General features: G+C 63.2%; 28 protein-coding genes, 3 pseudogenes and 1 riboswitch. Of the genes and pseudogenes, 24 read left to right on the forward strand and 7 right to left on the reverse strand.

Annotated features, from left to right (window positions below; genetic code table 11):
- The first annotated feature begins 236 nt into the window (after positions 1-236).
- Positions 237-1475 (forward strand): cytochrome P450, encoded by a 1239-nt coding sequence (locus F0Q45_RS07000; RefSeq protein WP_306439427.1) that lies wholly within the window; start codon positions 237-239, stop codon positions 1473-1475.
- A gap of 332 nt (positions 1476-1807) precedes the next feature.
- Here the strand turns inward: F0Q45_RS07000 and F0Q45_RS07005 are convergent, their stop codons facing one another.
- A complete protein-coding gene (locus F0Q45_RS07005) occupies positions 1808-2254 on the reverse strand; it encodes a DUF6941 family protein (protein ID WP_149653256.1) in 447 nt (148 codons plus the stop codon).
- 224 nt (positions 2255-2478) lie between these two features.
- Positions 2479-4332, reverse strand: a complete 1854-nt coding sequence (locus F0Q45_RS07010) for a DUF4407 domain-containing protein (protein WP_149653257.1) — start codon at positions 4330-4332, stop codon at positions 2479-2481.
- A gap of 237 nt (positions 4333-4569) precedes the next feature.
- Here F0Q45_RS07010 and F0Q45_RS07015 point away from each other — a divergent pair, with 237 nt between their 5' ends.
- The gene (locus F0Q45_RS07015; RefSeq protein WP_149653258.1) at positions 4570-5133 is read left to right on the forward strand and encodes a hypothetical protein; all 564 of its coding nucleotides are present in this window, start codon (positions 4570-4572) and stop codon (positions 5131-5133) included.
- 130 nt (positions 5134-5263) lie between these two features.
- Here the strand turns inward: F0Q45_RS07015 and F0Q45_RS29085 are convergent.
- From F0Q45_RS29085 to malQ, 3 genes and pseudogenes are all read right to left on the reverse strand, one after another.
- Positions 5264-5353 (reverse strand): annotated as a pseudogene (locus tag F0Q45_RS29085) (nuclear transport factor 2 family protein); the annotation flags it as partial.
- A gap of 29 nt (positions 5354-5382) precedes the next feature.
- Positions 5383-6258: an LLM class F420-dependent oxidoreductase gene (locus F0Q45_RS07025; protein ID WP_149653281.1), complete on the reverse strand. Its 876-nt coding sequence runs from the start codon at positions 6256-6258 to the stop codon at positions 5383-5385.
- A gap of 37 nt (positions 6259-6295) precedes the next feature.
- Positions 6296-8440, reverse strand: a complete 2145-nt coding sequence (gene malQ, locus F0Q45_RS07030; RefSeq protein ID WP_149653259.1) for a 4-alpha-glucanotransferase — start codon at positions 8438-8440, stop codon at positions 6296-6298.
- Positions 8441-8753: 313 nt separating this feature from the next.
- Here malQ and eccB point away from each other — a divergent pair, with 313 nt between their 5' ends.
- Both eccB and eccCa read left to right on the forward strand, forming a co-directional pair.
- The gene (eccB, locus tag F0Q45_RS07035; RefSeq protein ID WP_149653260.1) at positions 8754-10274 is read left to right on the forward strand and encodes a type VII secretion protein EccB; all 1521 of its coding nucleotides are present in this window, start codon (positions 8754-8756) and stop codon (positions 10272-10274) included.
- On the forward strand, positions 10271-14437 hold the full coding sequence (gene eccCa / locus F0Q45_RS07040; protein ID WP_149653261.1) for a type VII secretion protein EccCa: 4167 nt from the start codon (positions 10271-10273) through the stop codon (positions 14435-14437). The genes eccB and eccCa overlap by 4 nt, the downstream gene beginning before the upstream one ends.
- A 30-nt stretch (positions 14438-14467) precedes the next feature.
- Here eccCa and F0Q45_RS07045 read toward each other — a convergent pair whose 3' ends face one another.
- On the reverse strand, positions 14468-15649 hold the full coding sequence (locus F0Q45_RS07045) for a cytochrome P450 (protein ID WP_149653262.1): 1182 nt from the start codon (positions 15647-15649) through the stop codon (positions 14468-14470).
- Positions 15650-15869: 220 nt separating this feature from the next.
- Between F0Q45_RS07045 and F0Q45_RS07050 the strand changes: the two genes are divergently transcribed.
- The 16 genes and pseudogenes from F0Q45_RS07050 to F0Q45_RS07130 all read left to right on the forward strand — a co-directional run bounded on the left by F0Q45_RS07050 (position 15870) and on the right by F0Q45_RS07130 (position 35962).
- Positions 15870-16076, forward strand: a complete 207-nt coding sequence (locus tag F0Q45_RS07050) for a ferredoxin (protein WP_149653263.1) — start codon at positions 15870-15872, stop codon at positions 16074-16076.
- Positions 16077-16429: 353 nt separating this feature from the next.
- Positions 16430-16729 (forward strand): type VII secretion system ESX-5 target PE19, encoded by a 300-nt coding sequence (locus tag F0Q45_RS07055; protein WP_149653264.1) that lies wholly within the window; start codon positions 16430-16432, stop codon positions 16727-16729.
- Positions 16730-17048: 319 nt separating this feature from the next.
- The gene (locus F0Q45_RS07060) at positions 17049-17345 is read left to right on the forward strand and encodes a WXG100 family type VII secretion target (RefSeq protein ID WP_149653265.1); all 297 of its coding nucleotides are present in this window, start codon (positions 17049-17051) and stop codon (positions 17343-17345) included.
- Between the two features lie 50 nt (positions 17346-17395).
- Positions 17396-17631 (forward strand): annotated as a pseudogene (locus F0Q45_RS07065) (type VII secretion protein EsxI).
- 111 nt (positions 17632-17742) lie between these two features.
- Positions 17743-18645, forward strand: coding sequence for an ESX secretion-associated protein EspG (locus F0Q45_RS07070; protein ID WP_149653266.1), 903 nt, complete (start codon positions 17743-17745; stop codon positions 18643-18645).
- A 272-nt stretch (positions 18646-18917) separates the two neighbouring features.
- Positions 18918-20429: a type VII secretion integral membrane protein EccD gene (gene eccD / locus F0Q45_RS07075; RefSeq protein ID WP_149653267.1), complete on the forward strand. Its 1512-nt coding sequence runs from the start codon at positions 18918-18920 to the stop codon at positions 20427-20429.
- Positions 20407-22176 (forward strand): type VII secretion-associated serine protease mycosin, encoded by a 1770-nt coding sequence (mycP, locus tag F0Q45_RS07080; RefSeq protein ID WP_149653268.1) that lies wholly within the window; start codon positions 20407-20409, stop codon positions 22174-22176. The genes eccD and mycP overlap by 23 nt, the downstream gene beginning before the upstream one ends.
- Entirely contained in the window at positions 22173-23384 is a 1212-nt protein-coding gene (gene eccE / locus F0Q45_RS07085) for a type VII secretion protein EccE (RefSeq protein ID WP_149653269.1), read from the forward strand. Before mycP ends, eccE begins: the two co-directional genes overlap by 4 nt.
- Complete coding sequence (eccA, locus tag F0Q45_RS07090) at positions 23381-25213, forward strand: type VII secretion AAA-ATPase EccA (RefSeq protein ID WP_149653270.1); 1833 nt, start codon at positions 23381-23383, stop codon at positions 25211-25213. The genes eccE and eccA overlap by 4 nt, the downstream gene beginning before the upstream one ends.
- An 815-nt stretch (positions 25214-26028) precedes the next feature.
- The gene (locus tag F0Q45_RS07095) at positions 26029-27312 is read left to right on the forward strand and encodes a PPE family protein (protein WP_149653271.1); all 1284 of its coding nucleotides are present in this window, start codon (positions 26029-26031) and stop codon (positions 27310-27312) included.
- Positions 27313-27460: 148 nt separating this feature from the next.
- Entirely contained in the window at positions 27461-28642 is a 1182-nt protein-coding gene (locus F0Q45_RS07100; RefSeq protein ID WP_149653282.1) for a PPE family protein, read from the forward strand.
- A gap of 126 nt (positions 28643-28768) precedes the next feature.
- Positions 28769-28939, forward strand: a riboswitch (M-box (ykoK) riboswitch).
- A gap of 555 nt (positions 28940-29494) precedes the next feature.
- On the forward strand, positions 29495-30700 hold the full coding sequence (locus F0Q45_RS07110; protein ID WP_306439426.1) for a PPE family protein: 1206 nt from the start codon (positions 29495-29497) through the stop codon (positions 30698-30700).
- A 1041-nt stretch (positions 30701-31741) separates the two neighbouring features.
- The gene (locus F0Q45_RS07115) at positions 31742-33049 is read left to right on the forward strand and encodes a PPE family protein (RefSeq protein ID WP_149653273.1); all 1308 of its coding nucleotides are present in this window, start codon (positions 31742-31744) and stop codon (positions 33047-33049) included.
- A gap of 36 nt (positions 33050-33085) precedes the next feature.
- Positions 33086-34501 carry a PPE family protein gene (locus tag F0Q45_RS07120; RefSeq protein ID WP_149653274.1) on the forward strand — a complete coding sequence of 472 codons (1416 nt, stop codon included), beginning with the start codon at positions 33086-33088 and terminating at the stop codon, positions 34499-34501.
- Positions 34502-34730: 229 nt separating this feature from the next.
- Positions 34731-35054, forward strand: a complete 324-nt coding sequence (locus F0Q45_RS07125; RefSeq protein WP_149653275.1) for a DUF732 domain-containing protein — start codon at positions 34731-34733, stop codon at positions 35052-35054.
- A gap of 176 nt (positions 35055-35230) precedes the next feature.
- Entirely contained in the window at positions 35231-35962 is a 732-nt protein-coding gene (locus tag F0Q45_RS07130; RefSeq protein ID WP_149653276.1) for an MgtC/SapB family protein, read from the forward strand.
- Positions 35963-35964: 2 nt separating this feature from the next.
- Here F0Q45_RS07130 and F0Q45_RS07135 read toward each other — a convergent pair whose 3' ends face one another.
- Positions 35965-37164, reverse strand: a complete 1200-nt coding sequence (locus F0Q45_RS07135) for an NAD(P)/FAD-dependent oxidoreductase (RefSeq protein WP_149653277.1) — start codon at positions 37162-37164, stop codon at positions 35965-35967.
- Between the two features lie 419 nt (positions 37165-37583).
- On the opposite strand from F0Q45_RS07135, the pseudogene F0Q45_RS07140 reads away from it, so the two are divergent.
- From F0Q45_RS07140 to F0Q45_RS29090, 4 genes and pseudogenes are all read left to right on the forward strand, one after another.
- Positions 37584-38150 (forward strand): annotated as a pseudogene (locus F0Q45_RS07140) (hemerythrin domain-containing protein).
- Between the two features lie 70 nt (positions 38151-38220).
- The gene (locus F0Q45_RS07145; RefSeq protein ID WP_188112825.1) at positions 38221-39165 is read left to right on the forward strand and encodes a sterol desaturase family protein; all 945 of its coding nucleotides are present in this window, start codon (positions 38221-38223) and stop codon (positions 39163-39165) included.
- A 103-nt stretch (positions 39166-39268) separates the two neighbouring features.
- A complete protein-coding gene (locus F0Q45_RS07150) occupies positions 39269-39937 on the forward strand; it encodes an Rv1815 family serine proteinase (protein ID WP_149653278.1) in 669 nt (222 codons plus the stop codon).
- A gap of 173 nt (positions 39938-40110) precedes the next feature.
- On the forward strand, positions 40111-41135 hold a 1025-nt coding region (locus tag F0Q45_RS29090; RefSeq protein ID WP_262490900.1), incomplete at its 3' end, for an FAD-dependent oxidoreductase.

The following is a 41135-nucleotide window of genomic DNA, read 5'->3' on the forward strand; positions in this document are numbered from 1 at the left end:
CCGTCGAAGTCGCAATCGCTGCACGAGGACGGGATGTTTGCGAGGTCGACTGGCGGTTTCCGGCACCACCTGGAGCGCGGGAGACTCGTGTGTAGTTCTGTCCGAACGGATCTCAAGCTGAGACGTAGATGGCGGTAATGCGCGCCGCCCACGCAGGTCACAACTGCGCGGTGAGACGGTCCGAGGTAGCGTCGCCCCCCCGCAGTTTCAACTTGCGTCACCTCGTTGACGTGCAGATGACTCCCGGTCACGCTGGACGGGTGACTGCCGTAGCCGATGCCATCACCCTCTTCGATACCGAGTCCCTGCAAGATCCGTACCCGCTCTATGAGCGGATGCACGTTGTGGGCCCGGTCCACCGGATCGTTGACTCGGCGTTCTATGCCGTGTGCGGTTGGGACGCCGTCCATGACGTCCTGAGCCGTCCCGAGACGTTCTCCTCGAACCTGACCGCCACGATGACATATACAGCCGAAGGAACCGTCGAGCCGTTTTATATGGACTCGCTCGGTGGTCCCACCCACGTACTCGCCACCGCCGATGATCCTGCCCACGCGCGGCACCGCAAGCTGTTGGTACGCCACTTGGCGGCCAAGCGGATTCGTGTCTTCGAGCAGTTAGTCGCCGATACGGCAGAGCGTCTATTACTCGACGGCCTGCAGGACGGGCGCATCGAATGGATGGGCGCTATGGCCAACCGCCTGCCGATGATGGTTGTGGCTGAGCTCATCGGCATCCCGGACGCTGACGTCGCCCAGCTCGTTAAGTGGGGGTACGCGGCCACCCAGCTACTCGAAGGGTTGGTCAGCCAAGAACAACTCGCCGCTGCGGGCATCGCCGTGATGGAACTCAGCGGCTACATCTTCGAGCAACTTGGCCGGGCGGCCGTCGACCCGCAGGACAACTTAATCGGTGAGCTTGCTGTCGCTTGCGAAGCGGGGGAAATCGACACGCTCACTGCCCAGATCATGATGGTCACCTTATTCGCAGCCGGGGGAGAGTCCACCGCCTCGTTGCTCGGCAGCGCGGCGTGGTTGCTCGCCAACCGTCCGGATATCCAACTACGCGTGCGAGAAAACCCCGAGCTGCTCGGTGCGTTTATCGAGGAGACGTTGCGCTACGAGGCCCCCTTCCGGGGCCACTATCGGCATGTGCGAAGCGCCACCAGCCTGGCCGGCGTCGACCTCCCGGCTGATTCGCACCTGTTGTTGTTGTGGGGAGCGGCCAACCGCGATCCGGCCCAATTTGAGACACCAGGCGCGTTTCGCCTCGACCGTGCAAGAGGCAACGGTCACATCAGTTTTGGCAAGGGCGCCCACTTCTGCGTCGGGGCCGCGCTGGCGCGCTTAGAGGCTCGTATCGTCTTACGACTCCTGGTCGACCGGACTTCGATAATCGAGGCAACCGATGTCGGACGATGGTTGCCAAGCATTTTGGTGCGCCGTCTCGAACATCTGGAATTGACCGTGAGATAGCGGCGTTAGTGGCACGCAGTCGGTTTCCAGTAGCCGGGTCTATCGGACGACGAATACATACGGGGCATATGACCTCCTGAGGATCGCTCAGGCCAAGGGCGCCACCGTGGCGAAACGCGTTGCGCGAGGAATACCCGGCGCGATAGCCGCATTCGATGAACCTGGCCGAGCTTCCAGTCGATGGTGATCACCGCGGTGCGCCTACCTCGATGTTGCCGCGGAACGGACAACGCAGGTGACCACATCCACCCTGACGTTCATGCCAAGCCCCCCGGTTCCCATTACGCTGATCGACAAGAGCCGCTGCAACGCAAGGCATTACAGCGGAAATCCTACGATGACGCGGATGGAAGGTTCCCGAGGGACACGATAAATGGCTCCACAGCGGTAGCCATCTCGTAGCCTTCGACCTCCACGCGCCACTCGTAAATTCCTGGTTCCAAAGGGATTCCGGGCGGGATGTTGAGGGCAAGCGGCATCCGAACCGCAGTGCCGGGAATGGCCCCAGGCATACGGCCCGCCTCAGCTGTGGCCTCAAACAGCAACCGCTGCGGCCCTTGCGCGCCCGCCACTATCACCGCATCACCGTCGGTGGTCAGCAATTGGCACGTCAGCCTGTGCGGCCGGTTGGTCTCGTCCCAGTCGATGTCCAAAAACAGCACCAAAGCAAAGGGAGGCGTGGGTGTTTGGCATTGTCGCCAACCCAGCCCCAGAGCGTGGACTTTGCCCGACTGGGGATCGGCCTGCGCTGCGTCAGCGAGCAACAGGCTGACCTTCATGAGGCCCCTAACACCGTGGTCGACGATGCGTAGGTCAACACGGGATGCCGCCCTTGGATTGCTGCGCCATGAAATTCACGAGATCCTATCTTGGTCCCAATCCGTCGCAAAGCTGACAACAAGAACGGTCGGCACCGCAGCTGCCTCCACCGATCCACTCGTCGGCAGGATAATACGCCCCACCCGAACGGTACTGGTGCGAAAGCTTGGCAGTAGCCGCGCGGTTACTTACCGGGCGGCAGCTCGCGCGGGCCTTCCGCAGAGCGCAGCTCAGCCGGCCGGTCCTGCTCGACCAGCTCGCGCCGGCCCTGCCGCCCGCTGGATCCAACCGACAGCGCCACCTCTGTGGGAGCTACCTGATGCAATGTGCGCTGCTGCTCGCTGCCGCCTAGCTGATCGTAGTTTCTGCTATACGCTTCGTCATCGGCCCGACCGCGTGACGATGTGACCCGGTTGATGTCGGCGGGGGCGTCGTCAACCCGGGGCTGGAGCGCTGGTAGGTCGTTTCTGCTGCTGGAGCTGTCCGCGCTGTTAGAGCTTTCGGAATTAACAGTCACCTTTCGCGTGCGTTTGAACGAAAACGCGATTTCTTCGACCTCTTCGAACACCTGACGCGCCGTACGTAACGGCTGAGTGGTGTTGTCGATCACCCGCGCAACGAACGGGGGTACCAGCGGTCGAATCCACCGCGCTGCAGCTTTGGTGGCATCTGGAATGGACGGGATCAGCGACGTCGCGCGGTCGTTTGCGTGGGCTTCCCCGGTGCCGTCAGGCACAACCTGCGCCGGAAGATGGTTTGGGGCCACCGAGGAAGCGTCTTGCGCCCCCGCAGGCAATTGGGCGACAGCGCGGCTGGCCGCTTCCGCTTCGGCGGCGATAGGCAGATACATATCTTCCTCCACTTCCTCGACTGGCTCGAAGGCACGCTCCGACGAAGCGCGCACGGGAGCCTCTAGCGCTTCAACGACGCGACGGCGCTGCTGCTCGCGGTCGATCTCGGCTTGGGCCTCGATCGCCAGGCGGGTCTGAGTGAGTTGATGCTCGGCCCACATGATTTCGGCTGCGCTGCGAATCTCTGCACGTTTGATCGCGATGGCGGTGTCAGCTTCCAGCTCGGCACGTTCGCGCTGGGCGCGTGCTGCCGCATGACGATCCTGCGTCGTCTCACCGCGCCATAGCCGCAGAATCAACGGGAGTAGATACACCAGCGCGAAGAAAGCAATGGTTAGCATCCGCAGCACAAACCCACCCGTGCTGGCCAGCGTCAGGTCATTCATGGTGACCCAGCGGGCGGCAAGCCCATGGCCGGCACCGGAGACGACTGCTCGGCGCGCCGCGGTAAGTGCCTGCTCGTCCTGCTGGACCCTGGTGGCAATGTCGGGCGCCTGCCGGTCGCGAGCCGCCAATGCGCTGTCTAGTTCACGCTGTGCATCGGCGAGAAGCTGGTTCGCCGTTCGTGTTTCGGGTCCCTGCCCGGGAACCCCGGTAATCCTGGTCTGCGGGCAACCCGGCGTGGGATTGTATTCGCAACGCGCCACCACCAGCGCCTTGTCCAGGTGCCCGCGGGCCTGTTCGACCGCGTTGTCTAGGGCAGCGCGCGTATCGCGCGACTGCTGAAGCGATGCCGATGCCTGTGCCACGGACGGCGCAGAATCGGCACTACGCAGCGCCCGTTCGTCCAGACGCTGGTCGATCGAACTGGAAAACGCAACGAGCGCGGCGAGCTCGCCCACGACGACGCCCACAGCCAGAGCCACCCCAGCACGTCCGGCCGTACCGGGCCACGTCCGGGTAGGTCCGCTGACGGTCTCGCGGCTCACGGCGCCGACCAGCAAGCCGAAGACCAGGGCTACTGCAACGACGGCCCAGCGGGGCCAGCCTGCCGACTCGCTTGCGACCAAGTCCGCAACGAGCCCAGCCAACACGGTTCCGAATGCCACGACCGTGCCGGCCACGGCGTGGGTGGCCCGCTCGTGGCGCTCACCGAGTTCACCCCAGTGTCCGCCGCCGAGCCAGCTGAGCAGCCCCTCGATGCGTGCTACTTTCGGGCGCTCAGCAGGGTTTTCGTGGGCACACATGAGACTCCAAACACCTCCAAGTACTCCAGCGTGGCAGGCCGCCACCCAACACACGAATCAAAACGGCTCCTTGTGGCGTTGTTCACAACTCGGCGCGAACGTTGCGGATCACACCGCGCACCATCCGTCGCGTCGGCTGGCTACCCTGGCCGTCTTAGCCGTCTTTGCCGTCAATTTCCTGCGACGCGAAGCGGATCAGCAACCGTTACCGCAGCTGACATGAGACGGTATAAACCTATGCACAATCACGACCACCTGACCTACGAAGAGTTTGGCCGCAGATTCTTCGAGATTGCCGTCACCCCGGAACGCGTCGCGGCTGCGTTCGCCGAAATCGCTGGCAGCGAATTCGCCATGGAACCGATCGCCCAAGGCCCCGGAGGGATCGCTAAGGTCAGCGCGAACGTCAAGATCAACGAGCCGCGGGTGACTCGGAAGCTGGGCGACCTCATTACGTTCGTCATCCACATCCCCTTGTCGATCGATCTTCTGCTCGATCTGCGGCTCGACAAGCAACGCTTCAAGGTTGCCGGGGACATCGCGCTGCGCGCTACCGCACGGGCTGCCGATCCGCTGCTGCTGATTGTCGATGTCTCCAAACCACGCCCGTCGGACATCACCGTCAATGTGTCGTCCAAGTCGATCCGGGGCGAGGTCTTGCGCATTCTGGCCGGTGTTGACGGTGAAATTCGGCGGTTCATTGCGCTCTACGTCGCTGAAGAAATCGACTCTCCGCAGTCACAAGCTGCGCAGGTCATCGACGTGGCCACTCAGTTGGACGCCGCCTGGAAAGGGATATAGCCGGTTTTGGCAATCCGGCTATACGGCAGCTGGATTCGGCACAGCAGCGCTGGCGATGTTGGACTATCACCGAGCACGACCAGCCGAAATTCATCAAATTGCAGGGCCGCGGTAGAGGCGGGATCCGCCTGAAAAGTGCTGCCGCGGAGTTGAATTGACGATCATCGACATGGGCCGCGTACCGATGCACCAAATCGCTTAATGCCGCCCGGTCGGTCAGCGGAACAGGTGGGGGTAACTCGGAGAACGTCAAGCGGCCAACGCCAACCGCTGTGCGCACGCGGAGAGGACATCTTTGGCCTGCTCGATATCGGGGATCGACGGCATGGCCAACACGATCCGGTCGGCGCCTTGATCGATCAGGCGGGCTGCGCGTTCGCTGTCGATCTTGGTCACCGCGTGGCCCCGCGAAACCTCCAGCAGTGCCGGATCACGCCCGGTTGAGAATGCCTCCTCACGCATCAGCGCGATCAGCGTTGCGAGCTGCGGCCCGGCCACGCCGAGCGACTGGAAGCCAACGCCGAAGCGGCCGGCCCGGCGCGCAGCTGCCCGGCTATGCCCACCGATGTGAAGGGGAAGTTGTCCAACGGGTTTGGGGTAACACATAACGTTGGCAAAGCTGAAGAACTCGCCCCGGTGGGAGGCTCCGTACGGCTGGTCGGCCCACAATGCCCGCAGCACAGCCAACTGTTCGTCGGCCCTACGTCCCCGGCTGTCGAACGCGGCCCCGCACGCCTCGAGTTCTTCTTTCAGCCATCCCACGCCCACGCACAGCCGAAGTCTGCCGCCGGAGAGGAAGTCAACGGTAGCGGCCCGCTTGGCCAACACCACCGGATGATGGTTGGGCAGCACCAACACCCCGGTAGCCAGCCCGAGCCGCGCCGTGCGGCCGGCGAGGAACGCCAGCAGGTCGAGTGGGTCGGGGATCGGACAGTCCGCGGGCAATCCAACCCGTCCAGAACCGTCGTACGGGTACACGCTGTCGTATTCGGTGACGAGAACAGTGTGTTCGACGACGATGATCGATTCGAAGCCGCATGCTTCCAGGTGCAGCGCGAAGGCGGTCATCCAGTCCGGGTCCGCCGTGAGCCCCCCGGCCACCGGCGCGACAACTCCCACTTTCAGAGGGACCTCCATGGCAACCGAAGCTAACAGGCGAGCCCTAACTAGCGGCGGAGGCCAGTTGGTCACGAACCGCACGCACCAAGTTGGCCGCCCTTGGGTTGGTGAAGATTTCCTCAAGCAACACCGGCTTGCCGTCGGGGCCGGTCAGCGGAACCCGCCAGTTCGGGTACTCGTCGGTGGTCCCCGGTTGATTCTGCGTCCGACGGTCACCGACCGCGTCGGTCAGTGCTACTCCCAACAGGCGCGACGGTGTCCGGCATAAGAACCGGTAGAGGGCGACAACGATTTGTTCGGCATCGGCCTCGGCCCGCTCGTCTAGCAGGCCTACTCGACGTAACTCCGCAATCCACGCCGCCTGCCCGGCCCGGTCCGCCTCGATCTCGCAATCCACCGGCCGCGTCAACAAACCCAGTGCCTCCCGCAGCCGCACATGATCGCCGGCCAGATAGCCAACGGTCGGCGGCAGGTCGTGAGTGGTTACCGCCGACAAGCAGTACTCGCGCCAGCGCTCGGCCGGCAACGGATCGCCATTTCCCTCCCGATCCAGCTCAAACCACAGGATCGAGGTGCCCAGCAGGCCACGCAGCAATAAGTAGTCGCGCACCCACGGTTCGACGGTGCCGAGATCCTCGCCGACGACGACCGCTCCAGCGCGGTGCGCTTCCAATGCGACAATGCCGATCATCGCCTCATGGTCGTAGCGCACATAGGTGCCCTGCGTGGGCACTGCTCCCTCGGGGATCCACCACAGCCGGAACAGCCCGATGATGTGGTCGATCCGTACCCCGCCGGCGTGCCGCAAGACCGCTCGGATGAGCGCTCGAAACGGCCGATACTCTTGCTCGTCAAGGCGGTCGGGCCGCCAAGGCGGCTGCGACCAGTCCTGACCGAGTTGATTGAACTCATCCGGCGGTGCGCCTGCGGTGACACCCTGTGCAAGCACATCTTGTAAAGCCCATGCGTCGGCCCCGTTCCGGTGAACGCCGACTGCGAGGTCGTGCATGATGCCCAGCGACATCCCGGCTCGAGTCGCCTGCGACTGCGCGGCCGCCAGCTGCTCGTCGAGTTGCCACTGCAACCAGCGGTGGAAGTCGACGGCGTCGGCATGTTTCTCGGCGAAGTCGGCAACCCCTGGCGCGTCCGGACGCCGCAGCGATGTGGGCCACCGGCGCCAGTCGCCGCCATATGTCTCAGCCAACGCCGACCAGGTGGCGAAGTCATCCAAAGCGCGTCCTTCCCGGGACCGGAAAGCGGCGTAGGCCAATTCGCGCCCCGCTGTCCGCGGCAACCGGTAAACCAATTCCAACGCCGCACGCTTGGCCGTCCACGCGCTGTCCCGGTCAATGGTGTCGCGCTGGTCAGCCCGGCGCTGCACCTCCGCGCGCAGCTGTCGAACCCGCCCGCGCTTGGGTAGGCCGACAAACTCCGCAACGGCCTCCACCCGAAGATAGAGCGGGTTGAAAAAGCGACGTGATGTCGGCAAGTAGGGCGACGGCTCCATCGGTGCTGTCGGTGTCGCGGCGTGCAGCGGATTGACCAGCACGTAGTCGGCGCCGTGGCGGTAGGCCGACCACACCGCCAGGTCAGCCAAGTCGCCGAGGTCGCCGACCCCCCATGACTGACGTGACCGCACACTATAAAGCTGGGTGACCAGGCCCCAGGCTCGACGGGCGCCGAGTGTTTCAGGCAGACCAAGCCAATCCGGGGTGACGATGAGGGCCGTGCTGGTCTCGGCGTCGCCGGACCGTAGATGTACGCGGTGGTAGCCGAGCGGCAGGTCCGTGGGCAGCATGAAGCTGGCTTCGCCGATCCAGCGTCCATCCAGATCGAACGGCGGGGCGAAATTGTCGATCTGATGTACTCCGCCGCGCACCGTACCGTCCTCCAGCTGCAACCACACGTCAGCGGGAGCTCCATGAGTGACATGCACCCAAAAACGCGCCGGCACGCCAGCTCGCGCGACGATGGCGGGCGGCATCCCACGCGCCCAATATGACCGGAGTTGGGTAGCCAGGGCCGTATTGCGCTCCTGCTCCGTGCCCGCGGCAACGCCGAAAGCAGCCAGAACCGCCACCAGCGTGGCTTCCGAGACGAGCACGTGCTGGTCTTTCCAGTCCCGGTATTGAGTGGCAATGCCAAATCGGCGGGCAAGTTCGACCAGCGAGGGCGCGAGCTCAGTCATGGCGCCCATCTTGCGTGCTAAACCCGTGTGTGCGGAACGCGGGGCGAGTTGGCTTATCCCAGAACATGCCGGACGGCGTCGTTGCCTAGCAGGTCAGCGCCCTCGAGCCGAGGGTGAACGATTCGACGCGCCGACTCGGCGATTGGTCGCTACCATGCCAAGAAGACACGACGAGTCCTTGGGGGATCCAGTGCGGTCGACGCCGCATGGCGAGGTCTGTTTTAATGCCCTACGGTTATCGGTGTGTTCTGCGATTCGCCAAATATCCAGGGCAATTCCCAGGCGTTCTGAACAGACCGGAAGGTGATCTAACGTGGCTGAAGAGAGCCGCGGACAACGGGGGTCGGGGTACGGCCTTGGATTGTCAACGCGGACCCAGGTAACGGGCTATCAGTTCCTGGCCCGCCGAACCGCGATGGCTTTGACGCGCTGGCGGGTTCGCATGGAGATCGAACCGGGCCGGCGTCAGACGCTGGCGGTGGTTGCCTCGGTGTCAGCCGCCCTGGTGATCTGTCTTGGTGCCCTGCTGTGGTCGTTCATCAGTCCCTCCGGCCAGCTGAACGATTCGCCGATCATCGCGGATCGAGACTCCGGCGCACTTTTCGTACGGGTAGGGGACCGGCTATATCCGGCACTGAACTTGGCCTCGGCTCGGTTGATCACCGGGCGGCCAGACAACCCGCATCTGGTTCGAGGAAGCCAGATAGCCAGCCTTCCGCACGGTCCCCTGGTGGGTATCCCGGGTGCGCCGTCCCAGTTCTCCCCGAAGAATCCGCCGGCGTCCTCGTGGCTGGTATGTGACACCGCCGCGACCTCATCGGGTCTCGGATCACCGCAAGGCGTCACGGTAACTGTCATCGACGGCACCCCCGACCTCTCGGGCCACCGTCGAGTCTTGAAGGGCTCCGACGCAGTGGTGCTCAGCTACGGCGGAGACGCCTGGGTGATCCGCGAGGGGCGCCGGTCCCGCATCGACGCCACCAACCGCTCGGTGCTGCTGCCACTGGGGCTGACGCCAGAACAGGTTAGTCAAGCGCGACCGATGAGCCATGCGCTCTACGATGCCCTGCCGGTGGGGCCCGAACTGCTCGTGCCCGACGTCCCTAACGTAGGCGCTCCGGCGACGTTCCCCGCTGCTCCGGGCCCGGTCGGGACGGTCATCGTCACACCGCAAATTAGTGGGCCGCAACAATATTCGCTGGTCTTGGTGGACGGCGTGCAAACACTTCCCCCCTTGGTGGCCCAGATCTTGCAAAACGCCGGTCGGCCGGGAAACACCAAACCGGTGACGGTGGAGCCCTCGGCATTGGCCAAGATGCCAGTGGTCAACCGGCTGGATTTGTCCGCGTATCCGGACGACCCGCTTAATGTGCTCGATATCCGGGATAATCCCTCTACCTGCTGGTGGTGGGAACGAACCAAGGGTGAGAACCGGGCCCGCGTGCAGGTCATCTCCGGGCCCACCATTCCGGTTGCGCCGCACGATATGCGCAGGGTGGTGGACCTGGTGAAGGCCGATATGACCGGCCGTGAAGCCGACCAGGTCTACTTCGGCCCCGACTACGCCAACTTTGTGGCCGTCACCGGCAACAATCCTGCCGCCCAGACCGCCGAGTCGCTGTGGTGGATCACCGATGCGGGCGCTAGGTTCGGCGTGGACGATTCGAAGGAAGCGCGCGAGGCGCTGGGGCTGACCTTGACCCCAAGCATGGCGCCGTGGGTGGCGCTGCGCTTGTTGCCGCAGGGACCCACGCTGTCACGAGCCGATGCTCTCGTCGAGCACGACACCCTGCCCATGGACATGACCCCTGCAGAGTTGGTGGTACCCAAGTGAAACGTGGTTTTGCCAGGCCTACCCCGGAGAAGCCTCCGGTCATCAAGCCGGAGAACATCGTCCTACCAACGCCGCTGAGCATTCCACCCCCAGAAGGCAAGCCTTGGTGGCTGATCGTGGTCGGCGTCGTGGTAATCGGCCTGCTGGGCGGAATGGTAGCCATGACCTTCGCCAGCGGATCCCATGTGTTCGGGGGGGTCGGCTCGATTTTCCCGATCTTCATGGTCGGCGGGATGATGATGATGATGTTCGGCGGCCGCTTCGGCGGCCAGCAGCAGATGAGTCGTCCCAAACTGGACGCGATGCGCGCTCAGTTCATGTTGATGCTGGACATGCTGCGTGAGACGGCTCAGGAGTCGGCCGACAGCATGGACTTCAACTACCGATGGTTCCACCCGGCGCCTACCACCTTGGCGGCGGCCGTGGGATCACCCCGGATGTGGGAGCGCAAACCCGACGGCAAGGACCTCAACTTCGGGGTGGTGCGCGTCGGCGTCGGCATGACGCGCCCCGAGGTAACCTGGGGCGAGCCACAGAACATGCCGACCGACATCGAGCTCGAGCCGGTGACGGGGAAGGCGCTGCAGGAGTTTGGGCGCTATCAGAGCGTCGTCTACAACCTGCCGAAGATGATCTCCCTCCTGGTTGAGCCGTGGTACGCCCTCGTCGGGACCCGGGAACAGGCGCTGGGCTTAATGCGCGCAATCATCTGCCAGCTGACGTTTTCCCATGGGCCTGATCACGTGCAGTTCATCGTCGTCAGTTCCGATCTAGACGAATGGGAGTGGGTGAAGTGGTTTCCGCATTTCGGCGACTCACGACGTCACGACGCAGCCGGCAACGCCCGCATGGTGTACAGCTCGGTTCGCGAGTTCGCCGCCGAGCAAGCCGAATTGTTTGCCGGCCGTGGATCATTCACACCCCGACACGCCAGCTCCTCAGCACAGACGCCAACGCCGCACACGGTGATCATCGCCGACGTTGACGATCCGCAGTGGGAGTACGTGATCAGCGCCGAGGGCGTTGACGGGGTGACCTTCTTCGACCTGACCGGCTCGTCGATGTGGACCGAAGTCCCCGAGCGGAAATTGGAGTTCGACGCCAAGGGCGTGATCGAGGCACTCCCTCGCGACCGCGACACCTGGATGGTGATCGACGACAAGGCCTGGTTCTTTGCTCTCAGCGACCACATCAGCCTCTCTGAAGCGGAAGAATTCGCCCAGAAGTTGGCGCAGTGGCGGCTCGCCGAGGCATACGAAGAGATAGGTCAGCGGGTGGCCCACATCGGTGCCCGAGACATCTTGTCGTACTACGGAGTCGACGACCCCGGCAACATCGACTTCGACTCGCTGTGGGGCAACCGCACCGACACAATGGGCCGGTCGCGGCTGCGGGCACCGTTCGGTATCCGTTCCGACAACGGTGAGCTGCTTTTCTTGGACATGAAGTCGCTCGACGAAGGCGGCGACGGCCCGCACGGTGTCATGTCCGGGACGACCGGTTCGGGTAAGTCAACGCTGGTGCGGACCGTGATCGAGTCGTTGATGCTCGGCCATCCGCCGGAGGAATTGCAGTTCGTTTTGGCCGACCTCAAGGGCGGTTCGGCGGTGAAGCCCTTCGCTGGGGTGCCCCACGTCTCGCGAATCATCACCGACCTAGAAGAAGACCAGGCTTTGATGGAACGGTTCCTGGACGCGTTGTGGGGCGAGATCGCGCGCCGCAAGGCAGTGTGTGACGGCGCCGGTGTCGATGACGCCAAGGAGTACAACTCGGTGCGCACTCGGATGCGGGCCCGCGGCCAGGACATGCCGCCGTTGCCGATGCTCGTGGTGGTCATCGACGAGTTCTACGAGTGGTTCCGGATCATGCCAACCGCGGTCGACGTCCTGGACTCGATCGGCCGGCAGGGCCGTGCGTACTGGATCCACCTGATGATGGCGTCGCAGACCATTGAAAGCCGGGCCGAAAAGCTCATGGAGAACATGGGCTATCGGTTGGTGCTGAAGGCGCGCACTGCCGGGGCGGCGCAGGCAGCCGGTGTCCCGAACGCGGTGAACCTGCCGGCGCAGGCCGGCCTGGGCTACTTCCGGCGCAGTCTTGAGGACATCACTAGGTTCCAGGCCGAGTTCCTATGGCGGGACTACTACGCTGTCGGCGGCACCATCGACGGCGAGGAAGCGCCGGCGCTGGTGCACAGCATCGATTACATTCGCCCGCAACTATTTACCAACTCTTTCACGCCACTCGAGGTAAGCGTGGGTGGGCCGCAGATCGACGCGGTGGTCGCGCACGCAAACGGCGAGGTGATCGAAGCTGGGGGAGAGACCGACGAGGAAGACGAAGCCGTCCGAACCCCCAAAGTGGGTACGGTGATCATCGATCAGCTGCGCAAGATCAAGTTCGAGCCCTACCGGCTGTGGCAGCCGCCGCTGACCGTACCGGTAGCAATCGACGACCTGGTCAACCGATTGCTCGGCCACCCGTGGCAGAAGGACTACGGTACAGCGCGGAATCTGGTGTTCCCGATCGGGATCATAGACCGGCCGTTCAAGCACGACCAACCGCCGTGGACGGTCGATACCTCAGGGCCCGGCTCCAACGTCTTGATCTTGGGCGCTGGCGGTTCAGGCAAGACCACTGCGCTGCAGACGCTGATCTGCTCGGCGGCGCTGACCCATACACCGGAGCAAGTTCAGTTCTACTGCCTGGCCTACAGCAGCACCGCATTGACCACGGTGGCCCGGTTGCCCCACGTGGGCGAAGTCGCAGGTCCCACAGATCCGTACGGGGTGCGCCGGACGGTGGCCGAGCTGCTGGCGCTGGTGCGCGAACGCAAACGGAGCTTCCTGGAATGCGGAATCGCCTCGATGGAGATGTTCCGGCGCCGCAAATTCGCCGGAGAGACCGGCCCGGTCCCCAACGACGGCTTCGGTGATGTCTACCTGGTGATCGACAACTACCGGGCGTTGGCTGAGGAAAACGAGGTGTTGATCGAGCAGGTCAACGTAATCATCAACCAGGGACCCTCGTTCGGGGTGCACGTGGTGGTCACGGCCGATCGCGAATCGGAGCTGCGGCCGCCGGTGCGTAGTGGTTTCGGTTCCCGAGTCGAGCTGCGATTGGCCGCAGTGGAGGACGCCAAGTTGGTGCGTTCCCGGTTTGCCAAAGACGTTCCGGTTAAGCCCGGCCGCGGCATGGTGGCAGTCAACTACGTCCGGCTCGACAGCGACCCGCAGGCGGGCCTGCACACACTGGTGGCCCGGCCGGCGTTGGGCAGCACGCCCAACAGCGTTTTCGAGTCCGACAGCGTGGTCGCGGCGGTGAGCCGAATGACAACCGCCCAAGCCCCGCCAGTGCGCCGGCTGCCGGCAACATTCGGCGTGGACCAGGTGCGGGAGCTGGCCGCGCGAGACGCTCGCAAGGGCGTGGGCGCCGGCGGTATCGCCTGGGCGATATCCGAATTGGATCTGCAGCCTGTCTATCTCAACTTCGCCGAGAACTCGCACTTGATGGTGACTGGTCGACGCGAATGTGGACGAACCACGACGCTGGCAACGATCATGTCCGAAATCGGACGGCTCTACGCACCGGGGGCCACCAGTGCCCCGCCGCCTCCGCCCGGACGGCACTCCGCTCAGGTCTGGCTGGTCGACCCACGTCGCCAGCTGCTGACCGCCCTCGGTTCGGACTATGTGGAGAAGTTCGCCTACAACCTCGACGGCGTAGTTGCGATGATGGGCGAGTTGACCGCCACCCTGGCAGGCCGGGAGCCTCCGCCCGGCTTGTCCGCCGAAGAGTTGTTGTCGCGCTCGTGGTGGAGCGGTCCGGAGATCTTCCTGATCATCGACGACATCCAGCAACTGCCGCCGGGCTTCGATTCGCCGCTGCACAAGGTGGTTTCGTTCGTGAACCGGGCCGGCGACGTCGGTTTGCACGTAATCGTCACTCGGTCCTTCGGTGGCTGGTCTTCGGCTGGCAGTGACCCGATGTTGCGGGCACTGCACCAAGCCAATGCGCCGCTGCTGGTGATGGACGCCGATCCGGACGAGGGCTTCATCCGCGGCAAGATGAAGGGTGGCCCATTGCCTCGGGGCCGAGGCCTGCTGATGGCCGAGGACACAGGCGTGTTTGTCCAGGTGGCTGCCACCGATTGGCGACGGTAAGCCGTTGGCGCTGAGCTGGGGTTGGCTGGGTCAGCTCCAGCGCAGCGGCAGTGCCTTGAGAGCAAACGACTTTGACGGGAAATGAATCTCGGGCGTATAGCCCGGAACCAGGTCGAAGTCGGGGATTCTGGTGAGCCATTCCCCGACCAGCATGGTCAGTTCCAGACGTGCCAGATGAGATCCCAGGCAACGGTGTGGTCCGCCGCCGAATCCCCAGTGTCGATGCACTTTGCCGTCCATTACCAACTCATCGGTAGATATGGCGTCGGTGCCGTCGCGGTTCACCGCGGCCATGCACAGTCGCACCCGTGAGCCGGCGGGTAGGGTCATGCCGCCAACGTGGACGATCTGGGTGGTAACTCGCGGCGCCACCGGCGCAGATGGCTCAAGCCGGACGATTTCCTCAATAAAGACCCTAATCTGCTTGGGGTCGTCGCGAAGCATGGTGCGCAGCTGCGGCCGGCGAGCAAGTTCGAAAAGGCAATAGCCCACCGCGGCTGACACCGTGTCCAGCCCGGCGAGGATCAACAGGTGACTGAGCCCCAATACCTCGATCTCACTGAGTGGATCATCACCGATGAGCACTTGCGACAAGACGTCAGGGCCCGGGTTCTGCTTGCGTTCGATGACCACTTGGGTGAGGTATTCGAACAGCCCGCGGGCCGCAGCGAGATCAGCCTCAGTCGGATAAGGCCGATCCGACATCGCGATTACGGCGTCTTTCCAGGCAATCAGTCGGTCGCGATCGTCCAGCGATAGGCCATAGAGCACCAGGAAGAGTTGAAACGGGAACAGGTTCGCGAGGTCTGCCATCACTTCGCACTCACCCCGGGGCGCGATGGCCTCGATCATCGCGACCGTGTGGCTCAGCAGGGCCGGCCGCACCTTCGCCAGGGCAGCCGGACTGAAGAATGGCTGCAGGATCTGGCGATACCGCGTGTGCTCCGGCGGGTCGAACGCAAGCGGTACGACCGGCAACGGGTTATCCGGAGGTTGGAGCGCCTCCCGCGACGAGAACGCCTTGGGATTGCGCAGTGCTGCGAGCACGTCCTCGCGCCGCGTCAGGTAGTACCAGCCGTTCATGAACACCACAGGACCGGCGTCTCGCAGGGTTTTCCATCCAAGTCCTCTGTCGGTGGCCATCGGCAGCGTCGAATATTCCAGGCGCGGTAAGTGAAACGTGCCGGTCTGGCTGCCGCCGATACTGCTCATGCGCTTGACTCTTCTGCTGTTGCACGTTGTCCCGATTACTGGTCGCCGAGGCAGCCAGGCCCTGGTGACACTGCCCAATATCGCATGCGGGGCAACCATGGACCAATCCGGGCACGGCACGCGCGCTTCTTCGCCAGTGGTTACCGGGTTCGGCTAGCCTTTTCGCAGTTGTGTCGATAGATCGCGCACGCACTCCTGGTGTGATCGAGGAGGAAATCCCATGAAGGTTCGTCTCGAGCAGTCGAGGTGCGTGGGACACGCGCAGTGTTTCGCCGTCGATCCGCAACTGTTCCCCATCGACGACTCTGGCTACTCGATCCTCGAAGAACACGTCGTGCAGCCCGAGGACGAACAGTTGACGCGCGACGGCGTCGCCGCCTGCCCCGAGATGGCACTCCGGCTCGACGAGACCGACGCAATCGACTAGAACGTCCCGACTCAGGACTGCCTTGGCCGCTTACAACGTTAGTACTTCTCGACCGGTGGGTTACGCTGTCGGGCGCGGCGGGCTCTACCCTGAATCGACTACACCAGGAAAACGCTTGCTAGCACAGTTCGAGCACTCGCGACAGCTGGTCTCGCCCGCTTTTCTCTGTGAGTTTGCTGAGCCGGCGCCAAAATCGCCTGACCACTGTTACTGTGTCGTTACTGCAGGTGAATTCGCCGTGCCAACACGTGAACAGTTGCGAAATGGCGGCGTCGGAAGCAACGTGGCGCCGCGCGGTCATCTACTCTCTTGCACTAGGGCGGTGCCAGGGATAATCGAGGGAGGACAACAGCATGTCGTTCGTGACCACACAGCCGGAAGCTCTGGCGGCTGCAGCAGCCAACCTACAGGGTATCGGCAGCACGATGAGTGCTCAGAATGCCGCCGCAGCCGCCCCGACGACAGGGGTAGTACCCGCGGCCGCCGATGAGGTATCGGCGTTGACCGCGGCACAGTTCGCCGCGCATGCGCAGATGTACCAAGCTGTCAGCGCGCAAGCGGCGGCGATCCACGAGATGTTCGTTAACACTTTGGCAACCAGTTCCGGTTCATATGCGGCCACCGAGGCCGCGAATGCCGCGGCTGCCGGCTGACGCGCCCGCAGTGGTGGACCGGGGCGGATCGGTTGCGGACGTGAGTTCGATGGTGAGCCGTAACCGGTGGGCGCTTTCGGGGATTGCCTACAGTACCGAGACAGCTATCTGTATCGCTAGGGCTACTTTGGCTACTTTCGTCGATCTCGACTCTGAGGTCCGAGGTTCAGCGTCGATGATGCCGTACGCAACATCCGATGGCCGTCGGCTGGCGGAAGGGGGATCATCCGTAGGTTTCCCGGTTGGAGCTTACGCGCGCGTAGCCGATCGACCATCACGACCATGACACAGATGGTCCGGCCTGTAAGGAGAAATTCAGGTGGCTTCACGATCTATGACCGATCCGCACGAGATGCGGGCTATGGCTGGGTGGTTCGAGACGCATGCCCAGATCGTGGAGGACGAGGCGCGCCAGATGTGGGGGTTCTCGCAGCACATTTCCGGTGCGGGCCGAAGTGGTTTGGCCGAGGCGACCTCGCTGGACACCATGGGCCAGCTGCACCAGGCGTTTCGCAACATTGTCAACATGCTGCACGAGGTGCGTGACGGGTCGATTCGTGACGGCACCAACTACGAGCAGCAAGAGCTGACCTCCCAGCAGATCCTTAGCAGCTAGCGCGCAAGCCAACAGCTGCGTACGCTTTCTGAGGTTAGGAGAACACGAGTATGACCATTAATCATCAGTTCGGTGCTGTGGACGCCCACGGCGCCACCATCCGCGCTCAGGCTGCCTCGCTGGAGGCCAAGCACCAGGCCATCGTGCCCGATGTGCTGGCTGCCGGTGACTTTTGGGCCGGGGCCAGGTGATCTACGAACAAGCCAACGCCCATGGCCAAAAGGTCCAAGCTGCGGGCAGCAACATGGCGCAGACCGACAGCGCCGTCGGCTCCAGCTGGGCCTAAAACCGAACTTCAGGCGCGGCAGCACACCAACAAACCCGGTGTGCTGCCCTGTCCTGCAGTCAGTTAGCGCTAGACACCACTAGAGACCACTGAGGGACGTCTGAGGTAGGGATGGATCAACAGAGTACGCGCACCGATATCACCGTCAATGTGGACGGCTTCTGGATGCTGCAGGCGCTGCTGGATATCCGGCACGTTGCGCCCGAGCTGCGGTGCCGGCCATACGTATCCACCGACTCGAACGACTGGCTGAATGAGCATCCGGGTATGGCGGTCATGCGCGAGCAGGGCATCGTCGTGGGTGACGCGGTCAACGAACAAGTCGCTGCCAGAATGAGAGTGCTGGCCGCGCCCGACCTGGAAGTGGTCGCCTTACTCTCGCGGGGCAAGCTGCTGTACGGGGTAGTCGACGACGAGAACCAACCGCCGGGTTCCCGCGACATCCCCGACAACGAATTTCGGGTGGTTTTGGCCCGCCGCGGCCAGCACTGGGTGTCCGCGGTCAGGGTGGGCAACGACATCACTGTCGATGACGTCTCGGTGACCGATAGTGCGTCGATTGCGGCATTGGTGATAGATGGTCTGGAGTCGATTCACCACGCCGACCCGGCCGCTATCAATGCGGTCAATGTGCCACTAGAGGAAATGTTGGAAGCAACGAAGTCGTGGCAGGAGTCGGGCTTCAACGTCTTCTCGGGTGGAGATCTGCGGCGAATGGGCATTAGCGCTTCCACGGTGGCGGCGCTCGGGCAAGCACTATCAGATCCCGCAGCCGAGGTCGCCGTCTACGCGCGCCAGTACCGCGACGACGCCAAGGGCCCAAGCGCCTCGGTGCTGTCGTTGAAGGACGGATCGGGTGGGCGCATCGCGCTCTACCAGCAGGCGCGAACGGCCGGCTCCGGCGAGGCGTGGCTCGCTATCTGCCCGGCAACACCGCAGCTGGTGCAGGTAGGGGTGAAGACGGTACTGGACACGCTGCCGTACGGCGAGTGGAAAACACATAGCCGAGTTTAACAACGCCGTTACCAAAAAAGCTGTGCGACAACATTTTCAAACATAAAATGCGAGCCGGATGCCAACCCGGCATACTGCTTTAGTATTGGGTGCAAAACTGAAAACAGACGTCAACCACAACAATTTAGTCGTGAGGCGAGGCAAATGAATTCGGAGTTGGTCGAGCCGCAACTCACCCGAGGCGACGAGGCCTTGATGAGTACACCGACAAAGCCCCGGGCTCGGCTGAAGCCACGGGCTACGACGTTCGCCACGGCAGGGGGTGCAGGACGATGACCGCAGTAGCTGATGCGCCACAGACTGAACTTGAGGGCGTCTCGTCGCCCCGGTCGGTTGTGGTCGGCATTATGGCTGGCACCGGTGTCCAGATCGGCGTGCTACTGGACGCCAACGCGCCGGTTTCCGTGATGACCGAGCCCCTGCTGAAGGTGGTGAACAGTCGCCTCAGGGAACTCGGCGAGACCCCGCTGGAGGCGACCGGGCGCGGGCGCTGGGCGCTATGCCTCGTCGACGGCTCCCCGCTGCGTGCCACCCAGTCGCTGACCGAACAAGACATCTACGACGGCGATCGACTGTGGATCCGGTTCCTTTCCGACACGGAGAAGCGGTCGCAGGTCATCGAGCACATTTCCACTGCGGTCGCGTCCAATCTCAGCAAGCGGTTCGCCGCGATTGACCCCGTCGTGGCTGTCCAGGTCGGGGCGTCGATGGTGGCGACCGGCGTGGTTCTGGCGTCGGGGGTGTTCGGCTGGTGGCGATGGCATCACAACACGTGGTTGACCACCATTTTCGGCTCAGTGATCGCCGTGCTGGTGCTGGCGGTAGCCATGCTGCTGTTGATGCGCGCCAAGACCGACACCGACCGCCGCATTGCCGACATCATGCTGTTGAGCGGTCTTGCTCCGCTGACCGTGGCGACGGCGGCGTCCCCCCCTGGTCCGGTCGGGTCACCGCAAGCGGTGCTGGGCTTTGGCGTACTGGCTGTTTCCGCCACGTTGGCGCTTCGGTTCACCGGTCGCCGCCTCGGTATTTACACCGCCATCATCACCATCAGTGCGCTGGCGACGATCGCAAGCCTGGCCCGAATGGTCGCGGCGGCTAGTGCGGTGACGTTGTTTAGCTGCATGGTGCTGGCATCCGTCATTCTCTACCACGCCGCACCTGCGTTGTCGCGGCGGCTAGCCGGGATCCGGCTACCGGTGTTCCCGTCCGCCACCAGCCGATGGGTGTTCGAGGCTCGCCCGGACCTGCCCACCACAGTGGTGCGGTCCGGCGGGGGCCCCGCAACCCTGGAAGGGCCGGCGTCGGTGCGCGATGTGGTGCTGCAAGCCGAACGCGCTCGGTCATTCTTGAGCGGTCTGCTGGTGGGTCTTGGCGTCTTGATGGTGGTGTGTTTGACCGCGCTATCCAACCCACACGCCGCGGAGCGTTGGCTGCCGCTGCTGCTTGCTGGATTTACCGCCGGCTTCCTCCTGCTGCGCGGCCGCTCGTACGTTGACCGGTGGCAGGCAACTACCCTGGCAGCGACTGCGGTGATTATCGTCGCTGCGGTTGTCATCCGGTATGCGCTGGTATTGGCCTCGCCGTTATCGGTGTCGATCGCGGCGACGATGTTGGTCCTGCTGCCAGCGGCAGGTCTGACGGCCGCAGCGGTAGTGCCCAACACCATCTACAGCCCGCTGTTCCGCAAGCTCGTGGAATGGATCGAATACCTCTGCCTGATGCCGATCTTCCCGCTGGCATTGTGGTTGATGAATGTCTATGCAGCGATTCGTTATCGGTAGCAGCAAGTTGCGGCGTGGTCGCGGCCCCGCCGCGGCCTTCGCCGCAATTCTGCTTGCTTCGGGTGCGTTAGCCGGCCTACCACCCGCATACGCGATTTCACCTCCGACAATCGATCCCGGGGCGTTGCCGCCGGACGGTCCGCCGGGACCGATGGCGCCGATGAAGCAGAATTCCTACTGCACCGAGGTCGGCACATTACCCGGTACAGACTTTCGGTTGCCGCCCAAGTACATGGACATGCTCAACCTCAGCGAGGCATGGCAATTCGGCCGCGGCGAGGGGGTGAAGGTCGCCGTCATCGACACCGGTGTAACACCACATCCGCGGCTGCCACGCCTGATTCCCGGGGGCGACTATGTCATGGCAGGCGGTGACGGGTTGTCGGACTGCGATGCCCACGGCACCATCGTGGCGTCGATGATCGCCGCAGCTCCGGCCAGTGGCGCGATACCACCGCCAGCAGTCCCACGACGGCCCGTCACCATTCCCACGACGGAGAAGCCGCCGCCGCCACAGACTGTGACGTTGTCGCCGGTGCCACCTCAAACTCAGACCGTGACCATGGTTCCGGCTCCTCCGCCGGAGGAAGGAGCAGCGCCAGGTGCGGCACCCGCCCCGCCTGGGCAGCAGGCTCCGGCAGCCAACCACGGTGCTGGCACGGTGACCATACCCAGCTACTCAGGTGGCGGGCAGGCGATCTCCGTCGACAACCTACACCCGCTGGCGCCAACACCAACGCCGTCTCCACCAGCACCGGCACCCAGTCCATCGGCAGCACCCCCGCCCGATGCATTTAGCGGGATCGCCCCGGATGTCGAGGTCATCTCGATCCGCCAATCAAGCCAGGCATTCGGTCTCAAAGACCCGTACACGGGGGACGAAGACCCGCAGACGGCACAAAAGATCGACAACGTCCAGACGATGGCGCGAGCGATCGTCCACGCTGCCAACATGGGCGCTTCGGTGATCAACATCTCCGATGTGACCTGCATGAGCGCCCGCAATGTGATCGATCAGCGGGTGCTGGGTGCAGCAGTCCACTACGCGGCCATCGATAAGAACGCGGTGATTGTGGCCGCGGCCGGCGACGGCAGCAAGAAGGACTGTAAGCAGAACCCGATCTTCGATCCGCTGGCGCCCAATGATCCCCGCGACTGGAACGGAGTCACCACCGTGGTGACACCATCGTGGTTCAGCGATTATGTGCTGACGGTCGGTGCCGTCGATACCAACGGTCAGCCGATGAGCCAAATGAGTATCGCTGGACCGTGGGTGTCGATCGCCGCGCCGGGAACCGACGTGGTCGGGCTCTCGCCTCGAGACGACGGCTTGATCAATGCGATCGACGGGCCGGACAACACCTTGCTGGTTCCGGCCGGAACCAGCTTTTCAGCCGCGATCGTGTCCGGAGTGGTTGCCCTGGTCCGCGCAAAGTACCCCGAATTATCGGCCTACCAGGTTATGAATCGAATGATCCATACGGCCCGGCCGCCGGCCCGCGGCGTGGACAACCAGGTCGGATACGGTGTGGTCGACCCAGTGGCAGCCCTGACCTGGGATGTGCCCGAGGGGCCGGCTAAGCCACCGAAGCAACTATCGGCACCGCTGATGCTGCCGAAGCCGTCCGCCGAGCGCAATATGGTGCCAATATGGGTGGCTGCGGGGGGTTTAACCGGTGCACTACTGATAGGCGGTGCGGTGTTCGGTACGGCGACATTGATGCGGCGATCACGGAAGCAGCGATGAAAGCTCAGCGTAGATTCGGATTGGCTTTGTCGTGGCCGCGATTGACGACAGTGTTCTTGCTTGACGTGCTCATTTTGGTGGTGGCCAGCCACTGCCCAGAATCGTGGCAAGGCGAGAATCGTGTGGCATGGTGGGTCGGCGTCGGTCTTGCGGTATTGGTGACCTTGTTGTCGGTTGTCACCTATCACGGGATCACGATGACCTCAGGTATCGCTGCGTGGGTGTGGGATTGGTCTGCGGATCAGGGCGAGGTATTGAGCGCCGGATGTACGCCGGCGATCGACTATCAGCGGCGTTTCGGGCGTGACACCGTCGGAGTGCGTGAGTACCACGGCCAGCTGGTCACGGTGATTGAGGTGGACGGCGGTGAAGCCGATCAGTCGGGTCGACACCGTCATCGAACCCCGCAGTCGGCGGTCCTGCCGGTGGTCGCGGTTGCTGACGGCTTGCGCCAGTTCGATATTCAGCTCGATGGCATCGACATCGTGTCGGTGGAGATGCGCGGCGGCGTCGAGGCCGCCAGAGCTTCGGCTTCATTGGACGAATGGGGCCCTGAGGAGTGGGGAGTGGTGGGTGATCAGCCCGCCGCCAACCGTCGCCGTACGTGGTTGGTGCTACGGATGAATCCGCAGCGCAACGTGGCCGCAATCGCCTCTCGTGATTCGTTGGCCTCGACATTGGTGGCAGCGACCGAGCGGCTGGTACAGGATCTGGATGGTCAAAGTTGTGCGGCGCGGCCCTTGACTGCTGACGAGCTGACCGAGGTCGATAGCGCGGTGCTGGCCGACTTAGAGCCGGCACGGACTCGTCCAGGTTGGCGCCATCTCAAGCATTTCAACGGTTATGCCACCAGTTTTTGGGTTACGCCGTCGGACATCAGTTCGGAGACGCTAGATCAGTTGTGGTTATCCGATGCCCCCGAAGTAGGGGCCACGATCTGCACGGTACGACTCGCGATGCGGCGCGATCGGACTCAGATATCGGCGTGGGTTCGGTACCACAGCGACGCGCGGCTGCCCAAAGACCTATCGACGGGACTAAACCGGCTCACCGGCCGTCAGTTGGCGGCAGTGCGGGCGAGTTTGCCGGTACCGGCAATCCGTGCTCGACTGGTCGTGCCTGCTCGAGACGTGCGTGACCATGACGAGTTGGAACTGCCTGTGGATCAGTTGCGGGAGCACGCAACCAGCTCGTCACCGGGGCAATGACCCGCCCACAGTCAAGTGCTGACGATGCCCGCAACGCTCTAGTCGCCGGTCTGCTCGCCTCCGGTATTTCGGTCAATGGGTTACAGCCCAGCCACAACCCGCAGGTGGCGGCACAAATGTTCACCACCGCTACCAAGCTGGATCCAGGGATGTGCGATGCCTGGCTGGCGCGGATCCTCGCCGGCGACCAGAGCCTCGCGGTACTTGCCGGCGCCTGGGCGGCGGTCAGAACATTCGGTTGGGAAACCCGCCGCCTCGGCGTTACAGACTTGCAATTCCGTCCCGAGGTCTCCGACGGATTGTTTCTGAAACTGGCGGTCACCAGTGTAGATTCGCTGGCCTGCGGGTATGCTGCGGTGCTCGCCGAGAACAAGCGCTACCAGGAGGCCGCGGACCTGCTCGACGGTGCCGATCCCCGTCATCCATTCGACGCTGAGCTGGTTAGTTATGTCCGGGGCGTCCTGTACTTTCGCACCAAACGCTGGCCCGACGTGCTCAACCAGTTTCCGGAGGCAACGCCGTGGCGTCATCCCGAGCTGAAGGCTGCGGGCGCGGCGATGGCCACCACGGCACTGGCCTCGTTGGGGGTGTTCGAGGAAGCATTCCGGCGCGCTCAAGAAGCCATCGAAGGAGACCGGGTACCCGGCGCAGCCAACATCGCGCTGTACACCCAGGGGATGTGCTTGCGCCACGTCGGCCGCGAGGAAGAAGGCGTCGAACTGCTGCGTCGCGTGTATTCGCGCGATCCTAAGTTCACCCCTGCGCGCGAAGCACTGGACAATCCCAACTATCGGCTCGTCTTGACCGACCCCGAGACGATTGAGGCACGCAAAGATCCCTGGGATCCGGCCACTGCACCGACCCGTGCTCAAACCGAGGCTGCGCGCCATGCCGAGATGGCCGCGAAGTACCTGGCGGAGGGGGATGCCGAGCTCAACGCCATGCTGGGCATGGAGCAGGCCAAGAAAGAAATCAAGCTGATTAAGGCGACGACCAAGGTAAACTTGGCCCGCGCAAAGATGGGGCTTCCAGTCCCAGTGACATCGCGCCACACTTTGTTGCTGGGGCCGCCCGGTACCGGAAAGACTTCGGTGGCAAGGGCATTCACTAAGCAGCTGTGCGGATTGACCGTATTGCGCAAGCCGATGGTGGTAGAGACCAGCCGTACCAAGCTGTTGGGCCGCTACATGGCAGACGCCGAGAAAAACACGGAAGAGATGCTCGAGGGAGCACTGGGCGGGGCGGTCTTCTTCGACGAAATGCACACCCTGCACGAGAAGGGGTACTCCCAGGGCGATCCCTACGGCAACGCGATCATCAACACACTGCTGCTGTACATGGAAAATCATCGCGACGAGCTCGTGGTCTTCGGCGCGGGCTATGCCAAAGCCATGGAAAAGATGCTTGAGGTCAATCAGGGTCTGCGGCGGCGCTTTTCGACGGTTATCGAGTTCTTCAGCTACACGCCGCCAGAGCTGATCGCACTGACCCGCTTGATGGGCCGAGAGAATCAAGACGTTATTACCGGCGACGTAGCTCAGGTGTTACTGCCGTCGTACACCAAGTTCTACAACGACCAGAGCTACTCCGAAGACGGCGATCTGATCCGCGGTATCGATATGCTCGGTAATGCCGGCTTCGTGCGCAACGTCGTCGAGAAGGCCCGCGACCACCGTAGCTTCCGCCTTGACGATGAAGACCTCGATGCCGTGCTCAACAGCGAGCTGACCGAATTCAGCGAAACTCAACTGCTCCGGTTCAAAGAGCTGACGCGCGAAGACCTGGCCGAAGGCCTCAGTGCTGCGGTCGCCGAGAAGAAGACGAGCTAGCCGTCTTCTCACCCGCGCAGCTAACCTGATCCGCGAGTGTGATCTGAACCCACGACGAAAACGGCGGCGCCGCATTCGACCGTCTCGACCTCCGCGAGTCGCGTTGACCGGGCATCGGTCGCAATGTCACGATGACGCTTGATGCGCTTCGCCAGCCACACTTCGCAGACGCAAATAGGGCCTTGAAATCGGAATTGACGTCGAACCTGCAAACACGCTCGCGGTGCGCTGGTTCGACCTCTGTATGGATTGAACCCAACAAGCCTCGGGCAACGCTTTTCCCGGATACGCTGTATCCTGCCAAAGCTTTCACGAGCGGGCCGTCGCGTCTGGCAAACTTCGCTAGGTGGCTTCATCGCAATTTGCGAACCGCGGCGGCACCGCAAGGCCGCCGAATCCTGACGGGAGGTGGACGGGAAGCAATTAACCGTGGCTATGCGAAGTCGATGACCGTTTATCCGATCCGGTCATGGCAGTCGTTCCGCCGTCTGAATCGACTGGCGCCGAGTACCCGAGAACATGAGCGCAGTGATTATGCCCGTGCAATCGGCAATTCCCCGACACCACCACCGCAGCGGCAGGCGCCAGAACCCGGGTCGGACTATCTCGAAGAGGAGAAAGTCCGATGTCTTTTATTGGGACACAACGGGGTTTGCTCGTGGCAGCGACCGATGAACCGCAGCAGGCCGGCGGTGCGGTCGGCGCCCGTAACGCGGCGTCATCAGACTTGCCGCCCATACAATTCCCTATGAAGGCCGCCACCGGCTCGTATCGGGCTGCCCACGCAGGCTGGGTCGTTTAAGGGGGTGTCGGCAATGGATTTTGGAGCATTACCACCGGAAGTCAACTCCCTGCGCATGTATTCCGGGCCTGGTTCGGCGCCGATGCTGGCTGCGGTGACGGCCTGGGATGCGCTTGCCGCAGAGCTACGCTCAACGGCAGCCGCGTACGAGACAGTGATCTCAGTGCTGACCAGCGACGGCTGGTTGGGGCCAGCGTCGGAGTCAATGGAAGCCGCAGTCACCCCCTATCTGGCCTGGATGAGCATCACCGGAATGCAGGCCGAGCAAACTGCGCGTCAGGCGGCAGCAGCTGCGGGTGCGTTCGAGGCTGCATTCGCCATGACGGTGCACCCAGCCGAGGTAGCGGCTAATCGCGCTCAGCTAGCGGCCCTGGTTGCCACCAACATGTTTGGTCAAAACACACCCGCGATCGCGGCTACTGAGGCGGCATACGGCGAAATGTGGGCTCAGGATGCGGCCGCGATGTACGGCTACGCTGCCGGCTCCGCCACGGCTTCGACGTTGACAGCGTTCACCGAACCGGCACAGACAACCGATCCGAGTGGGCAAGCCAGCCAAGCCGCGGCGGTCACTCAAGCCGCCGGCGGTGCAGCGAACAGCCTCACCCAGACTGAGCTGCCGCAACTTATGTCCTCGGTGCCCGGGAGCCTCCAAGGGCTCGCTTCACCGGCGGCCGCGTCGCCGCTGGACGCCATTCCCGGGTCAGGCCTGCTCGCCGACATCCTGAACTTCCTGGATGGGAACGATGGGAACCCCTACGGGATCTTCTTGAACTCCTCGTTGGTCAATGGCTTCGTCTCCGCTGGGTATGTCAGCCCTGCCATTGTGATCCCCGCGGTCTGGGCGGGCATGGCCGATATCAATGCGGTCGCACTCGGCGCCCAAGGAAGCGCACTACCGCCCATGGGCTCCGGCGAAGGCAACCCATCGTGGATACCCGCGGCCTCGCCGGACAGCCCAATAAATCTGCCTATCCTCAACGAGCTCGCCGCGGAGGGGACGATGAGGTCGCCGGGGGTGGCCGGCGGCGTGTCAGCCGGCATGAACGAGGCGGCGCTCATCGGGCGAATGTCGGTTCCGCAGAGCTGGACGGCGGCGACCGCAGTGGCCAACCACGCCGGTGCTGCTGCACCAGGCGGTGGATGGACCAGTTCCGCCATTGCGCCCGAAGCTGCAGCGGGCATGCCCGGCGTACCCGGCATGCCCGCTCCTGGCGCCTACGGACATAACTTCGGCAATGCACCACGATACGGATTCCGGCCAACCATAATGGGCCGCCCACCAGCCGCTGGATGACGGTAGCGAAGACACCGCGACACCGGCGCTCGGTGCCTGCAAGTGTGCCATCGAAACCAACCACACGACATGGTCATTCAACACACGGCTCGAGGAGGTGTTGACAACGGATTTCGCAGTACTCCCGCCTGAAGTCAACTCCTCGCGCATGTATTCGGGCCCGGGCTCGGCGCCACTGCTGGCTGCTGCGACGGCCTGGGATGGCCTTGCCGCGGAGATGCATTTGACCGCAGCCGCATACGAGTCGGTGATCTCGGCGTTGGTCGGTGAAGGCTGGCTGGGGCCCGCATCGGCGGCGATGGCGGCTGCGGTCGCCCCGTACGTGACATGGATGAGTGTCACGGGCCTGCAGGCCGCGCAGACTGCCAGTCGGGCCGCGGCGGCTGTGTCGGCTTTTGAAGCCGCATTCGCCATGACGGTGCCACCTGCTGTTGTTGCGGCGAATCGCGCACGCTTGATGGCGCTGGTGGCCACCAATTTTCTGGGCATAAACACGCCTGCGATCGCGGCTACCGAGGCCGAATACTTCGAAATGTGGGCTCAGGATGCGACGGCGATGTATGGGTACGCCAGCAGTTCCGCGGACGCCGCAGCGCTGAGCCTGTTTTCCGAACCCGCACAGACCACCAATCCGTCCGGGCCGGCCGGCCAGGCTGCAGCCGTTACCCACGCGGCCGGTGCCGCGGTGGGCAGCCTCACGCAGACGGAGTTACCGCACCTCATGTCCATGGTGCCGGCAAGTTTACAAGGACTCGCGTCGCCAGCGGCGGCGTCGCCACTCGACGCTATTCCGGGCTCGGGTCTGCTCGCCGACATCCTCAACTTTCTCGATGGAAGCGACGGGAGCCCCTACGGGGTCTTCTTGAACTCCTTGTTGTCGAATGGCGTTGTGTCGGCGGGATACACGGCTCCCGGGGCGATCATGCCCGCCGTCACGGCCGCACTGGCCGACATCAATGCGCTGGCAGAAGGCGGGGCGCCGGAGGTCGCGCTGCCCCTCATGGGCCCGGAGCCCGGCGATGCCGCGTGGACGAGGGCGACGGTCGCCCGGTCGGGAGTCGGGGCCATCGGAGCTGGTACCAACCAGGCGGCGTTGATCGGGCGATTGTCTGTTCCACCGAGCTGGGCAGCGGCCGTCGAGGTCGCAGATCACGCCGGTACGCTTGCCGGCGCGAACACGCCCAGCACCGCGGCTAGCGTGCAAGCCGGTACGGGCATGCCCGGTATGCCCGGCGTGCCGGCTGGCGGCATCTACGCGCGCAACTTCGGCAACGGTCCTCGGTACGGATTCCGGCTGACCATCATGCCCCGCCCGCCGGCCGCCGGATAGCTCCGGCAAGACTTCACATCTCCGGTTAAGTCACGCCAGCGTGTGCGCAGATCTCCTCGACTCACATTGCCCATGTTCGGGATGTTGGGTTGACTCCTGCCGCGGGTAGTGCCACGATGACCTTCGCATGCACCTCGCTAGGTGAGGCGTCTGCACGGATATAGGCCACTGACCTCGAACGTCGAAAGACGCCCAGGGTCAGGACAGCTCTTCCCGGCTTAAGGGTTGAGCCCAAGTGGCTTCCGGTTTAGCCGGATACGCCGTGTGGTGCCAAAGCTCTGACGAGAGGGGTGCCGCGCTCAGTGGTTCTACTGGGCTCTCATCCTTGCGTGCCGTATGCCTGGCATCCCCGTGTGCCCCGGCCCCGAGGAGGTGAGCGGAATGAGTCCCGACGATAGTCCGTATCCGAGATCGACGAGCACTTCGTTCCGATCCGGCCCCGGTGCCGTTTTCGCTACCTAAGCGCGTTCGCCTGATTCTCTGACCTGCACGGCTCCGTCGTGGAAGCCGTGACAGTAGAGCTTGCGAATAGCGACATCGATAAGGGTTGGGTCTCTGTCAAGAGGTCCTGATGTCGTCTGCAATGAGCCATCCGAAGGCACCCGCGTCGGCCGTCGGTGGCTTGCACCGGGCCGCAACGGCTCGGCGTACAGCAGCACCAGCACCCGCAACGACCAGACCGCCGTCCGCTACAGATCACCGGGAATCAGCCTCGCACATAGCAGATTTCGACGTTCAAGCGGCGAAGCGCCCACCGGCGCAGCCGCCGACGATAACTGTTCACGAGGCCGGTTCCCAAGCGACCACGCAAAGCACTACCCCCCTCACAGCCGATAAGAAAAGAGGCCAAGGATGACTGCCGCAATGGACTATGCAACGCTGCCACCGGAAGTCAATTCGGGGCGTATGTATGCGGGGCCAGGTTCGGGCCCAATGCTCGCCGCAGCTTCGGCGTGGCAAGGCCTAGCCGCAGAATTACGTGTCACCGCAGGGTCCTATGGAGCGGTACTCGCCGCGCTCACCGGCGAAGAGTGGTACGGCCCCGCATCTGCATCGATGGCAGCCGCCGCCACACCGTACGTGGCATGGATGAGTGCTACCGCCGTACAGGCAGAACAGACCGCGATACAGGCACAAGCCGCCGCCGGAGCCTACGAAGCCGCGTTTGCCGCTACGGTGCCCCCATCCTTGATCGCGGCCAACCGCACCCAGCTGGCGGCACTGATAGCGACCAACATTTTCGGTCAGAACACTCCGGCGATCGCGGCAACCGAGGCGCAATACGCCGAGATGTGGGCGCAAGACGCCATGGCCATGTATGGCTACGCCGGTTCCGCGGCTGCCGCGACACAGCTGAGCCCCTTTTTCGAGCCGCAGCAGACGACCAGCGCCACCGGGCTGGCCGCCCAAGCAGCTGCGCTTAGTCAAGCCGCCGGCACGTCTGCCGCTAACCAGCAAAGCACGCTGTCGCAGTTGATCACCATGATTCCTAGTGCATTGCAGGGACTATCAGGATCAACCAGCGGCACATCATGGCTGCAAGTGATTTGGGACCTGCTGACTGGTTCTGGACCTGCTTGGTGGCAGGCCTTCTGGAACGCCTGGGGGCCCAATGCGAATGTTTGGAACACCATCACTTCAACTGGCCTCTTCGTGCCAGGTAGCACGTTTGCGCCATTCATGGCCAGCGTGCTGGCTGGTGCGGCAGCGGCGGATGCGACTCAGGATGTAGGAGCTGCCGCGGCTGAAGTTGGCAATGCGTTGGCGGGCCCGGGCGCGGCCGCCGGCGGGTTCGGAGGAGCCGTTTCGGCCGGATTGGGCAACTCGGGAATCATCGGGACGCTGTCGGTGCCGCCAACATGGACCGCGACCGCACCGCTGCCTAGCCCGCTGGGCACGGCGTTGGGTGGCACGCCGATGATCGCCCCGCCGCCTGCAGTGGCCGCTGGCATGCCTGGCATGCCCGTCGGCAACATAGGGGGCCAACCCTTCGGACGTGCCGTGCCACAATACGGCTTCCGCCCTACTTTCGTCGCGCGGCCCCCGGCGGCGGGATAACGGCCGGAAACTTCGAGTAAGCTCGCTCAAAGTCCGAGGCGCGGTGATCTAGCACGACAATAGAACCGGCTGGACGTGTCCGACGGTAACGGCCTCTCAGCGATCTTTTAGCAATCAGTCAGCTGACTGGTAGGAGTTTGTTGATATGAGTCGCCACATCGTGTGTACCCTCCCCACAGGTGGGCAGAACGCATCACGACCGAGCCGAACTGTGGTTGCGGGCGCGGTAGGGGCGGCAGCCGTGGGCGCGCTCAACGCAGGGCATATTCCTGAGGGCCGGATGCGTGTCGAGGGGAGGAGTTGATGGCCGATGCAGCGCGATTTTCCAGACGGTTCACCAGCAGGCCACCCCGCGCGGCAAAAAGGTTGCGATTTGCCGCAAAATCAAACCTAATTCGGGGAGGCGATGCAGCTGCGATATCGGACGACAATGCGGCAAAAGAATTAACTGCTCAAGCCGACGCTACGGCTACTATCTTAGGTTTCGTATAATCGCAAGCTGAGGCAAATGGATAATGTGTATATTCTTGCACAACAATAAAATCAGACCGCAAGAGCAAATTGGCTAATCGCATATGATCCGTCGTGTCGGTTCACTGTCCGATGGTCCCTGGTTTGCAGTTAATCTCAGGTAAATTGCTTGACCTGATTGGCTAGTTAATTTGCTCCATCGGTTTCTGCAGGCTGCTGACTACTCTATTTACTGAATGCGGTGATAGCTGGATGCCGAGCTCACGGTCACGAACAAGCAGTGACACCTACATTTAACATCGCGATTACCTGGCGGGAATGCAAACGCAAATACCTTTGGGCAAGGTATACAAATTATGTGCGCAAGGATGGTTCAACTCGAGGCCGTCGCTTAGCCTTCGCAGAAGTCTTCTTGCCAGCAAGAGCGTAGCTCGGTCCGTCAAACATGGGGAGCCTTATCACGAAACAGCAGCGTGATGTTTGATGAGTTGGATAAGAGCTGACGCAACTGCCTGCAGAACTACACGACCGTGATTACTATGGTAGTCAGCTAAGAGCCGGAGGCAGCAAATGTTAGATTTTGGGGCGCTCCCGCCGGAGATTAACTCGGGGCGGATGTACGCGGGAGCCGGTCCAGGCCCGATGTTGGCTGCGGCTGAGGCATGGGTCGAGTTGGCAGCCGAGTTGCAGTCGATGGCGGCGTCGTATGGGTCGATCATCGAGGGTCTGATCGTGGGACTGTGGACCGGCCCGTCCTCCATCGCGATGGCTACCGCGGCTGCGCCGTACGTTGCCTGGATCAATACCACCGGCGCTTTGGCTGAGGAGGCCTCCGCGCAGGCGAACCTGGCGGTCGCCGCCTACGAGACCGCATTTGCGGCGACAGTGCCACCGCCGGTCATCGTGGCCAACCGCGCGTTGCTGATGACCCTGATCGCCACCAACATCTTCGGGCAGAACACACCGGCGATCGCAGCCACCGAAGCCGAGTACATGGAAATGTGGGCACAGGACGCCGCCGCGATGTACACCTATGCCGCCTCCTCGGCGACGGCCTCTCAATTGACCCCCTTTACCGAACCGCCGCCGGCCACCGACCCGGCGGCGGCGGCCGGCCAATCCGCCGCCGTGGCTCAGGCAGCCGGCACCGCGGCCGGCTCGGATATCACCGCGCAACTGTCGCAGCTGATGGCCTCAGTGCCCAACGTTCTGCACAACCTGGCTACATCCGTCGTGTCGTCGCCGACGAGTCCGTCGGCGGCTTTGCCCGCATCCTTCTTCCCTTTGCCTCCTCTGCCGCCCTGGCTGGCAACCGACATCGCAAACTGGAACACGATCATGACTACCCTGACCGGGCCATTTTCGGTGCAAGGAATCACCGCCATTCCGGGTGGCGTGTTCCTGTCGTTTGGGCAGGTTTACGCCTACGTGCAAAACGCGCAGGGTCTGCAAGCCTTTTTTGCTCCGGCAAAACCCATTGCCGGAGCCCTGGCGCCTATCGCCGATTCGCTTTCGTTGGGGGCGAATCTGACTTCTGCCGGCACAGCAAGCGATGGCACCGTCACGGGGGCGATGGGTCGTGCTGCCCTGGTGGGAAGCATGTCGGTGCCGCAAGGTTGGACCCAGGCCGCCCCCGCAATCAGGCTAATCTCCTCGCTACTACCCGCCGACCTGGCCGCCGCTCCAGCCGCCGCGGTGCCCGGTGAGGCAGGCGTCTTCAGCCAGATGGCGCTGTCCAGCTTGGCCGGACGAGCCCTTGGTGCCACTGCGTTCGGCTCCGGAGGCAGCGGATCAGCGGCAAGCTCACTAAGCGGTGCGGCCGCCGAAGCTGATCCCGCGACAGCCACCATCATCGTGATCCCGGCACTCGACGACTGACCATCCAGACGCACCCAACCAGGTAGGGACTCAGACATGTTTTATGCAGCGTTTCCACCGGAGATCAACTCGGGCCGGATGTACGCCGGTCCCGGCTCGGGCCCGATGCTGTCCGCCGCGACCGCCTGGGACGGACTGGCAGCCGAATTGCAGTCCATCGCCGCCTCCTGTGCGTCGGTCATCAACAGCGTGACCAGCGGCCCCTGGGTAGGTCCGTCGTCACTGGCCATGGCAACCGCGGCGGCACCTTACCTGACCTGGTTGCAAAGCACCGCCGCTACGGCTGCCCAAGCAGGGACTCAAGCTGCGGCGGCGGTCAGCGCCTATGAAACGGCGTTTGCCGCGCACGTGCCACCGCCGGAGATCGCGGCCAACCGCAGTCAGCTCGCGTTGTTGGTGGCAACCAACCTCTTTGGGCAGAACACAGCGGCAATCGCGGCTACCGAGGCGCAATACGGCGAAATGTGGGCCCAGGACGCTGTCGCGATGGACAGCTACGCAAGCTCATCGGCAGCCGCCAGCCAGGTAACGCCGTTCACCGAGCCGCCTCAGGTAGTCAGCGCCGCTGGACTCGCCAGCCAAGCGGTGGCCGCGGGGCAAGCCGCCGGGACCTCGAGCGGGACTACCGCGCAGGCGATCACGGCGTCTGGCGGACCGATCTCGTGGCTACTGCAATTGGGCGCCGACCTCAGCACTGGCTACAACCAGGCTGTCAGCAGTCTCCTGAACACCCTGTTCGGCCCTACCGGAGCATCCACGTACATCTCCCTGTTCACGGCCGTCAGAGCGCCGCTCGGCTTCACCACGGGATTCAACGACATCGGGCTGCTGGTCAACTTTCCCGCATCGCAGTTCCTCAAGTTCGCTCCGCATTCGGCTGCGGGTGGGCTTGCCCAGATCCCGAAAGACGCGCTGGGCGGCGGGCTCGGACTTGCGCCGCACTGGGGCCGCGGCTGGCTCACCAGCGCGACACCGGGCGATGTGACAGCGCATTGGGGACGCGGAACCTTGGTCGGGTCCTTAACGGCTCCACCGAGTTGGGCCGCGGCGACCCCAGCCATCAGGACCGTTGCCGCCGCATTAACGGCAGCCGGGCCGGAGGCCGTTCCCGCTGCCGCGCTCGGCGAGGGCGGCCTGCTCAGCTCAATGTCGTTGGCAGGCATGCTCGGCAGTGCTTTTGGCGCCGGAGCTCCCAGCGCAGTCAACCGCGCCGGCGCACGGGGCCATATTGCCCCGCTCAAAGACCTCAAAGATGCCACGTCACCGGAAAAGCTGAAGCGTCTGGTCGCGCAAATATCGGAGAAACCCGAAAGCGTGCAACACCACAGGGTTGACCCGGAAGGCCTTGACAGCTTGCTCGAGCAACTGGCAAAAAAGCCCGGCATCCACGCAGTGCACCTGTCGAAGGGCGACAAGCCCAAAGTCGTGCCGTCGGATACGCAGTTGGGCTAGTTCAAGGATCAAGCCGCTTGCTTGGTGAACTCTTATGCCAACCGTTGTAAAGACACGGGAAACCGCGCCCCAGTGCCCCAGCAGTATCGAGATCTATTCCGGCCAATGACTTCCGTCCTATTCCGGATGCCATTAGCACAAGCGCTATTGTCGAAAGCAGCCACGAACGGCAGGTTAGGCACTACCTGGCAATTTCGCGGTTGCTTGGGGGGACAGGAGAGTATAAGCGATGAAAAAATTGCTGGCGGTGCTCGGGGTGGCTGCGGCAATCGGCCTTGCCGCACCTGTCTATGCCGATCCGGAGGAGCCTGACGGCGGTGATGACGCGGGCTTCCTCACGGCCCTGCAACAAGTTGGCATCACCTATCCCAGCCCGGCTCAAGCCATCGGCTCCGCCAAAGCAGTGTGCGGGCACCTGGACAACGGCCTATCGGGCCTGGAGCTCGTCCATGATGTGAAGGTCCACAACCCCGGATTGACTATGGATGCCGCGGCCCAGTTTGCCGTGATCTCGGCGAAATACTACTGCCCCCAACACCTCAGTCACGTCTGATTCAAGCCAGCACCGAGCGGCGCTTCAGCTGACGCCCGGTGCCGTCGGCAGATCCACTGTGCAACAAGTAATCCCCGCGCCAGTAGGCAACCGATTTGCCTTGGCTCCACCCGCTGTTAACCCACATGTGCTTAGCTGACCCCTCCATCCTAGCGGCGGAAAAGGAGTGCAGCGCTGTGCAGAACCTCAGCGTCGTCGAATTCGCGCTCCGGCTCGCCGTCGGTGTGGGTTGCGGTGCCCTTATCGGCCTCGAGCGGCAGTGGCGGGCGCGCATGGCCGGACTGCGTACGAACGCTTTGGTGGCGACCGGAGCAACTCTGTTCGTGCTCTATGCCGCCGCCACCGAGGACAGCAGCCCAACGAGGGTCGCATCCTATGTAGTGTCGGGAATCGGGTTTCTCGGTGGCGGGGTAATCCTGCGGGAAGGTTTTAACGTCCGCGGCCTCAATACGGCGGCCACCCTGTGGTGCTCTGCAGCGGTGGGTGTGCTGGCCGCTTCTGGACACCTGGTGTTCGCATTGATCGCCACTGGCACCGTCGTCGCCATCCACTTGCTCGGGCGCCCACTAGGCAGACTGATCGACCACGACAACACCGTCGACGATGACGAAAGCTTGCGGCCCTACCAGGTGCAGGTAGTCTGTCGCCCGAAATCCGCGAAGTACGCGCGCGCCCAGATCGTTCAACATACCGCCAGCAACGACATCATGCTGCGCGGCATTCATATCGGGCAGGCTAGTGACGACAACATCGCATTGACCGCCCACCTCTTGATGGGCGGCCACACGCCGGCCAAGCTGGAGCGATTGGTGGCCGAGCTGTCTCTGCAGCCCGGAATATACGCAGTGCATTGGTACGCCGGCGAGCAGACTAATTCAATGGCGCCCACTCCACAGCCGACTGACTGAGCCTAGGGCTGAGCCTGCAGGTCCGGGGCGGCCGCCGCCAACAGGTCGGTGCGACTTCGGTTGAGCGGTGGGTAGATCCGCTGTGTGTTTATGATCCGCTTAGTAGCCTTGGCCTGCGCACCACGCGACACCACGGTCCGATCCCACCCTTCGGTATATACCGCGCCAGCTGGTCCCAAGTCAAGAACCGTTACGTACCAAGGGATTCGAAGAGCCAACAGTGGCTGATCGAACAGATCGCTGATGACGTTGTAGCCGGCGTACCGACCCATCGGTCGCCCATGCTGACACGACATCACCGACACATGTTCGTCGTCCATCTTGGCAACAGCCACGTCACCAGCAGCGAAGACGGCCGGTAGCCCAATCACGCGAAGGTAGTCGTCGACCACAACGCGACCCAGGCGGTCGTGGGCCGCCGGTAGTTGCTCGGCAAGCGAACTGGCCCGCATTCCAGCACACCACACCACCGTCGCGGCTGCTAGCTGCTCACCCGACGATAGCGTTACGCCAGCCTCGCTGACCTCGTCAATGCTCACCCCAGTTCTGATTTCAACTCCGTTGCCGGCCAACGCTTCTTCGATGACCGGACGCGCCGAGGCGCCCATATCAGAGCCGACCGAGGAGTTGTGATCAACCAGCACCACTCGGGGTGTGACATCACTGCCGACGAACAACGCGCCAAGCCTGCCCGGCAGCTCGCAGGCTGCCTCGATTCCGGTCAATCCAGCACCCACGACGACGACGGTGGCCGTTGCTATCGTCGGTGGGCCAGCGGCCAATGCCTGCAGGTGATGCTGGAGCCGCATTGCGCCGTCATAGGTATCGACATCGAACCCGAACTCTCGCAGACCCGGTAGGGCGGGTTTGACCACCTGACTGCCCGACGCGAGCACCAACCGGTCGTAAGCGTATCTATTGCCACTCGACGTAGTGATGCTCCGTGCGTCGGTGTTGATGCCCGTCACTGCTGTCGTGATGTGCGCGACACCCGCCGGGTCAAGCAGGTCGGTAAGCGGGATCCGGCATGGGCTCAGGTCCGCTTCATAGTTGCGAACCCTGATGTCATGGAACGGCTTGTCGCTCAACACCGTTACATCAACTGTCCCAGACGGGACGCCTAGCTGGTCGAGCCGTCGGGCAGCGCCCAGCGCTGCCCACAGCCCCGCGAAGCCGGAGCCGATCACGAGCACCTGGGTCAACGGATCAGCACCTTACGCGGGTGAGCCGGTGCCGCGACGGCATCGCGGCAGGGCAGGTGCATTGACACCAGTACACCTCCGTCCAGTTTCACGCCATCAACTGTCGAGTCCTTGGCACAGCGCCAGGCCGGCAACGGCTGATTGTTCAGGATATTCGACGCTAACCGGCGCCGTAAACTTGGGTAGATCGGGCGAAATCAGTTGAGCAGCAACAGCATAGGCTGTTCCATTAGGTTCGGCAGGAGCACCGCCACGGTTGGTTGGCGCGACGCGCCCCATGCGGCTGAAGTGGGCAGCAGCCGGGCAGGCCCCAAACGCCTTCCCAGGTCGCGGGTTCCCGCGCTGTTCCGGTCGCACTCAACCCGGGTACTCCCGACGCAATTAGCGCAGAGCCCGGGACAAAACGAAGGAAATTCCACATGACTGAGATGTTGGTCGAAACCCCCAGGGAAGTCGTCAAGTTCCGCAAAGCTCAGCACGATCTGATCAAGGACGTGTCCGATGAGGTGCTGCACGCATCGGATTCCAAAGCCCGCGAGGCCGCGTTTCATGATTTGCGACAGCTTCTGGCTGTGCACGAGACCGCCGAGAAGATGATCGTTCATCCGCGGGTGCGCCGCGAAATTGCTGCGCGGACGACATCGTCGATGCCCGCCAGCTAGAAGAGCGCCACGCCAAAGAGCTGCTTTCGAGGCTCGAAAAGCTCGACATCGATTCGCAAGAGTTGATCGACGAGCTCACCGAGCTGCAGCATGCGGTCACCGTGCACGCTGACAATGAGGAACAGGACGAGTTTCCTAAGCTGCAGCGCGAGCTCGACTCCGGACAGCGGCACCGCATGACAAAGGCTGCGCAGACGGTCGAGCCCATCGCACCGACGAGGCCATCCCCCGGGGGGTGGAGTCGGCAAAGCTGAACTTCGCGGTGGGGCCTTCGCGTCACTGCTTGACCGCGCCCGCGACGCGATCTCCAAGGCCATGGGGTAGACCGTTCTCGTCGTTCGAGATGTCGCCGCCGATCTAGGCCGCCACTCGGCTTTTCAGTAGTCTGACTAATGTGAGTGCTTCGACAGGCTTCCTCGCGGTGCTATCCAGCGAATTGCGGGACCCGGTGCTGTACGCCATCCCATTTTTTCTCTTCCTTCTGGTCGCCGAATGGACCGCCGCCCGCAAACTGGGGGCAGTCGAGGCGGCCGCGACCGGCAAGGTCAGGCCGGCGTCGGGCGCCTACTTTGGTCGCGATTCATTAGCCAGCATCGCTATGGGGCTGGTTTCGATGGCCACTACGGCAGGCTGGAAGAGCCTAGCTTTGCTTGGCTATGCAGCTATCTACACCTATGTTGCCCCATGGCAGCTTTCGGCACGCCAGTGGTACACCTGGATCATCGCCATTCTAGGCCTTGACCTGCTCTATTACACCTATCACCGGATCGCGCACCGAGTCAGGTTGATTTGGGCTACCCACCAAGCGCACCACTCCAGCCAATATTTCAATTTTGCCACAGCGTTGCGCCAGAAGTGGAACAACAGCGGGGAGATCCTCATGTGGATCCCGCTGCCCCTCTTGGGGGTGCCGCCCTGGATGGTGTTTTTCGCCTTTTCTGTCAGCCTGATTTACCAGTTCTGGGTGCACACTGAACGAATCAACAAGCTGCCGCGGTTGTTCGAGTTCATCTTCAACACCCCGTCACATCACCGCGTGCACCATGGGATGGACCAGATCTACCTGGATAAGAACTATGGAGGCATCCTGATCATTTGGGACCGGCTATTCGGTAGTTTCCAGGCCGAGATTTTCCGCCCGCATTATGGCCTGACCAAGCCGGTGACCACATTCAACATCTGGAAGCTGCAGACCCGCGAATACGTCGCGATCGCGCGCGACTGGCGTGCGGCGACACGGCTACGTGATCGGCTTGCTTACGTTTTCGGACCGCCGGGCTGGGAACCTCGTGCGCCCGCCGCGACCAGGGTTGATGTCTCGCTGGCCACGCTGCGGTAACGCAGCCGCCAGACGGCGCGAAAGTCTTACCGTCGGGGTCAATGACCCCATAACCTCAACCCGCGCCCGGTGCCATGCCGGCCTTGACGGATCGGAGTCCACGGTGCGCCGCTTGGCATTGCGCGCATTAGCTGTATCAGTAGCTGCCGGGGCGCTCGCCTTCGGGATGTCATGGGCGACCGCGAACGCCGACCCGACCTTGGTATATCCCGGCATGGAAATTCACCAGGACGCCCACATCTGCACCCTGGCGTACGTAGACGTTAAACAGCGAATGGCCTTTACCGCGGGGCATTGCCGGGGCGAGGGTACGGTCACCGACCGAGACAATAACGTCATCGGCCACCTGCGAGCATTCCGCGACAGCACACCAAGCGGTACCACTGTTTCCACCGACCAGTCAATCGATGACTACGAGGCAATTACGCTGGTCGACGGGGTCAGAATGAGCGATGTGCTGCCTGGAGGGCGCCAGCTGACATCAAGACTGGGATCGGTGGTCGAACGTGGTCAAGCGGTCTGCCATTTCGGCATCAGCACCGGTGAAACGTGCGGAATCGTCGAAAGCGTCAACAACGGGTGGTTCACCATGTCCGGCGGGGTAGCCAGCCAGAAGGGCGATTCCGGCGGACCGGTCTACTTGGCCGGTGGCGGACCCGGGCAGCTCATCGGAATCTTCAACAGCGTCTGGGGACAATTTCCCGCCGCGGTCTCCTGGCGGACCACCTCTGATCAGATCCGCCAGGACCTCGGAATCCCAGCCCCGGATTAGCAGCGCTCCGCCCACGGCGGCCACGTCGGGGTCAGTGCTAGCCGACGTCGGGACTCAGACAGACGCCAACTAGAACGTGTTCACCCACCGTTTCGCGGAAGCCGCCGCTGGTGTCGAGCAAATTCTGCCTGCGCTCTTTCTGGCGTCAAGCCGCTGGGATATTCTGCGAGACGATGAACCTAACCGTTCAGTCGGTGACACAGATCGCGTGGGTGACGACGGACCTGGATGCCACCGAGGCCGCGCTCACCTGCCTTTTGGGCGCGCGGAAGTGGGTCCGAATACCCGACGTGCACTTTGCTCCCGATGCTTGCAGCTATTACGGCAAGCCCGCCGATTTCGTCGCGAGCATCTCGCTGAGCTATCTCGGCGACATACAGTTGGAACTCATCTCGCCGGTTCATGGCGAAAATATCTATAGTGACTTCTTGCGGGACTGCGGCCCCGGCCTGCACCACATCTGCTTGGAGGCCGAAAGCCCGCACCGGCTGGAAGTCGCCCTGGTTGAGGCGGCCAACCACGGCGCTACCGTGGTGCAGCGCGGCATCATGCCCGGCGGAATTGAATTTGCCTATCTAGCAGCACCGCATGCCGGGGGTGCCGTTTGTGGAGATCGCCTATCTCTCCCCGGAGATCAAGGCGTTCTACGACTACGTAAAGCAGGAGCAGCGGTGAGCATCGACATGCCGGCGACCGTCAACGCATACGCGGTGAAAACCTGGTCAGATGACGTCGATGTAGTGGTGATCGGTTTCGGCATCGCCGGCGGCTGCGCGGCGGTGACGGCGGCTGCGGCGGGCGCCCGGGTGTTGGTCTTGGAGCGCGCCGCCGTAGCAGGCGGCACCACGTCGCTGGCCGGTGGACATTTCTACCTGGGCGGGGGGACCGCGGTCCAGCAGGCCACGGGTCATCCCGACTCGCCTGACGAGATGTACAAGTACCTGGTCGCGGTGTCGCGCAAGCCCGATCACACGAAGATCCGCGCCTACTGCGACGGCAGCATCGAGCATTTCAACTGGCTCGAAGATCTGGGTTTTCAGTTTGAGCGCAGTTATTTTCCGGGCAAAGCGGTGATCCAACCCAACACCGAAGGGCTGATGTACACCGGCAACGAGAAGGTTTGGCCATTCCTTTTAACGGCGGTGCCCGCACCCCGCGGCCACAAGGTACCGGTACCCGGGGACACCGGTGGCGCCAG

This window comes from Mycobacterium simiae (genome assembly GCF_008370645.1).
In the GTDB taxonomy this organism is placed as follows: Bacteria; Actinomycetota; Actinomycetes; order Mycobacteriales; family Mycobacteriaceae; genus Mycobacterium; species Mycobacterium simiae_A.

Coding starts and splice junctions, on each gene's coding strand:
- F0Q45_RS07000 (WP_306439427.1), top strand. CDS start 237: ATGACTCCCGGTCACGCTGGACGGGTGACTGCCGTAGCCGATGCCATC.
- F0Q45_RS07005 (WP_149653256.1), bottom strand. CDS start 2,254: ATGAAGGTCAGCCTGTTGCTCGCTGACGCAGCGCAGGCCGATCCCCAG.
- F0Q45_RS07010 (WP_149653257.1), bottom strand. CDS start 4,332: ATGTGTGCCCACGAAAACCCTGCTGAGCGCCCGAAAGTAGCACGCATC.
- F0Q45_RS07015 (WP_149653258.1), top strand. CDS start 4,570: ATGCACAATCACGACCACCTGACCTACGAAGAGTTTGGCCGCAGATTC.
- malQ (WP_149653259.1), bottom strand. CDS start 8,440: ATGACTGAGCTCGCGCCCTCGCTGGTCGAACTTGCCCGCCGATTTGGC.
- F0Q45_RS07045 (WP_149653262.1), bottom strand. CDS start 15,649: ATGAGCAGTATCGGCGGCAGCCAGACCGGCACGTTTCACTTACCGCGC.
- F0Q45_RS07050 (WP_149653263.1), top strand. CDS start 15,870: ATGAAGGTTCGTCTCGAGCAGTCGAGGTGCGTGGGACACGCGCAGTGT.
- F0Q45_RS07055 (WP_149653264.1), top strand. CDS start 16,430: ATGTCGTTCGTGACCACACAGCCGGAAGCTCTGGCGGCTGCAGCAGCC.
- F0Q45_RS07070 (WP_149653266.1), top strand. CDS start 17,743: ATGGATCAACAGAGTACGCGCACCGATATCACCGTCAATGTGGACGGC.
- eccD (WP_149653267.1), top strand. CDS start 18,918: ATGACCGCAGTAGCTGATGCGCCACAGACTGAACTTGAGGGCGTCTCG.
- mycP (WP_149653268.1), top strand. CDS start 20,407: ATGCAGCGATTCGTTATCGGTAGCAGCAAGTTGCGGCGTGGTCGCGGC.
- eccE (WP_149653269.1), top strand. CDS start 22,173: ATGAAAGCTCAGCGTAGATTCGGATTGGCTTTGTCGTGGCCGCGATTG.
- eccA (WP_149653270.1), top strand. CDS start 23,381: ATGACCCGCCCACAGTCAAGTGCTGACGATGCCCGCAACGCTCTAGTC.
- F0Q45_RS07095 (WP_149653271.1), top strand. CDS start 26,029: ATGGATTTTGGAGCATTACCACCGGAAGTCAACTCCCTGCGCATGTAT.
- F0Q45_RS07100 (WP_149653282.1), top strand. CDS start 27,461: ATGTATTCGGGCCCGGGCTCGGCGCCACTGCTGGCTGCTGCGACGGCC.
- F0Q45_RS07110 (WP_306439426.1), top strand. CDS start 29,495: ATGACTGCCGCAATGGACTATGCAACGCTGCCACCGGAAGTCAATTCG.
- F0Q45_RS07115 (WP_149653273.1), top strand. CDS start 31,742: ATGTTAGATTTTGGGGCGCTCCCGCCGGAGATTAACTCGGGGCGGATG.
- F0Q45_RS07120 (WP_149653274.1), top strand. CDS start 33,086: ATGTTTTATGCAGCGTTTCCACCGGAGATCAACTCGGGCCGGATGTAC.
- F0Q45_RS07125 (WP_149653275.1), top strand. CDS start 34,731: ATGAAAAAATTGCTGGCGGTGCTCGGGGTGGCTGCGGCAATCGGCCTT.